General features: G+C 64.9%; 58 protein-coding genes (1 of these 58 cut by a window edge). 28 read left to right on the forward strand and 30 right to left on the reverse strand.

What is annotated here, in order from left to right; translation table 11 throughout:
* The first annotated feature begins 398 nt into the window (after positions 1-398).
* Together E2481_RS15695 and E2481_RS15700 are read left to right on the forward strand one after the other, a co-directional pair.
* Positions 399-695 (forward strand): transcriptional regulator, encoded by a 297-nt coding sequence (locus tag E2481_RS15695; RefSeq protein ID WP_136718112.1) that lies wholly within the window; start codon positions 399-401, stop codon positions 693-695.
* A 116-nt stretch (positions 696-811) separates the two neighbouring features.
* Positions 812-1,303 (forward strand): hypothetical protein, encoded by a 492-nt coding sequence (locus tag E2481_RS15700; protein ID WP_136718113.1) that lies wholly within the window; start codon positions 812-814, stop codon positions 1,301-1,303.
* On the opposite strand, the gene E2481_RS15705 is transcribed toward E2481_RS15700, so the two are convergent.
* Positions 1,291-1,731: a Rieske (2Fe-2S) protein gene (locus E2481_RS15705; protein ID WP_136718114.1), complete on the reverse strand. Its 441-nt coding sequence runs from the start codon at positions 1,729-1,731 to the stop codon at positions 1,291-1,293. The genes E2481_RS15700 and E2481_RS15705 overlap by 13 nt on opposite strands.
* Positions 1,732-2,016: 285 nt before the next feature.
* Here E2481_RS15705 and E2481_RS15710 point away from each other — a divergent pair, with 285 nt between their 5' ends.
* A complete protein-coding gene (locus E2481_RS15710) occupies positions 2,017-3,066 on the forward strand; it encodes a saccharopine dehydrogenase family protein (protein WP_136718115.1) in 1,050 nt (349 codons plus the stop codon).
* Positions 3,067-3,086: 20 nt separating this feature from the next.
* Here E2481_RS15710 and E2481_RS15715 read toward each other — a convergent pair whose 3' ends face one another.
* Genes E2481_RS15715 through E2481_RS15735 form a run of 5 tightly spaced genes read right to left on the reverse strand, consistent with a single transcriptional unit; the run spans position 3,087 to position 7,569 of the window.
* Positions 3,087-3,986: an aminotransferase class IV gene (locus E2481_RS15715; protein ID WP_136718116.1), complete on the reverse strand. Its 900-nt coding sequence runs from the start codon at positions 3,984-3,986 to the stop codon at positions 3,087-3,089.
* Positions 3,962-4,660: an anthranilate synthase component II gene (locus E2481_RS15720; protein ID WP_136718117.1), complete on the reverse strand. Its 699-nt coding sequence runs from the start codon at positions 4,658-4,660 to the stop codon at positions 3,962-3,964. The genes E2481_RS15715 and E2481_RS15720 overlap by 25 nt, the downstream gene beginning before the upstream one ends.
* Positions 4,657-6,174, reverse strand: coding sequence for an aminodeoxychorismate synthase, component I (gene pabB, locus E2481_RS15725; RefSeq protein ID WP_136718118.1), 1,518 nt, complete (start codon positions 6,172-6,174; stop codon positions 4,657-4,659). Before pabB ends, E2481_RS15720 begins: the two co-directional genes overlap by 4 nt.
* Before the next feature lie 41 nt (positions 6,175-6,215).
* The gene (locus E2481_RS15730) at positions 6,216-6,746 is read right to left on the reverse strand and encodes a helix-hairpin-helix domain-containing protein (RefSeq protein ID WP_136718119.1); all 531 of its coding nucleotides are present in this window, start codon (positions 6,744-6,746) and stop codon (positions 6,216-6,218) included.
* Between the two features lie 25 nt (positions 6,747-6,771).
* A complete protein-coding gene (locus tag E2481_RS15735; protein WP_136718120.1) occupies positions 6,772-7,569 on the reverse strand; it encodes a shikimate dehydrogenase in 798 nt (265 codons plus the stop codon).
* Positions 7,570-7,652: 83 nt separating this feature from the next.
* Here E2481_RS15735 and E2481_RS15740 point away from each other — a divergent pair, with 83 nt between their 5' ends.
* The 6 genes from E2481_RS15740 to E2481_RS15765 all read left to right on the forward strand — a co-directional run bounded on the left by E2481_RS15740 (position 7,653) and on the right by E2481_RS15765 (position 13,282).
* On the forward strand, positions 7,653-8,990 hold the full coding sequence (locus E2481_RS15740) for a sodium:calcium antiporter (protein WP_136718121.1): 1,338 nt from the start codon (positions 7,653-7,655) through the stop codon (positions 8,988-8,990).
* On the forward strand, positions 8,990-10,366 hold the full coding sequence (locus tag E2481_RS15745) for a D-aminoacyl-tRNA deacylase (protein WP_136718122.1): 1,377 nt from the start codon (positions 8,990-8,992) through the stop codon (positions 10,364-10,366). The genes E2481_RS15740 and E2481_RS15745 overlap by 1 nt, the downstream gene beginning before the upstream one ends.
* Before the next feature lie 96 nt (positions 10,367-10,462).
* On the forward strand, positions 10,463-11,632 hold the full coding sequence (gene ftsZ, locus E2481_RS15750; protein WP_136718123.1) for a cell division protein FtsZ: 1,170 nt from the start codon (positions 10,463-10,465) through the stop codon (positions 11,630-11,632).
* A gap of 109 nt (positions 11,633-11,741) precedes the next feature.
* On the forward strand, positions 11,742-11,909 hold the full coding sequence (locus E2481_RS15755; protein ID WP_136718124.1) for a protein translocase SEC61 complex subunit gamma: 168 nt from the start codon (positions 11,742-11,744) through the stop codon (positions 11,907-11,909).
* A gap of 2 nt (positions 11,910-11,911) precedes the next feature.
* The gene (locus E2481_RS15760; RefSeq protein ID WP_136718125.1) at positions 11,912-12,349 is read left to right on the forward strand and encodes a transcription elongation factor Spt5; all 438 of its coding nucleotides are present in this window, start codon (positions 11,912-11,914) and stop codon (positions 12,347-12,349) included.
* 282 nt (positions 12,350-12,631) lie between these two features.
* Positions 12,632-13,282: a potassium channel family protein gene (locus E2481_RS15765; protein WP_136718126.1), complete on the forward strand. Its 651-nt coding sequence runs from the start codon at positions 12,632-12,634 to the stop codon at positions 13,280-13,282.
* 3 nt (positions 13,283-13,285) lie between these two features.
* On the opposite strand, the gene E2481_RS15770 is transcribed toward E2481_RS15765, so the two are convergent.
* Both E2481_RS15770 and E2481_RS15775 read right to left on the reverse strand, forming a co-directional pair.
* Entirely contained in the window at positions 13,286-14,050 is a 765-nt protein-coding gene (locus tag E2481_RS15770; RefSeq protein WP_136718127.1) for a CPBP family intramembrane glutamic endopeptidase, read from the reverse strand.
* The gene (locus tag E2481_RS15775) at positions 14,050-14,355 is read right to left on the reverse strand and encodes a DUF7565 family protein (protein WP_136718128.1); all 306 of its coding nucleotides are present in this window, start codon (positions 14,353-14,355) and stop codon (positions 14,050-14,052) included. The genes E2481_RS15770 and E2481_RS15775 overlap by 1 nt, the downstream gene beginning before the upstream one ends.
* 92 nt (positions 14,356-14,447) lie before the next feature.
* Between E2481_RS15775 and E2481_RS15780 the strand changes: the two genes are divergently transcribed.
* A complete protein-coding gene (locus E2481_RS15780; protein WP_136718129.1) occupies positions 14,448-15,221 on the forward strand; it encodes a PHP domain-containing protein in 774 nt (257 codons plus the stop codon).
* Here E2481_RS15780 and E2481_RS15785 read toward each other — a convergent pair.
* A complete protein-coding gene (locus tag E2481_RS15785) occupies positions 15,218-15,709 on the reverse strand; it encodes a metal-dependent hydrolase (protein WP_136718130.1) in 492 nt (163 codons plus the stop codon). The two genes, E2481_RS15780 and E2481_RS15785, sit on opposite strands and share 4 nt — an antisense overlap.
* 87 nt (positions 15,710-15,796) lie before the next feature.
* Positions 15,797-16,237 (reverse strand): hypothetical protein, encoded by a 441-nt coding sequence (locus tag E2481_RS15790; protein ID WP_136718131.1) that lies wholly within the window; start codon positions 16,235-16,237, stop codon positions 15,797-15,799.
* 108 nt (positions 16,238-16,345) lie between these two features.
* On the opposite strand from E2481_RS15790, the gene E2481_RS15795 reads away from it, so the two are divergent.
* The gene (locus tag E2481_RS15795; protein ID WP_136718132.1) at positions 16,346-17,446 is read left to right on the forward strand and encodes a pyridoxal phosphate-dependent aminotransferase; all 1,101 of its coding nucleotides are present in this window, start codon (positions 16,346-16,348) and stop codon (positions 17,444-17,446) included.
* Here the strand turns inward: E2481_RS15795 and E2481_RS15800 are convergent.
* On the reverse strand, positions 17,443-18,852 hold the full coding sequence (locus E2481_RS15800; protein WP_136718133.1) for an aryl-sulfate sulfotransferase: 1,410 nt from the start codon (positions 18,850-18,852) through the stop codon (positions 17,443-17,445). The two genes, E2481_RS15795 and E2481_RS15800, sit on opposite strands and share 4 nt — an antisense overlap.
* Before the next feature lie 97 nt (positions 18,853-18,949).
* Here E2481_RS15800 and E2481_RS15805 point away from each other — a divergent pair, with 97 nt between their 5' ends.
* The 3 genes from E2481_RS15805 to E2481_RS15810 all read left to right on the forward strand — a co-directional run bounded on the left by E2481_RS15805 (position 18,950) and on the right by E2481_RS15810 (position 22,803).
* Positions 18,950-21,448 carry an ATP-dependent DNA helicase gene (locus tag E2481_RS15805; protein WP_136718134.1) on the forward strand — a complete coding sequence of 833 codons (2,499 nt, stop codon included), beginning with the start codon at positions 18,950-18,952 and terminating at the stop codon, positions 21,446-21,448.
* A 48-nt stretch (positions 21,449-21,496) separates the two neighbouring features.
* Positions 21,497-21,652, forward strand: coding sequence for a DUF7563 family protein (locus E2481_RS19310; RefSeq protein ID WP_443670011.1), 156 nt, complete (start codon positions 21,497-21,499; stop codon positions 21,650-21,652).
* Positions 21,653-21,723: 71 nt separating this feature from the next.
* Entirely contained in the window at positions 21,724-22,803 is a 1,080-nt protein-coding gene (locus tag E2481_RS15810) for an ArsA family ATPase (RefSeq protein WP_136718135.1), read from the forward strand.
* Here the strand turns inward: E2481_RS15810 and E2481_RS15815 are convergent, their stop codons facing one another.
* From E2481_RS15815 to E2481_RS15840, 6 genes are all read right to left on the reverse strand, one after another.
* On the reverse strand, positions 22,804-22,992 hold the full coding sequence (locus E2481_RS15815) for a hypothetical protein (protein ID WP_136718136.1): 189 nt from the start codon (positions 22,990-22,992) through the stop codon (positions 22,804-22,806).
* Positions 22,993-23,073: 81 nt separating this feature from the next.
* A complete protein-coding gene (locus E2481_RS15820) occupies positions 23,074-23,652 on the reverse strand; it encodes a carboxymuconolactone decarboxylase family protein (protein ID WP_136718137.1) in 579 nt (192 codons plus the stop codon).
* Positions 23,653-23,857: 205 nt separating this feature from the next.
* Entirely contained in the window at positions 23,858-25,186 is a 1,329-nt protein-coding gene (locus E2481_RS15825) for a glycerate kinase type-2 family protein (protein WP_136718138.1), read from the reverse strand.
* Positions 25,187-26,014: an SDR family oxidoreductase gene (locus E2481_RS15830; RefSeq protein WP_136718139.1), complete on the reverse strand. Its 828-nt coding sequence runs from the start codon at positions 26,012-26,014 to the stop codon at positions 25,187-25,189.
* 24 nt (positions 26,015-26,038) lie between these two features.
* A complete protein-coding gene (locus tag E2481_RS15835) occupies positions 26,039-26,851 on the reverse strand; it encodes an endonuclease V (protein ID WP_136718140.1) in 813 nt (270 codons plus the stop codon).
* A 3-nt stretch (positions 26,852-26,854) separates the two neighbouring features.
* On the reverse strand, positions 26,855-27,796 hold the full coding sequence (locus E2481_RS15840) for a rhomboid family intramembrane serine protease (protein ID WP_136718141.1): 942 nt from the start codon (positions 27,794-27,796) through the stop codon (positions 26,855-26,857).
* Between the two features lie 924 nt (positions 27,797-28,720).
* Between E2481_RS15840 and E2481_RS15850 the strand changes: the two genes are divergently transcribed.
* The 3 genes from E2481_RS15850 to E2481_RS15860 are packed head-to-tail and all read left to right on the forward strand — an operon-like array spanning position 28,721 to position 31,497.
* The gene (locus E2481_RS15850) at positions 28,721-29,170 is read left to right on the forward strand and encodes a DUF5788 family protein (RefSeq protein ID WP_136718143.1); all 450 of its coding nucleotides are present in this window, start codon (positions 28,721-28,723) and stop codon (positions 29,168-29,170) included.
* A gap of 54 nt (positions 29,171-29,224) precedes the next feature.
* Positions 29,225-31,009, forward strand: a complete 1,785-nt coding sequence (gene polX / locus E2481_RS15855; protein WP_136718144.1) for a DNA polymerase/3'-5' exonuclease PolX — start codon at positions 29,225-29,227, stop codon at positions 31,007-31,009.
* Complete coding sequence (locus tag E2481_RS15860) at positions 31,009-31,497, forward strand: Mut7-C RNAse domain-containing protein (protein ID WP_136718145.1); 489 nt, start codon at positions 31,009-31,011, stop codon at positions 31,495-31,497. The genes polX and E2481_RS15860 overlap by 1 nt, the downstream gene beginning before the upstream one ends.
* Before the next feature lie 9 nt (positions 31,498-31,506).
* Here E2481_RS15860 and E2481_RS15865 read toward each other — a convergent pair whose 3' ends face one another.
* From E2481_RS15865 to E2481_RS15880, 4 genes are all read right to left on the reverse strand, one after another.
* A complete protein-coding gene (locus E2481_RS15865) occupies positions 31,507-32,163 on the reverse strand; it encodes a DUF7504 family protein (protein ID WP_136718146.1) in 657 nt (218 codons plus the stop codon).
* The gene (locus E2481_RS15870) at positions 32,160-33,056 is read right to left on the reverse strand and encodes a GAF domain-containing protein (protein ID WP_136718147.1); all 897 of its coding nucleotides are present in this window, start codon (positions 33,054-33,056) and stop codon (positions 32,160-32,162) included. The genes E2481_RS15865 and E2481_RS15870 overlap by 4 nt, the downstream gene beginning before the upstream one ends.
* A gap of 111 nt (positions 33,057-33,167) precedes the next feature.
* Positions 33,168-33,941: an enoyl-CoA hydratase/isomerase family protein gene (locus E2481_RS15875; protein ID WP_136718148.1), complete on the reverse strand. Its 774-nt coding sequence runs from the start codon at positions 33,939-33,941 to the stop codon at positions 33,168-33,170.
* Between the two features lie 66 nt (positions 33,942-34,007).
* The gene (locus tag E2481_RS15880) at positions 34,008-35,249 is read right to left on the reverse strand and encodes an RNA-guided endonuclease InsQ/TnpB family protein (RefSeq protein ID WP_136718149.1); all 1,242 of its coding nucleotides are present in this window, start codon (positions 35,247-35,249) and stop codon (positions 34,008-34,010) included.
* A 226-nt stretch (positions 35,250-35,475) separates the two neighbouring features.
* Between E2481_RS15880 and E2481_RS15885 the strand changes: the two genes are divergently transcribed.
* Positions 35,476-35,958 (forward strand): DUF5797 family protein, encoded by a 483-nt coding sequence (locus tag E2481_RS15885; RefSeq protein WP_136718150.1) that lies wholly within the window; start codon positions 35,476-35,478, stop codon positions 35,956-35,958.
* Here the strand turns inward: E2481_RS15885 and E2481_RS15890 are convergent.
* Together E2481_RS15890 and E2481_RS15895 are read right to left on the reverse strand one after the other, a co-directional pair.
* The gene (locus E2481_RS15890) at positions 35,955-37,025 is read right to left on the reverse strand and encodes a DUF5787 family protein (RefSeq protein ID WP_136718151.1); all 1,071 of its coding nucleotides are present in this window, start codon (positions 37,023-37,025) and stop codon (positions 35,955-35,957) included. The genes E2481_RS15885 and E2481_RS15890 overlap by 4 nt on opposite strands.
* Before the next feature lie 81 nt (positions 37,026-37,106).
* Positions 37,107-37,532 (reverse strand): bis(5'-nucleosyl)-tetraphosphatase, encoded by a 426-nt coding sequence (locus E2481_RS15895; RefSeq protein ID WP_136718152.1) that lies wholly within the window; start codon positions 37,530-37,532, stop codon positions 37,107-37,109.
* 106 nt (positions 37,533-37,638) lie between these two features.
* Here E2481_RS15895 and E2481_RS15900 point away from each other — a divergent pair, with 106 nt between their 5' ends.
* Positions 37,639-37,962 carry an uS10/mL48 family ribosomal protein gene (locus E2481_RS15900; RefSeq protein WP_136718153.1) on the forward strand — a complete coding sequence of 108 codons (324 nt, stop codon included), beginning with the start codon at positions 37,639-37,641 and terminating at the stop codon, positions 37,960-37,962.
* Between the two features lie 131 nt (positions 37,963-38,093).
* Positions 38,094-39,380 (forward strand): amidohydrolase, encoded by a 1,287-nt coding sequence (locus E2481_RS15905; protein WP_136718154.1) that lies wholly within the window; start codon positions 38,094-38,096, stop codon positions 39,378-39,380.
* A 68-nt stretch (positions 39,381-39,448) separates the two neighbouring features.
* Here E2481_RS15905 and E2481_RS15910 read toward each other — a convergent pair whose 3' ends face one another.
* Positions 39,449-39,970 carry a type IV pilin gene (locus E2481_RS15910; RefSeq protein ID WP_136718155.1) on the reverse strand — a complete coding sequence of 174 codons (522 nt, stop codon included), beginning with the start codon at positions 39,968-39,970 and terminating at the stop codon, positions 39,449-39,451.
* Between the two features lie 424 nt (positions 39,971-40,394).
* Between E2481_RS15910 and E2481_RS15915 the strand changes: the two genes are divergently transcribed.
* Positions 40,395-41,174 carry an SDR family oxidoreductase gene (locus tag E2481_RS15915; RefSeq protein WP_136718156.1) on the forward strand — a complete coding sequence of 260 codons (780 nt, stop codon included), beginning with the start codon at positions 40,395-40,397 and terminating at the stop codon, positions 41,172-41,174.
* 157 nt (positions 41,175-41,331) lie between these two features.
* Here the strand turns inward: E2481_RS15915 and E2481_RS15920 are convergent, their stop codons facing one another.
* On the reverse strand, positions 41,332-42,744 hold the full coding sequence (locus tag E2481_RS15920) for a geranylgeranyl reductase family protein (RefSeq protein ID WP_136718157.1): 1,413 nt from the start codon (positions 42,742-42,744) through the stop codon (positions 41,332-41,334).
* 179 nt (positions 42,745-42,923) lie between these two features.
* Here E2481_RS15920 and E2481_RS15925 point away from each other — a divergent pair, with 179 nt between their 5' ends.
* Positions 42,924-43,259, forward strand: coding sequence for a 2Fe-2S iron-sulfur cluster-binding protein (locus E2481_RS15925; protein ID WP_136718158.1), 336 nt, complete (start codon positions 42,924-42,926; stop codon positions 43,257-43,259).
* Positions 43,260-43,287: 28 nt separating this feature from the next.
* Here E2481_RS15925 and E2481_RS15930 read toward each other — a convergent pair whose 3' ends face one another.
* From E2481_RS15930 to E2481_RS15950, 5 genes are all read right to left on the reverse strand, one after another.
* On the reverse strand, positions 43,288-44,511 hold the full coding sequence (locus E2481_RS15930) for a DUF5305 domain-containing protein (RefSeq protein WP_136718159.1): 1,224 nt from the start codon (positions 44,509-44,511) through the stop codon (positions 43,288-43,290).
* A 53-nt stretch (positions 44,512-44,564) separates the two neighbouring features.
* A complete protein-coding gene (locus E2481_RS15935) occupies positions 44,565-45,704 on the reverse strand; it encodes a S26 family signal peptidase (protein WP_136718160.1) in 1,140 nt (379 codons plus the stop codon).
* 76 nt (positions 45,705-45,780) lie between these two features.
* Positions 45,781-47,340, reverse strand: coding sequence for a right-handed parallel beta-helix repeat-containing protein (locus tag E2481_RS15940; protein ID WP_136718161.1), 1,560 nt, complete (start codon positions 47,338-47,340; stop codon positions 45,781-45,783).
* Between the two features lie 89 nt (positions 47,341-47,429).
* Positions 47,430-48,002 (reverse strand): hypothetical protein, encoded by a 573-nt coding sequence (locus E2481_RS15945; RefSeq protein WP_136718162.1) that lies wholly within the window; start codon positions 48,000-48,002, stop codon positions 47,430-47,432.
* A gap of 35 nt (positions 48,003-48,037) precedes the next feature.
* On the reverse strand, positions 48,038-48,730 hold the full coding sequence (locus E2481_RS15950; protein ID WP_136718163.1) for a hypothetical protein: 693 nt from the start codon (positions 48,728-48,730) through the stop codon (positions 48,038-48,040).
* A 494-nt stretch (positions 48,731-49,224) separates the two neighbouring features.
* Here E2481_RS15950 and E2481_RS15955 point away from each other — a divergent pair, with 494 nt between their 5' ends.
* From E2481_RS15955 to E2481_RS15980, 6 genes are all read left to right on the forward strand, one after another.
* Positions 49,225-49,848, forward strand: a complete 624-nt coding sequence (locus E2481_RS15955) for a DUF7344 domain-containing protein (protein WP_136718164.1) — start codon at positions 49,225-49,227, stop codon at positions 49,846-49,848.
* Entirely contained in the window at positions 49,845-50,324 is a 480-nt protein-coding gene (locus E2481_RS15960; RefSeq protein WP_136718165.1) for a hypothetical protein, read from the forward strand. The genes E2481_RS15955 and E2481_RS15960 overlap by 4 nt, the downstream gene beginning before the upstream one ends.
* A gap of 114 nt (positions 50,325-50,438) precedes the next feature.
* Positions 50,439-52,130, forward strand: a complete 1,692-nt coding sequence (locus E2481_RS15965; RefSeq protein ID WP_136718166.1) for an AMP-binding protein — start codon at positions 50,439-50,441, stop codon at positions 52,128-52,130.
* 169 nt (positions 52,131-52,299) lie between these two features.
* Positions 52,300-53,478 (forward strand): hypothetical protein, encoded by a 1,179-nt coding sequence (locus tag E2481_RS15970; RefSeq protein WP_136718167.1) that lies wholly within the window; start codon positions 52,300-52,302, stop codon positions 53,476-53,478.
* 82 nt (positions 53,479-53,560) lie between these two features.
* The gene (locus E2481_RS15975; protein ID WP_136718168.1) at positions 53,561-54,631 is read left to right on the forward strand and encodes an ABC transporter permease; all 1,071 of its coding nucleotides are present in this window, start codon (positions 53,561-53,563) and stop codon (positions 54,629-54,631) included.
* Between the two features lie 43 nt (positions 54,632-54,674).
* Positions 54,675-55,351, forward strand: partial view of an ATP-binding cassette domain-containing protein gene (locus tag E2481_RS15980; RefSeq protein ID WP_136718169.1) — the 5' portion only. Its footprint extends 28 nt past the window's final position; the window shows 677 of its 705 coding nt (coding positions 1-677); its start codon is at positions 54,675-54,677; its stop codon lies off the right edge, out of view.

Genomic DNA, 55,351 nt, shown 5'->3' on the forward strand with positions numbered 1-55,351 from the left:
TCACCACCGCCACTGTTGGAGCGACTGATCGAAGATGCCCAGAAGATCCACAAGCAACGACCGATCTTACAAGAGACGCTCGCTACCGCTACGCAACCGAGGTGTGAGGCCTAACTAAAGACCAATGATCCCGGACCATGCATCTAGATTGAGCGAGGAACAGTATATTTCTTATCTACGAAACGAACAATCCCCGTTGGTCAATACGCAGGTACAGTGAGCAAACAAGCATCCGCCGAGCGAGCAGCGCGAGCGAGGCGGTTCACCGGACGCGAGTGTAACGAGCGTCCGGCAGTTTTTAGTCCAGGTTTTTGCGATGGGGGGTCGCCACCGGCGACCCCCCGACGTAAAAAAGTGGTTGGGGAAGCGTATTTGAGACTCCATCCCGAACACCCGACATGCGCGAGGCGAAGACGGACCAAACGACCCGCGAGCGTGTTGCGGACCGACTCCGGGAGGAGGCGCTGACGGCGGCGGCGATCGCTCGTGACTTCGAGATCCAGGCCAGTACAGCCGTGAGTCACGTCGAACACATCGCCCAGTCGCTGGACTCCACCGACGAGCAACTGCTGGTCGCCCCGCCGACCTGCCGGGACTGCGGGTTCGACGACTTCGACGACCTCATCAACCGACCGAGTCGGTGCCCGGACTGCAAGAGCGAGTCCGTCGAGGAACCGGCCTTTCGGATCGAGTGACTGGCGGTAAGCAGTGCGGGAACTGTCCGATTCGGGCCCGCATTCTCAGTGCCCATCAGGTGGCAAACGTCAGTCGAGTAGCAAACTATAGGGGGGAGACCGTGGACAGTCCGGGTGTGCGGGGAACGGTCGGAGCCGTCGCTCGGACGGTACTGGTGGTGGGTGGGTTCGTCGCGCTGTTTGGCGGGATCGTGACGCTGGCGTACCCACCGCTGTTGAGTGGCTACGTCGGGTCGTCCGGTCTCGAGGGAACGCGGGGGACGGGGCCGTCCGTCACGTCGCTGTTCGGGCCGACGCTGTTCGCGTCGCTCAAAGCCATCATCTGGGGGATGACGACCGTCGCTGCGGGCCTGGCGATTCCCGGTCGGAGCTCGAAGCGGTTGCTCGGCGAGCAGCCGTTCACACGACGCCAGCGAGTCATGACGCTCCTCGGTGCGGCCCTCGTGGTCGGACTCCCGAACGGGATCGACCTCGCCGTCCGGTTCGGCGTGGGATCGATCGGGCTGTTCGCGGCGGCCGTGTTGTTGACGCTGGTCGGCGTCGTCCTGGTCGTGCTGGGGACCTCCGGGGGACTCAAGTACCAGCCGCAGGCGCGTCAGAACTCGTAGTTGGACTTCGAGGACAGGTCCAGGTCGTCGGTTTCCATCGGGCCAGTGGCCACGAACTCGTAGTCGTCGTCCGCGAGGGACACCGTTCCGTCCTCGATTTCGAGGTCGAGTTCCGTGAGATACGCGCCTTCACAGGGACCGTAGGTACAGCGGCCGGTGTCGGACTCGAAGTAGGCCCCGTGGTTCGCACAGACGAGTTCACCGTCGCGCATGGGTGCGCCCGACCCCTTGTCGAGTTTGATGTGCGTGAAGTGCTGGCAGTAGTTCAGCCAGCCCGTGATGGCGTCCTCGTCGTCGTTGTGCTCGTCGTTCAACCGGACCAGTATCGCTTCCTTCCGTTCGTCGGTCTCGGTGTTCCGGACGGTGAACAGGAACGTCGAATCGTCGGGGACGTCCGCGACGGACGTTATCGACCCGTCTCCGGTCATATCTCGGGTTGCGGGGCGGCCGATTTCAAGGATACGATTGCGGGTCGACGGTCACGTCTCCTCGGTCACAGCCGGGAGCGGGATGACGACTTCCGTCCCGAAGTCGCGACTCGCCGTACCCGGGACGACTAACAAGATACTGGGTTCGTTCGACGCCTCCAGTAGCATCTCGATCTCGGTCGCTGCCCGGGATACCCGATAGGGAGGGATGATTTTCCCCCGGCTGTTCGCCCGAAACGGGACCCTCTCGTCAGGTTGACGGCACTCCCGCCCGAGTGGCCACGTATGGGCGAGTTGCTCATCTACGGCTCTTACGGGTACACGGGGGAACTAATCGCCGACGAGGCCGTCGGCCGGGGACTGACACCGATACTCGCCGGTCGGACGGAGCGAAAGGTCTCACGACAGGCAGCGGAGTTAGACTGCCCGGGACGAACCATCGACCTCGCGGACGACGATGTCACGGACGCGCTCGCGGACGTCGACGTGGTTCTGAACTGCGCCGGCCCGTTCGTCGACACGTACGAACCGCTCGTCGAGGCCTGTATCGACTCGGAGACGCACTACCTCGATATCACCGGCGAGATCGACGTGTTCCAGGGCGTTGCCGGCTACGACGAGGCCGCCGCCGAGGCCGGCGTGATGCTCATGTCGGGCGTCGGCTTCGACGTGGTCCCGACGGACTGTCTGGCCGCCCACCTCGCCGATCGCCTGCCCGACGCGACCCACCTCGCGCTCGGGTTCGAGGCGCTCACGAGTCTCTCGGGAGGCACGGCCAAGACCGCCGTCGAGTTCCTCGGCGAGGGCGGGTACGTTCGCCGCGACGGATTGCTCGAACGGGTCCCGCCGGCACACAGAACCCGACGCATCGACTTCGGTCGGGGGGAACGCACGGCCGCAACCATCCCGTGGGGCGACCTCGTGACGGCGTACCACACGACTGGCGTTCCGAACATCGAGGTCTACGCCGCCATGCCCGAACCGGTGGTCTGGTCGATGCGAGGAAGCGGTCTGCTATCCCCCTTCCTGGGCTGTGGCCCGGTGAAGTCGACGCTCAAGGGACTCATCGATGCGACCGTCGACGGCCCGAGCGAGCGCCAGCGCGAGCAGGGTCGGAGCTACCTGTGGGGCGAGGCGACGACGGACGACGGCGAGCGCGCCGTCACACTCCTGGAGACGCCCGAGACTTACGCCTTGACGGTCGACACGGCCCTCGAAACCGCGACGCGCGCGCTCGACGGTGACGCACCCGCGGGGTACCAGACGCCCGCCGGAGCGTACGGGCCGGACCTCGTCCTCGACGTCGAGGGAACCGAGCGGCGAGACGTCGAGTGAGCGTCTGACCGATCCAAGCGCTACGCGTCGTCGCTCGACTCGTAGTGCCGGCGCTCGACGCGTTCGTCGAACAGTCGTCCGAGGAGTTGGGTCATCGGGCCGCTTCCCACGTCGATGCCGTCGACGGAATCAATAGGACGGACCTCCCAGGTCGTGTTCGTCAGGAAGGCCTCGTCGGCCTCGCGGAGGTCCTCTACTTCGTAGCGGCCGGCTTCGATCTCGAAGTCCTCGCCCTGTGCGAGATCGATCACCGTATCGCGAGTCACGCCCGGGAGGATGTCGCAGTCGTCGCTGGGGGTCTTGAGGACGCCGCCGTCGACGAAAAACACGTTGCTCGTCGCGCCCTCCGCGATCGCGCCGTCGGTCGTCCGGATCAGGGCCTCGTCGGCGGCGAACTCGTCGGTCGCGGCCCGGCGGAGTTCCAGGCGAGCGTGGATGCCGTTGAGGTAGTTGTGTGTTTTCGCGTCCGCGGGGACGGCCTCGCTCGGCGTCCGCCGGGTCCTGACAGTCTGGACCACCGCGGGGTCGTCCCAGGGTTTCGTTCCGCTGACACCGCCACGCGGGAGTTCCGTGACGACGACCACGATCGTGGGGTCGACGTCGGGGTCCGGGGTGAGTTTCCCGGGCTGGACGCCGCGGGTCACGGAGAGCCTGACGTAGGCGTCGTCGAGGTCGTTGGCCGCGAGCGTCTCCCGAACGCGCTCGCGGAGGTCCTCTGGAACCGCCTCGGCGAAGCCCAGCGTCTCGCAGGTCCGGCGCAACCGGGCTTCGTGGGCCGGCCACCGGAAGACGTCACCGCCGTAGGCCCGGAGCGTCTCGAAGGCCGCGTCGCCGTACATGAACCCGCGGTCGCGGACGCTCACGGTCGCGTCGTCGGCCGGAACGATCTCGCCGTCTACGTGGTACTGGTAGTCTGACATTGGTGACAGAAGGCTGCGATCAGTCGTTTTCCCGCGTCGGTGAGGATGCTCTCGGGGTGGAACTGCACGCCGAAGTGCGGGCGCTCTCGGTGGCGTACGCCCATGACGACGCCCGGTTCGTCCTCGCCGGGACCGTCTTCGACGGTCCAGGCCGTCTCGACGAGGTCCGCTGGCAGATCCTCGCGCTCGACGGCCAGCGAGTGGTAGCGCCCCACCTCGAAGCGCTCGGGCAGGTCGGCGAACAGCCCCGTCCCATCGTGTTCGACGGTCGAGGGTTTCCCGTGGACGACCGCCTCAGCGTGACCGACTGGGGCACCGTTGGCCGCACAGAGCGCCTGGTGGCCGAGACACACGCCCAGCGTCGGGTAGTCCAGTTCCCCGAAGACGGGCATCGAGACGCCGGCGTCCGCGGGCGTCCCGGGACCGGGCGAGACGACGATGCCGTCCGGGTCGAGATCGCGGATTCCCTCAACGGTAATATCGTCGTTTCGCCGGACAAGTACCTCCCCGGGCGCATCGCGTTCCACGACGCCCAAGTCGGGATCAGTGACGACCTCCCCGACGTTCTGGGACCGCGTCCCAGAGCCTGGTGACGTGACAACGTCACCGACGTACTGGACGAGATTGTAGGCGAACGAGTCGTAGTTGTCGATCACGAGGACCCGGAGCGTCATCGGTCCCTGCCTCCGTCGAGTGCTGTGCCTTCGACGGCGAGGTCGCCGCGTCGGCCCAGCGCCTCGTCCACGGCGGCCACCAGCGCGCGCGCCTTGTCGAGCGTCTCGTCGTACTCGCGCTCGGGGTCCGAATCGTGGACGATCCCCGCGCCGACCCGGAGGTGATACTCCTCGTCGTATCTGACGAGCGTCCGGATGACGATGTTCAGCGTGGCCCGGCCGTCGAACCCGAATATCCCGATGGAGCCGGTGTACGGCCCCCGGCGAGTCGCCTCGACCTCGTCGATGATCTCCATCGTTCGGGGTTTCGGTGCGCCGGTGATGGTCCCACCGGGGAACACCGCTGCGATCGCGTCGGCCAGATCAGCCCCGGCACGGAGGCGGCCCTCGACCTTCGAGACGAGGTGCATCACCTCGCTATAACGGTCGACCCGGCGGTAGTCGGTCACCTCGACGCTCCCGTACTCGCTCACCTTCCCGAGGTCGTTGCGCTCCAGGTCGACCAGCATCGCGTGTTCGGCGCGCTCTTTCTCGTCGTGTCGCAGGTCCGACTCAAGCGTCCGGTCTTCCGCCCTCGTCTCACCCCTCGGACGCGTCCCGGCGATCGGTTCCGTGACGAGCGAGTCGCCGTCGCGGTGGAGCAGCAGTTCCGGGCTGGCGCTGACCAGGTCGACGCCGGGGAACTCGACGAGCGCGGAGTAGGGCGCGGGGTTGACCTCGCGGAGCGCGTCGAACGCCTCGACCGGGTGGACCGCGGCCGGAGCCGACAGCCGCTGAGAGACGTTCGCCTGGAACGTGTCGCCGTCCCGGACGTACGTCTTGACGCGGTCGACGCGCGCGGCGAACCCTTCGCGCGTGTACTCGCTCTCGAATCGTGCAGTCGACCGCTCGGGGACCGGCGGCGGGCCGACAGTGGGGTCGCCGTCGACCGCTCGATCGGCCAGCCAGCGCGCACGGTCGAGACCCGCCTCGAAGGCGGCGTCGACGGGCACCCCCACGTCGCCGTCGGGATCGATCCGCGGACAGGCAGTCACGCGGAGCGTCATGGGCGAGTCCCGGGGCTCTTCCCAGGCGGCCAGACAGTCGTAGATCGCCAGTTGCAGGCGGGGCAAGTCCCGGTCATGGACGGCGTCGGTCGGCAGGTCCTCCAGTTCCCGGACGGCGTCGTAGGAGAGCCAACCGACCGCCCCGCAGGGATAGGGTACGTCGCAGTCGCCTCGGGCCAGTGCCTCGGCCGCGAGTCTGTCGGCGAGTGTCGGCAGTGCCGGGCCGTCGTCGGGGCCGACCGAGCACTGTTCGATAGGATCCACGCCGAAGTAGCCCCACCCGGTTTGACCGCCGGTCGTCTCCAGGTAGACGCCCCCGCGACCGTCGCCCTCGCGGGCGCGTCGGTAGGCATCGAACGGGTCCGTGACCGTCACCCGGACCTCGACGGGGACGCGCGTTCCGGGCGCAACCGTTCCGGCGACTGCCCGGAACTGATCCCTGTCGGTCACGACCGTCGGCTGAGTCATCAGGGAAAGAGAGGAGAAGGGAAAGTAACCGTTTTGCGGTTCTACTCGTCGCCGCGTGCGTCGTCGATCCAACCCTGAATGCGCTTCTCGGAGAGATCAGTCTCGGATGCGACCTCGGCCGCGTCAGCCGCCGCGAGGTCACCGACCGTCTCGATGCCGACCTCGCCGAGTCGGTCCGCGTAGGCCGGACCGATCCCACTGATGGTGTCGACCGATTCGTCCGCGCCCTCGACGGCGGGTTCGTCGGTCTCTGCCCCGTCGTCGGCCGAGTCGGCCTCGGAAGCGGCAGCGGCTTCGGCGTCGGATTCGTCGCTCTCGTCTACGTCGGTCTCGGGTTCCGATTCGACTTCGGCTTCGGACTCGACCGTCGGCTCCGTCGTGGTTTCGGTATCGGTCGTCGTCTCGACGTCCCCCGTCCCTTTCACTGCGCTTTCGGTTTCCGTCGTCGGCTCCGGCTCGTGCTCTACGGAGACATCGACGTCCTGTCGCGTGTTATCGCCAGCGCTCGAACCGGTGCTGGACCCGGTACCGTTGAGTCCCATGACCGCTTTCAGAATCTTGAGCAGCCCCATGGGTCGTTATAGTCAATCCGCCTACTTAAAGCCGCTCTTGTAGCGCCGCGTTCATCGGTTCGACCGGCGCAACCTCCCCCGTCCAGCGCTCGAACGCCTCGATACCCTGATACAGTAACATCCAACTACCGGCAACCGTCGTCGCGCCCGCAGCGCCGGCATCCCGGAGGAGTCGGGTCTCGATGGGGTCGTAGACGGCGTCTAACACCGCTAAGTCCCCGTGCAGTGCGTCGGCCGGCACCGGCGACCGGTCCTCTTTCATCCCGACGCTGGTGGCGTTGACCAGCACGTCCGCGTCCGCGAGGAGGTCCGGAACGGCATCCAGACCGTGACCGGTCGCGCCGTCGACCTCGTCGGCGAGTTCGTGTGCGGTCTCGACGGTCCGGTTGGCGATGTCGACGGTCATCCCCTCGTCGGCGAGGCCGAACGCGGCGGCGCGGCCGGCACCGCCCGCGCCGACGACGAGCGCACGGCCCGCGAGCGGTACGTCGTGGTGCTCCAGCGCCCGCGTCACACCGACGGCGTCCGTGTTGTAGCCGGTCGGCGGCGACGTCGAGAAGTCGATGGTGTTGACCGCACCGATGCGCCGGGCCAGGTCGTCGGGATCGACGGCTGCCATGACCTCCTGCTTGAACGGGATCGTGACGTTGAGGCCGGCCACGTCGAGCGTCTCGGCAGCTTCGACGGCTGTCGCCCCTTCTCCTTGTGGCGGCTCGAAGGTCACGTAGCGGGCGTCGATGTCGAGTTCCTCGTAGCCCGCCTCGTGCATGGGCGGCGACAGCGAGTGCCCCACGGGGTTCCCGATGAGTCCGTACACGTCCATACCGGGGCCACTGGTGGGACGGACATAACCGCACCGCTCGCAGTTCCGCAAGACATTCCTTCGGATGCCGTCTGTTGCCGGTAGTGACTGCACTCCGCCATCCGCTCACAGCGGTCGTCGCCACGCTGGCGCTGACGATTCCGTGGATCGGAGTCGGGCTGATCGATCCCACGCTCGGATCGGTAGGGACCGTCCTGATCAGCGGGCTCGCGGTGCTCGGATCGTCGTTCCTGCTCGCGTGGGGTGCCGAGACCGCTGAAAAGGACGTTCCGCGCGCGTTCGCACTGGCCGTGTTGGCCGTCCTGGCGGTCGCGCCCGAGTACGCCGTCGACGCGCTGTACGCCTGGAACGCGGGGGCGCAGGCGGGGACGGAGGCCGGTCGCCAGGCGGGCAACCTCGCCATCGCCAACATGACCGGCGCGAACCGCATCCTCATCGGACTGGGCTGGTCCGGGATCGCGCTGTTCACGATTCTCCGGGCCGAGAAGGCCGGCGATACGTCCGTCACGCACCGCGACGGCTTCCTCGCCGACTACGTCAACCTCGATACGGGCATCGCGACGGAGATCACCTTCCTCGCGGCCGCGACGCTGTGGGCGTTTTTCGTGCCGCTCGGCGGCGGCATCGACGCCCTCGACACGGCCGTCCTCGTCGGCCTCTACGTCGCATATATCGGCATCATCATCAGGGCGGGCGCGGAGGGGCAGGATACACACGTCGGCGTTCCGGCGTACTTCCAGTCGTACTCGAAGGCACCCCGGGTCGCGGTCGTCCTCTCGCTGTTTGCCTACTCGGGGGTGATGATACTCACCGCCGTCGAGCCGTTCGCCCACGGCCTCGAAGAAATCGGCGTGCAGAACGGGATTCCCGAGTTCTTCATGATCCAGTGGATCGCACCGCTGGCCAGCGAGTCGCCGGAACTCATCGTCGTGACCGTCCTCGTGATGAAAGCCCGCTCGACGGCCGGGTTCAACGCGCTCATCTCCTCGAAACTGAACCAGTGGACGCTGCTCATCGGGACGCTCGCGGTCGTCTACTCGGTCGCGCTCGGGCAGTACGGCGTGCTCCAGTTCGACTTCAAACAGGCCCTGGAGATCTGGCTGACTGCGGCCCAGTCCTTCTTCGCGATGGCGCTCCTGGTCGATTTCACCATCTCCTTGCGCGAGGCCGTCGCGTTGCTCGTACTCTTCCTCTCACAGGTGTTCATCGAGTTCTACATCCTCAAGGGGATGGCCCTCTCACCGGAAGCGGCGGAAGCGCTCAGTAAGGACTTCTTGCTCGCCTTTACCGGCCTCTACGTCGTTCTCGGCGTCGCGCTGTTCGTCAGACGCCGGGAGGCCGTCGTCGAACTGCTGGGACTGGCCGGAAACACCGCCCGGGAAGCGATGGGCGGAACACCGAACCCGGAGGGGGCAGACTGATGATCGGGGTCGTCGTCTCCCGGGCCGACAGCGCGTCCGAACACATCGGCGACCACCTCCGCGACCTCGAAGCGTGGACGACCGAGACGGACGACAGTCGCACCGACGCCGAGGGCGGCGGAACCGTCTATCGCACCGAGGGGTTCGAACTCCGCGAGTTCGAGGAGTGGCACCTCCATCTGGACGACGTGGCGAGCGTCTTCGAATCGAACCTCGACCTGCTCGTCTTCGCCTCGCGCCACAGCGGCGAAACCGGACCGTTACTGACTGCCCACTACACCGGCAACTTCGGTCCGGCGGATCACGGGGGCGAGGACGACGAACTGGCGCGTACCTGTCCGAACGCACACAGCGAAGTCATAGACGCGCTCGCCGAGCACGCACCGCCCGGGTACGAGGTCGGGATGGAATGTACCCATCACGGGCCCTCCGATGTCGGTGCCCCGTCGATGTTCGTCGAACTCGGCAGCGCGGAACCACACTGGAACAACCCCCAGGCCGCCCGGGCGGTCGCCCGGGCGATTCTGGACCTCCGCGGCGTCAGCCCCGACGCGGAACCGGAAGACGCCCCGCCATCACTCGGTTCGGGGACGGTTCGACGGCATCTCGTCGGGTTCGGCGGTGGCCACTACGCCCCCCGGTTCGGGCGGATCGTCCGGGAAACCGACTGGGCCGTCGGCCACCTGGCAGCGGACTGGGGGCTGGACGCGATGGGCGATCCCAGCGCGAACCGCGACCTCCTCGACCGGGCGTTCGCCGAAAGTGCCGCCGAGTTCGCCATCGTAGACGGCGACTACCCGGACTTAACCGCGGAACTGATCGACCTGGGGTATCGCGTCGTCGGTGAGAGCTGGGTCCAGGCGGTCGACGGGGTTCCGCTCGGACTGGTCGACCGACTCGAAGACGCGCTCGTCCCGGTCGAGGCGGGACTGCGATTCGGAGCGCCCGCAGCACGGGCCGACCCGGAAACCGACTTCGAGACCGTCGAGCTTCCCGAGGAGTTGCTAGCGACGGTCCAGGGCATCGACCAGAGCGCAGCCAGGGATGCCGTCGTCGCCGAAGCGCTCGCGTTCGAGACGGTGGAGAACGGCAACCGGGTCGCGGGCCAGGCAGCGGTCAGTTCGAGTGGAGATTACGATACACTTATCGACAGTATACTGCCACTACTCGACCGTACGTACGACACCGTCGAGCGGAGCGAGGACGCCGTTGTCGCACGGAAATCGGCGTTCGACCCGGGGAAAGCCCGGACGCTGGGCGTGCCCGAGGGACCGAAGTTCGGCCGACTGACGGAGGGCGAACCCGTGCGTGTCAACGGGAAGACCATCCCTCCGGACCGAGTACGTACCGAACAGGTCGACCGCTTTCCCGTGTAGTTTAATTACCTCCTACCGCGACATAATTAACGTCTGACGTGAGTCTGACACTAGGGGAAAGATAATTAATCCTGGTACCCAATCCCACATTTAAATATGGACTCCATTATCAACGACGCGATGGAAGACAGCGAGGAGGAGCAGGACCAACCACGGAACGAGGAACCCGCGAACTCGGGGACCTCTCCGTCCCCGGACGACGTATCCACGTCCGGGACGATGACAGACGAGGAACTGGCGAGCGTCGTCACGGACCTCGAAACGAAGATTACCGTCGTCGGCTGTGGCGGTGCGGGCGGGAACACGGTCACGCGGATGACCGAGGAAGGCATCCACGGAGCCAAACTCGTTGCCGCGAACACGGACGCCCAGCACCTCGCGGACGAGGTGAAAGCCGACACCAAGATCCTCATCGGCAAGAAACGGACCGGCGGTCGCGGTGCCGGGTCGGTCCCCAAGATCGGCGAGGAGGCAGCACAGGAGAACATCGAGGACATCCAGCAGTCGATCGACGGCTCCGACATGGTCTTCGTCACCGCCGGACTCGGCGGCGGGACCGGGACCGGTGCAGCGCCGGTCGTCGCACAGGCCGCCCAGGAAGCGGGCGCGCTCACCATCGCCATCGTGACGATTCCCTTCACCGCGGAGGGTGAACGGCGGCGGGCCAACGCCGACGCCGGCCTGGAGCGACTGCGCGCGGTCTCGGACACGGTGATCGTCGTGCCCAACGACCGCCTGCTCGATTACGCGCCGTCGATGCCGTTGCAGGACGCCTTCAAGATCTGCGACCGCGTGCTGATGCGCTCGGTCAAGGGCATGACGGAACTGATCACCAAGCCCGGCCTGGTCAACGTCGACTTCGCCGACGTTCGGACCATCATGGAGAACGGGGGTGTCGCGATGATCGGCCTCGGCGAGTCCGATTCGGAGAACAAGGCCCAGGACTCGATCCGCTCGGCGCTCAGATCGCCGTTGTTGGACGTGGAGTTCGACGGGGCCAACAGCGCCCTGGTCAACGTCGTCGGTGGGCCGGACATGAGCATCGAAGAGGCCGAAGGGGTCGTCGAGGAGATCTACGACCGCATCGACCCCGACGCGCGCATCATCTGGGGTGCCTCGGTCAACCAGGAGTTCGAGGGTAAGATGGAGACGATGATCGTCGTCACGGGCGTCGAGAGCCCGCAGATCTACGGCAAAAACGAGGGCGAGGCCGCAGAGGCCGCCAAGAACCTCGGTGGCGGCGACGACATCGACTACGTCGAATAACTCTCTCGTCCGGTCGTCTTTGCTGCGCACTCCTGATCGACATCGCGTCTTCCTTTCACCGCTGATCGGCATCAATAGATAGAAAAAGGGGGAGCGGTTAGTTTCCGACATGCAAGTTCCGTACGACCTCACCTCCTACGTCCGCGTGCTGAAGTTAGCCAGCACGCCGTCGTGGAACGAGTTCTCCCAGGTCTCGAAGATCGCGGGAGCCGGCATCGTCCTCGTCGGCCTGCTCGGGTTCATCATCTTCATCTTCATGAGCTTCATCCCGACCTAATCATGGGTATCTACGCAGTCAAAACCACGGCCAGCCAGGAACGCACCGTCGCGGACATGATCATGAACCGCGAGGAGGACACCATCCACGCCGCGCTGGCGCCCGACTCGCTGACCAGCTACGTGATGGTCGAGGCCGACGACCACAGCGTGTTCGACCGCATCTTGGACGAGGTCCCTCACGCCAACGGCGTCGTCCAGGGGGAGAGTTCCATCGCGGAAGTCGAGCACTTCCTCTCGCCGAAACCGGACGTCGAAGGGATCGCCGAAGGGGACATCGTCGAACTCATCGCCGGCCCGTTCAAAGGCGAGAAAGCGCAGGTCCAGCGCATCGACGAGTCGAAAGACCAGGTGACGGTCGAACTGTACGAAGCAACGGTGCCGATCCCCGTGACGGTTCGCGGCGACCAGATCCGGGTACTGGACTCCGAAGAGCGATAAGACCACGGCGAGCGTAGCGAATCGCGTTTTTTATCCCGTGTCTACCCGAGCGGAGACCGCATGGACCGAGTGTCGTTAGGTCCCAGTCCGGGCTGTGATTGCCGGCGTTCGAGGCGCGTCTCCCCACCGCGGGACGGACCACTGTCAACGTGTCCTACATACTCTTTAATGAGGTTCTTTCACTAGCACTCGGATGTGTCACCGCCGGCTGGACCGCTCCGAAGTCGGATTCGGAACGCGGTGGTTCCGATCTCGTTGTTCGTCGCGATCGTACTGGTCGCTATGGCCGGATTCGTGTCTCTGACCGGAATCGGGGCCGTCGATGCGGCCTTCTGGCTGCTCGATCCGACGAGTATCGAGCTGTACTTCGAGGCACACAGTGGCCCGGAAACGATGACGAAAGCGTTCGCACTGCTGGTGTTCTCGGCGCTGATTCTCTCGGGATTGTGGATCGGGGAATCGGTTCTCAATACCGTGTTCGGTGGCCAGTTTCGGGAGGAACTACGACGCGTGCAAACACAGAGTTCCATCGACGAGCTGTCAGACCATACGATCATCTGTGGCTACGGGATGTTCGGTCGGACGGTCGCAGAGCAACTGACCAACCGGGGCGAGGACGTCGTCGTCATCGAACTGGACGAGTCGAATATAGAGCGCATCGGCGAGGGCGTACTCGCGGTCCAGGGGGACGCTCGCCGCGAAACGGCACTGGAGCAGGCGGGGATAACGCGTGCCGGTGCCGTGGTCGCGGGTATCGACGACTCGAACGTGAACATTCAGATCGGGATCGTGACGAGCCAGCTCGCGCCGGATGCGAGACTGGTGATCCGGGTCGGTGACGAGATGTACGAGTCGCTGGCTCGGCGGGCCGGTGCCGATACGGTCGTGATCCCGGAGATCGTCAGCGGGACCGACGTGGTCGCCGATCTGTGACGGTCACAGAATCGCGGGGAGGGCTGCCGGGAGCGTCTGCTCGCCGGTGACGAAAACGTAGAACAGGCCGATCTGGACGGCGTTGTAGATACCGTGGACGGCACTGGGGACGAGGATGTTGTTTGTTTTGGCGTAGACGTACCCGAATACGAGCGAGGCGACGGTGACCAGTCCCAGCGAGACGGCTGTCGCGCGGAGGTCCGGGTTGTAGTAGGCCGGCAGGTGGACGACGGCGAAGATGAGACTGGCCAGGACGATCGCACTCGACGAAGTGAACGTCTCGGCGAGGCGCTTCTGGACGACGTTCCGGAAGACGAATTCCTCGACGGGCGCGTTCACGAAGAGGACGAGCGGGATGAGGACGAGCAGCACACGGGGATTCATCCCCGGCTCGAAGAGGTTGTGGGGTGTACTCGGCGTATCCAGCAGCGAGATCAGCGCGCCGAGTGCGATGACGGCACCGAAGACGCCGACGACACCGACGACGACGAACAGGAGGTCGCGTCCGTCCGGAACGTCGACGTCGAGGTACGCCAGTCCGCGGCCGGTCCACGCGAGGTACGCGACCCCGGCGAGCGCGTACCCGACGTAGGACGCGACGAAGAGGGCAGCGAAACCCAGGGGAGACACAGCGAGGTCAGAACCGGGTTGCAGAACGAGGACGACCGGAATGGCTGTGACGAACGAGAGGACGGTGCCGGCGACGGCGACGCCGCCGGCTGCCAGCGTGGCTCTGAGTTTCCCGCGTCGGGCAGCCGTGGTCGCCATCAGACCGCGCCGTCGTTGCCTTCGAGCCGTTTGACGACGGCCTTGAGGTCGGCGGTCTCCTCGACGGCCTCTTTGATCTTCTCGCGGCGGCGGACTTCGTCGCTCGTGGCGTCGTAGGCCCGGACGTACTCGGCTCGCGAGTGCTCGTCGAAGGCGTGGCGGATCGCGAAGTAGCCGTCCGGGAGCACGGCTCCACACACTTTGCACTCGATGCGTTCGTGCTCGGTCGCCTGGTGGATGATGAGGTGCTCGACGCGGTCGAAGACCTTCGAGTCGCCCTCTATCGCACACTCCCACTGGGGCATTATCCTCAACCTGACCCCCGACCAGTATAAACGTTCGGCAGTCGATGAATCACAATCCCTATGTCTCGACCGGGGGAAGGCTCGGCCGAGTAATGTCCGGGGCCCGCGACGAGGCGGCGGTTCGCGTCGACACGCACGTGAAGGTACTCGACGAGGACGTGGTCCGCCAGGCGAAGGCGCGCGGGATCGACGTGCTCGTCTACGCCCCCCATTTCGAGCGGTTGCCGGATATCCGGGCCCGCGCCGAGCGGTTCTCCGACGATGACCTACTCGTCGTTCCGGCCCGGGAGCTGTTCACCGGTGACTGGAAACGCCGCAAACACGTCCTGGCGCTGGGCCTCTCCGAACCGGTGCCCGACTTCCTGACCCTTCAGGGAGCGATGGAGGAACTGAAACGGCAGGGCGCCGTGGTCCTGGCTCCCCATCCCGAGTTCCTCTCGGTGAGTCTCGACATCGGTGACATTCGACAGTACAGGAAACTCATCGACGGCGTGGAGGTGTACAACCCGAAGCACTGGTGGACGCACAACGAGCGCGCCCGCGAAATCGCGAGCGAGACCGGCCTTCCGGCTTTCGGCTCGTCGTACGCACATCTCCCCCGGACGATCGGCGAGGTCTGGACCGCCTTCGAGGACCCGATCCCCGACGAGTCGGCACTGCTCGACGCGTTACAGTCCGGGTCGCCACGCCGGGTCTTCCACCGCGACGGCGTCGGCCACGCGTTCTCCTGTAAGCTGGAGTTCGCACACCTGGGCTGGGAGAACACCTGGAAGAAGTTCGACCGGCTCTACCTGCAGGGGACCGAGCCGACCCATCCGTCCCACATCGCCTACGACGGCCGGTTCGAGGACGTTCGGGTGTACTAGGCGAGGAACGTCGTAACGCCGTCCAGGACGGTCTGTGGGAGGTACGCAGGCGCAACGTAGACGAGCGCCGCTGCGATCGCCAGTTCGAAGGCCGTGATCGCGACCATCACGGTGTTTGCGTACTTGCTGCTCGTCGAGACGCCGAAGGGGACGCTGAACTCCTCGTCGTAGGGGTACAACAGCGCGAGCCCTCGCTTGCTCCCGAGCAGGTCCAGGACGTAGTGGGTGAGCACGCCGATCCAGACGAACTGGAGGTTGCCGAAGACGACCGGGAACGCCAGGAAGATCCCGAGCACGCCGAAGTTGTGGAGCGTCTTCCGGTGACGGCCGAAGGCAGTGTCGACGTCGGGGAACAGCGCCCCGAGCGTGACGGGGATCAGTACTTCCGCGATAGTCCGGAACGTAGAGAAATCGCCAGCGGGCTCGAGCACGTAGCCCAGCCCGATACTCAACAACACGGCGTTCAGCACGTGGCCGTCTTTGTTCATCCGGGCGAAATCACGAACGGGTGACGCATATGCCTTCCGTCAGAAACCTCGCGTTCGCCGTCCAGTCCTGGGGTCGAAACCTGTCGGCTATGGTGTCAAATCAGTGGTGTCGATACGCAACGTCCCGTCCTCGTCCGCGGCCCGGATCATGAGTTCCGCCCCGTCGTGCCAGAGTTCGGCCACGTCGATGATCCGCTCGGTCGACCACCCCTGGACGCGCAGGACGCCCTCCTCGTCGATCTCGACGAAGGTCCGGGGCATCTTCTCGGTCGCGATCGACCACTCCTCGCCGTCCATCTCGACGGACTCGCTGTTGTCTTTCTGGTAGCTGAACACGCACTGGTACTGCGTCCGCGAGTCGTCCGACCGCTCGTGGTCGACGCGACTGTACCGCTCGAAATCGAATCCGATGTGCCGACACCACTTCTGGAGATACTCCTCGTCGAACCGTTTGACGCCTTTCTCCGGGTCCGGCGTCCACACGATGTGTGCCTTCGATGGTTTCTGCCGTATCGAGGGACGTTCCATTGTGGAGGGCAACGAACCTCCGGACTATAAATCGTCCTCTCCGTTCCCGATTCGAGTGGTGCAGTCCCGTTGAGAAAGACACACGGTCGATGACTCCGGAGTGACAGTATGGACTACGAGACGCCGCAGTTCTTCCGGGTGATGCAGTACGCGGACGCGGCTTCGGGCGACGTCATCGACATGGTGAGTGGCAACCCAGACTGGGACCCACCTGAAGCGCTCCGCGACGGACTCCGTGAGTACGCCGACGCCGAGCCCGCCGAGTTCCAGTATCCCGCCAGCGAGGGGTGGCAACCGCTGCGCGAGGAGATTGCCACCCGTCGCGGGGTCGACGTCGAACGAGTGCTGGTCACAAGCGGGGCGGGGGAAGCGAACCACCTCGCCATGACCGAGGGGCTGACCCGACACGACGGGAGCGAAGTGATCCTCGCGGACCCGGTCTACCCATACTACGCCGGGCGGACGAACCTGCTGGGTGGCCGGGCCCGGTACGTGCCGGTCGACGAGGCAGGACGGCTCGATCCCGACGCCGTCCGAGAGGTCGCGAGCGACGACACCGCGCTGATCGTCATCAACAGTCCCAACAATCCCACGGGGGCGGTGTATCCCGGCGATACCGTTCGGGAACTCGTCGGGATCGCCGAGGACAACGACGCCTTGCTGCTCAGCGACGAGGTGTACGACCACTTCGATTACACCGGCGAGTTCGAGAGCGCGCTCTCGGTCGATTCCCCGAACCGGGTCGTCACCAACTCCTTCTCGAAGTCGATGGCGATCACGGGCTTTCGGGTGGGGTACGGGATCTATCCCGAGCGTCTGATCGAGCGCATCAAGACCCGCCACATGCTGACGAACCTGACCGTCAGCCGCCCGGCGCAGGTCGCCGTCTACCGCGCACTGGGCGAGACGCCGCCGGACTACTACGCGGAGAACCGACGGCGAATGGAATCCAGAATCGAGGCTTTCACCGACGCGCTCGACGCGGCCGGCGCGGAGTACACCACGCCGGACGGGGGGTTCTACGTCATGGCGCGGTTCGACGGGTTCCCGGGGACGATGGACAACGTCGAGCGACTCATCGACGAGGCGGGCGTCGCCGGGATGCCCGGCGAGGCCTTCGGCGAGCGCCGGTCGGCGTGGTTCCGCTTCGCGCTGGTGACGCCCCGGGTCGAGGAAGCGGCGCAGCGTCTCGCCGACTACTTCGACTAGCCGAGGTCCCGCAGCCGGCCGAGGAGGCCGCGTCCGATCCCGTATCGGTCGACGAGACCGCCCCCGATCAGGAACACGGCGACGACGCTCAGTCCCAGTTGGAGTTCCCCGAACCAGACCGGGAGTTTGGGATACAGCGCCTGGAGGCCGACGAGCGCCAGCGAGAGCACTGGAACGTCACCACTGGCGTCGACGGTTCCGCTGGCCTCGTACTCCAGCCCGGTCGCGTTCGGTGTCCTCGTGTCGTTCCGCGCCGACGCCAGCGGATCGTAGGTCGTCACCTCCCCTCGCGGCAGCGAGTCCGCCTCGTAGGGGATCAGTGGCGTCTCCTTGCTCCAGACCACCTCACCACCCTCGGTCACCTCGAACACCCGGCGGTTGAGCGAGTCGGTCACGAGCGTGTTGCCGTTTTCGAGCCGGTCGGCGTCCCGCGGCCAGTGCAGTTCGAGTCCGGCGGCGCTGTCGAGCGACCACGCGGGTTCCCACCGGCCGTCCTCGGACCGGTGGAGTTCGACGACTCGGTCGTTGTCGCTGTCGGCGACCAGTACCGTCCCGTTCCCGAGCCACTGGGGGTTGTGCTGGTGGTCGAGCACGTCAGGGTCGCCACAGCGAACGTCGCCGTCACCGTCGAAGTCCGAGAGCTGTCTGCCGCCAGTACAGGCATCATCATCCTCGTCGGACCGGTCCTCGTTGACGACCTCGACGACGCCCTCGCCGCGTTCGACGACGAGCAGTTGGTTCGCGTTCCGGACCGATATCAGGTATCGGTCCTCGCCGATGACGTCGACGTCGTTGATGTGGAGCCAGTCGCGCTTCGTGGGGTCCTCGGGCGCGTCGTAGAACGAGTCGGCGTGCCACTCCCAATCGACCGAGCCGTTGGCGACGACGACGAGGCGCTCGTACTCCATGTCGGCGACGAGGAAGCGGCCGTTCCCGAGCGGTTCCACGTCGTGGACCTCGCTGTGTGTCGGCGTCCGAAGCGGGAACGACCACTCGTTGACGACCCTCGGCTCGTCCGTCGTGGGGTCGATGACGCGGAACCCGGTCTTGGTACACGGCGACTCGTAAGGGCCACAGTCGCTCTCGTAACCGTTGTGCATGAAGCCGGCGACGACGCTCCCGTTGGAGAGCGGCGTGACGTCGAAGTAGCTGTCGCGGTCGTTGATCTTCCAGGCCACGTCCTGCCCGTCCAGTCTGTAGACGCTGCCTTTCTTCTTCCACTCGGGGCCGCCGCCCTGGGACCCGACGAGGACGCCGGCATCGCCGTCGGCGGCGTCCGTCGCGTTGCCGTCGGCGTCGGCTCGCTCGACGGTACGATCGGGGGCGGTTGCGGCACTGACGACCAGCGTCACAGACACCAACAACAGGCCTGCGACGACGAGCGCAGTGCTCCTGGAAAGCCTCATCTCTCAGTGTCGTGTTCGGTCGGTTGCAAATCCCTTCCGGTTCGGCGAGAATCCTGAGGTTCAAACCCGAGGAGCCGTCCAGTACGAGTAGACCCAGATGACTGACCGCCAGGGCTCCGACGGACAGACGGCAGCAGGGGACAGCACCGCGAGCGCCGCGGCCGAGGAGCCGGCCTGGCGGCAGTACTTCGGCTATTCCGAACCGTACGAAAACCAGCCCGACGCCATCGAGGCGGCCATCGACGCCGGACAACGACAGGGCTACCTCGCGATGGAAGGGCCCTGCGGGACCGGCAAGACGATGGCCGCCCTGACTGCGGCCACCTCGCTCGTCCGCGACGGCGACTACGAGAACGTGGTCGTCGTCACACCCGTCAAACAGCAACTCCAGCAGTTCGTCGACGACCTCCGAACCATCAACGCTGGCCTCGACGAACCGTTCTCCGGGATCTCGCTGGTGGGCAAACGCGACCTCTGTCCCTACGAGCGCGAGGACGTGTTCCCGCGGGACGCGAGCGTCCACGACCGGTGTGAGGACCTCCGGGAGGGCACGGCCAGACTCGTCGAAGCCGACGGTGGCGAAGGCGACACCCGACTGACGGCCGCTGCCGATGCCGCGGTCGGTGGCGACGACGAGGACGAACAGTGGTGGGACCCACAACGGGCCAGCGACCTCGCGCGAGCGGCCCGCCGGGACCCCGAACAGTTCAACACCGTCGCGGACGACCACCTCGAAACCGCGGGCGCGGAATCGCCCTATCGGCGCGAACAGCCGACCGCACCCGAGGAACTCCACGACGGCGACAACCCGCCGCTGTACTGCCCGTTCGAGGCCGACTGGTACGCCCGCAACAAGGGGTCGCCCGTCGACTTCTCCGCCGGCGAGAACCACGTCCTGACCAGCGAGGAGTTCCTCCCCGACACCGTCGAGCGCGGGACCTGCCCGCACCGCGCGATGGGCGTCCTCCTGGAGGAGGCAGACGTCGTCGTCGGCAACTACAACCACCTGTTCGACCCCAAATCCCGACCGCTCATCTCTGATGTCCTCGGCGAGGACACCTTCGTCATCGTCGACGAGGCCCACCGGCTCGAAGAGCGGGTTCGGGACCTGCTGTCGGACCGCGTCGGGCAGCACACGTTCGTGCGTGCGCGAAACGACTGCCATTACCTGATTCAACAGGCCAGACAGAGTCAGGAACACGAACAGGAGATCTCGAACCTGCTGGCGACACACGAGGTGCCGCTCGACGCCGTCGAACGGGCCGCGGACTTCTACGACGACATCGACCGGTGGATCACCGACAGGGTGGAATCGTACCTGAACGAGGAGTTCGGGCGGGGCTGGGAGGCCGACCTCGATTCACTGCCCGAGGAGGACCTGGAGGTACCGCTGCGGGACCCCGAGCGCGAGGAGGCCGACGAGTTGACCGAGTGGGGCGAATCGGAGGGGTACACCGGGGAGTTCTGGCGGTCGCTGTCGGCGGTGGGGGCCGCCGTCGAGACGGTGCTCTCGGAGATCGGCGAGGACCGCCAGTGCGTGGTCGCAGCCGTCGGCGCGACGATGGGGAAGTGGTGGGAGAAAGACCACGTCACCTACTTCCGGGAGATCGAACTCGACCACGCGCCGGCCGAGGAGAGCGCGACGGCCACCCCCTGGCAGGAGGTCTACACCGCCGGACTGCTCCTCTACGACTGCATGCCCGCCGAGGCGCTCCGGACCATCTTCGACGAACTCGGCGGCGGCGTGCTGATGAGCGCGACGCTCGAACCCATCGACGTGTTCACGAGGGTGTCGGGCCTGGACGCCCTGGAAGCGACCGGGACCGGTGGCCTCGTGGCCGACGAGGACGATCCCGGGCGACCGGTCACCACCAGGAGCTACGGGCTCTCCTTCCCGGAGGAAAACAGGGCGAGCTGGCTGGTCGACGCGACGCCTTACACAGCCCGCAACCGGGGTGAGCCGATTCGGGACCACGGCAATTCGGTCCGAGACGAGTACGAGCAGGTCCTCCGGACCGTCGCGCGCAGTCCCGGCAACGTCATGATTACCATGCCGAGCTACCGGGAAGCGGCCTGGGCCGGCAGCTACCTCCGGGATGTGGTCGAGAAACCGGTACTCGTCGACGAGAGTTCCAGCAACGAGGCGACCGAACAGTTGAAAGGCGAGTTCGTCGCCGGCGGGGGCAAAGTGTTGGTCACGAGCACGCGCGGGACACTCACCGAGGGCGTCGACTACGACGGCGACAAACTCCACACCTGCGCGGTCGTCGGGATTCCCCTGGTCAACATCGGGTCGCCCCAGGTCAGGGCGGTCCGGGAGGCGTACGGACGGGCCTTCGGCGAGGACGTGGCCTTCGAGTACGCGCTGACGGTGCCGGCAGTGCGGCGCGCCCGGCAGGCCATCGGACGCGTCATTCGCGGCACCGAGGAGGTCGGCGTCAGGTTACTGGTCGGCGGCCGGTACGCGCCAGACGCGGTCCACTCGGTCCACGAGTACCTCTCGCCGGCCGAACGGGCCGAGTTCACGCGGATGACGCCGGAGTTCCTCTCCTCGCAGTTCGATTCGTTCTGGCAGGGTCGTGACCCAACAGTCTGAGGGACAATTCAGAAAGCATATGTCCGGTGATTCCAGGGTTTCAACTGAATGCCAGAGTGCCAGAACTGCGGTTCCTTTGTGACTGAGGCGTACGTGCGGGTGTTCACACCCGAGGTGCACGACGGTCCACGTGTGTGTCCCAACTGCGAAGACAAGATACGGGACGGAAACGACGTCCGCGAGGCGCGCTCCTCGCGGTCGTAACTCCGGTAATCGATTTCTGCCGTTCGCGTCCAGACCGACGAGTACACAAGTCCCCCGACGAACCCACAGACATGGATATCGAGGTCGAGGCCGTCGAGGCCGTCGAGGACGAGGCCGTCCCCGAGGGCGTCGACGCAGCCGAGTACGTGCTCTACGGCGGGAAAGGGGGCGTCGGCAAGACGACGATGGCGGCCGCCACCGCGCTCGCGAGCGCGCGCGACGACACGGCGACCCTGGTCGTCTCGACCGACCCCGCCCACTCGCTGTCGGACACGCTCGAAACCGACATCCCCGCCGAACCCGCCCGGATTCGCGAGGAGATTCCCCTTTACGCAGCCGAGATCGATCCCGACGCCGCCGTCGGCGAGGGTCCCTTCGACTCCGAGGGGGGCTTCGGCGGGATGGGCGGTCTGGGCCAACTTCTGGGCGGCGGGCAGGGACCGATGGCCGGCGAAGGCGGGCCCCTCGGCGGCGAAGACGCCGATCCGCTGTCCGGACCGATGCCGGGAATGGACGAGGCCGCCGCGATGCGAATGCTGCTGCAGTACATGGACGACGAGCGCTTCGACCGGGTAATCATCGACACCGCGCCGACGGGCCACACCCTCCGCCTGCTCGAACTGCCCGAGCTGATGGACTCGATGCTCGGCCGCATCCTGACGCTCCGCCAGCGACTCAGCGGGATGTTCGAGGGTCTCGGCGGGATGTTCGGCGGCGACGACGACCAGCAGGAGGAACCCGACCTGGAGGACCTGGACGTGATGCGCGAGCGCATCGAGCGACTGCGCGCCGTCCTCCGCGACCCCGCCAGAACCGACTTCCGCATCGTGATGGTCCCCGAGGAGCTGTCAGTCTGGGAGTCCCAGCGGTTGCTCGACCGGCTGGAGGGGTTCGGGATTCCGGTCGGGACAGTCGTGGTCAACCGCGTGATGCAGGACCTGGCCGACGTGGCCGACGTCGAAGCCGACTGGTTCGTGATGCCCGATTTGGACGATTGTGAGTTCTGCCAGCGGCGGTGGGAGGTCCAACAGGGGGCGTTGAGCGAAGCTCAAGACCTCTTCCGGGGCCACGACGTGAAACGGGTCCCGCTCTTTGCCGACGAGGTCCGCGGCGAGAAACTCCTGCGGATCGTCGCGGCCTGTCTCGAGTAGTCAGTCCTCGGAGTCCCCGACGACCCGCGACGCGCCCACGCCCACCGCGATGATGAGCAGTCCCATCAGTCCCTGCAATGCGAGGCCGAGCGGCCGCCCCGCCGTGAAGTTCTGGACGCCGAGCCCGATGAACAGCGTCCCGACGAACACGTGGAGCACGAGGAGGGCCGTCGAGAGGTCAAAGTCCATAGGTCCCTTCGTGGTTCGCGGCCCAAAACTGTCAGTGGTGTTCCCGCAAAGTCGCGTCCTTGCCGCGACTACCTGGGTTCGTCAGATGGGACAGCGGTCGCGGACGCGCTCGACGACGTCACGGACGGTCGCTACCGCGTCGCGGAGACAGTGCCGAGCCCGGCGGGTGTGCTGTCTCGCGGCGTACCTGACGGCGTCGTACGTGTTGCCGGCCAGGTTCCCGAAGTAGATGGCGCGGACGAACGCCTGGACGTCCGCGGCTTTCGCCGGGCCGTACGCCTCACGCAGTTTCGCGACGGTTTCGGGGCCCGGATTCTCGTTGGCTTCGGCGTAGGCCTGGGCGAACAGCAACGCCTGCCGTTCTCCTTCGTCGACGGCCCCCTCGATGTCGCTTTCGAGGAGGTGGTCGATGGTGTCCAGGTCCACGCCGGTCTCGCGCGCCAACTCGGTGTGATACCGGGTGCAGTACTGACACTCGTTGACCGCCGTGACGGCCAGCATGATCTTCTCCGCGAACCGGTCGCTGACCCTGTCGGCCCGCTTTGCGCGCACCAGTCGTGGGACGTTGTGTACGAACCGGCCAACACCAGCCAGCAGCGAGCGGGCCGTGTAGTGTTTCTTCTTGAAACCGCTCTCGGTCGGGACCGTCTCCGTTGTCATGTCGACTGATGGTTCACCGCAGCCTCATATGGGTATTACGATGCATCCCGCCGTTTGTCTCGATCGTCCCATCGCATCGTCCACATCGATTCTGTCGTCACCCACCACGGCACGTTCGGCGTCTGTATTGTGTGAATTATACAATAGCGGCTCGCGAGAGCGACGTTCACCTCACAGTCGGAGCGGTGACCCATGGCCCAGGCGGTCACCGGTCGGTCGGGACGACGAGGACACGGAGGTCGTTGACGTTCGTTCCCGTTCGCCCGGTGCGGACGAGACAGTCACGCCCGTCGAGGTAGGTCGCGGCGTCGTTGGCCGCCAGGGCCGCAGTCGCCGTTTTGACGTCGGTGACGGTGTCGCCATCGACGAGTCCGCCCGCCGCACCGCTTCGACCGTCCTCGCCGTCGGTGTCGACGCTCGCCAGCACTGCACCGTTCGGGAGGTCTCGGGCCGCGCTCAGCGCGACCTCGGAGTTCGGTCCTCCGCGGCCCGCTCCCTCGACGGTCACGGTCGTTTCGCCGCCCGAGAAGACCACTGCCGGCGGTTCAATCGGGTTCCCGGTCTCGATCACCTCGGTGGCGATGGCGGCGTGAATCGTCCCGACCTCGCGGGCCTCTCCCTCGATATGCGAGGAGAGAACCATCGTCTCGTAGCCAGCGTCGCTGGCTGTCTCCCGGGCCGCTTCGATAGCCGTCCAGCCGGTCGCGAGGACGTGCGTGTCGACGCGGTCGAAGACAGCGTCGTCGGCCGTCGGCGTCTCGGCCTCGTCGCCAGCGGCCCCGCGTTCCAGGTGCTCTCGGACGGCGTCGGGAGCGTCTACCCCGTACTCGTCCAGTACGGCCAGGGCGTCGGCGAAGGTCGTCGGATCCGGCGCGGTCGGGCCGCTGGCGATGACCGCCGTATCGTCGCCCACGACGTCCGAGAACAGCAGCATGACGACCTGGGCGGGCGCGGCCGCCCGGGCGAGTCGGCCGCCCTTGAGCGCCGAGCAGTGCTTGCGGACGGCGTTGGTCGACTCGATTGATGCGCCGCTTTCGAGCAGTTCGTCCGTGACCGACTGGAGGTCCGAAAGCGAGAGGCCCCCGGCGGGGGCGGACAGGAGCGCACTCCCACCGCCCGTGAAGACCGCGAGCAACAGGGTGTCCGCGTCCGCCGCCGCGACCCGCTTGCGGACCCGACTGGCTCCCTCGACGCCCCGCTCGTCCGGTACCGGGTGGCTGGCCTCGATGACCTGGACGCGGTCGGTCGCGACCGGGTCGTTCGTGACCACGACACCGCCGGTGAGCCGGTCGTCGAGCACGTCCACCAGCGCGGCAGCGACCCCCGCGGCGGCTTTCCCGCCGCCGACGAGCACGACCTCCGCGTACTCGTCGAGCTCATAAGCAGCGTCGTCGATTCGGAGCGTGCCCTCGTCGACTGTGACCCGCTCGCGAACCACGCGCTCGGGCTGTGCGGCAGCGATACCGGCGTCGATGCAGTCAAGCGCGAGTTCGTGGGCCGGCGTGGGGGCGAGCACGTCGCGATCGCGGACCATTCAGACGAGTCTGTTCGCCAGCCGGAAAACCGCGTCGCGGATGCGATCGGGTGCGAACCGCGAGAGCAGCGCGATCCGTGCGAAGGTCCCGACCGGGTACCGCGGGTCCGGATTCGGCGAGCAGGCCGCTTCGACGATCACGTCCGCGACCCGTTCGGGTTCGACGGCCAGCGCCGACGCACCACCGACGGTCTGCTGTTCCTCGTAGAACTCGTAGAGGGCGTCGTACGCCCCCGAGCGCTCGGGGGCCTCGTCGAGTTGCTCGTTCGCGCGGTCCTCGAAGTTCGTCGACACCGGTCCTGGCTCGACGAGCACCACGTCGACGCCGTGGGATTCGACCTCCGAACGGAGCGCGTCGCTGATGCCCTCAAGCGCGAACTTCGAACCGGAGTAAACGCCCATCCCCGGCGTCGAAATGCGACCGGCGACGCTGGAGATGTTGACGATGGTTCCCTCGCCCTGCTCGCGCATGTGGGGCAGTGCGGCCCGAGCCAGCCGATGTGGGCCGTAGACGTTCACGTCGAACTGGGCGTGCAGTTCCTCGACGGGCACGTCCTCGACGGCCCCGAACTGGCCGTAGCCCGCGTTGTTGACGAGACAGTCGAGGCGGTCGTCGTCCTCGATGACGCGGTCGACGGCCGCTTCGATTTCGTCCTCGTCGGTCACGTCGAGTTCCTGGGTCTTCGCGCCTGCTTCGGCCAGATCAGCGATGTCGTCAGTGTCGCGCGCCGTCGCGTACACCGTCCAGTCGGCGTCGAGGAACGCCTCGGCCGTCGCGCGTCCGATCCCCGAGGACGATCCCGTGATCAGCACCGTCTTGTCTCTCATATCTAACCAGTTGATTGCGAGAAATTAAGTACCGACGGTTTTCTTCGCCTCGTCGGCGTACTGGTCAGCGAGCCGCGTCGGCTCCGGGAGCTTGTAGCCGGCCGAACAGGCCAGCACGAGGTCGGCCGCCGTCTCTGCGCTGACTCGGTGGCCGGGACTCACGATAAGAGGGTTGATGTGGCGGTTCGGCGAGTCGTACTGCCGGCTCTGGACCGCGTGGCCGATGACAGTCCCGTCGGGCGCCGTCACGTCCGCGTCGGCTTCGATGGGCACGCGTTCGCCTTCGGCCAGTCCCTCGGTCGACGAGCGCGGTGTGCCACAGAGCAGGCTCTTCGCCACGCCGATGCTGGGCAGGTCCAGCATGACCCCGATGTGCGTAGCGATACCCGCCTCACGGAAGTGGATGCGGCCGCTCCCGTCGAAGAAGGCGATATCTGGCTCGACGGAGAGTTCCCTGAATCCGGCCAGGATCGCACCGCCCTCCCGGAAGGAGAGCAGGCCGGGAATGTAGGGAATCTCCGTCGGTGCGACGGCGTGGACGCGCTCGATCACCTCGCCGTTTCGCATGGCGACAAGGGCGCTCACCGCACGCTCGTCGTCGAGGAACGCCTGATCGACGCCGAGGACGATCGGGGCCTCGCCCGGGTTGCCACCGTCGCCGCCCCCGGTTTCGTCGAGTTGCTGCTGACCGGACTCTCGGTGTCGGCAGACAGTGTCGGGGTCGAACGGCAGGTCGTCCGCGAACACCGCCTGCTCGGCGATGTCACGCTGGAGGGTTTCCATCTCCGCACGGGAGAGCGAGGCGTCGGGGACGAACTCGGGATGGACCGGCTCCATCGGTCAGAAGGGGCCGCGCCCGCCCGGGCCACCCGGACCACCGGGGCCGCCGGGACCGCGGCGCATGCCGCCGCCCAGTTGGAGTTCGGAGGGCGCACGGAGCCTGTCTTTGACGCGCCGGCCGTACAGCAGGCCGATGACGAGTCCGACGCCGTGGGCAACGTGGGCGATACCGCCGCCGATGCCGCCGATGATGCCAAAGGCAGTCAGGCCCGCGTAGCCGATGGTGATGACCCACAGCGGAACGGGGAGGATGAAGTAGAGGTACACCTTGAGACTGGGGTTCAGGACCGTCAGGACGCCCATGATGGCCAGCGCCGCACCGCTGGCACCGAGCGCGCCGGCGGGATTGGCCTGGTAGGCCTGGATCGCGATCTGACCGAGTCCGGCGAGGACGCCGCTCCCGAGAAAGAGCAGCGCGAAGTCCCGCGACCCGATGTACTGCTCGACGATCCGGCCGAAGAAGTAGATCACGATGCTGTTGCCGGCGATGTGGAAGAGGCCGAACGGGGCGTGTGAGAAAATCGACGTCACCCACGTCCAGACGTACAGCGGGTTCTGCGGACTGATCACGAAAATCGCCCTGTGAGCGGGAGAGCCGGCCGTCAGAAGGACGATGTGCTGAAGCAGGAACGTGACCCACATCAACCCCAGGAACAGATAGGTCATGTTCCCCCGGAAGTAGCCGAGGAAACTCCCCGGGCCGGTATCGAGGCCGAGTTTCGCCGCGATCCGCTCGCCCCGCGACCGGCTGTTCGTTCGGTTGGCCCCACTCACCGAGTCGTCGAAGCCGCTGTCGAAGACTGCCTTCGGATCGTTCCAGTTGTCCAGCCCCGGACAGCTGTGGTTCTCCGGGAGTCGGTGGTCCCCACAGAACGTCCCACCGCAGTGTCGACACTGGTACGGCATGTTTTCGTTTTTGCCGCACTCGTCACACTTCGCCATTGGCGAGGGATTGGGGGTCACCCCGGATATGTTTTCCCCACCATCTTTTTCTTCGTCGGGTTCGCTCCCGATGGTCGCGAACCGCTCCTCGAAAAACATGGGTGAAAAAGGCTGAACGCTCGCTTCGCTCGCGTTCAGTGAACCGCGCTCACTTCGTTCGCGCGGATGCTGGTGGTCAGCAGAGATAGATCACGTTGGTAAGGTATACTCAATCTACTCAGGTTTTGTCAAGAAGTGCGTGCGAGATATAGAGCATCAAGTCAGCACGGCCGCTCACCTTCATTCCACGTTCTCTCGAATGAATCGGCTGCTCACTGCGTGTGCTTATTGACTGGATGACCGATTGCCTGTAAGAGACAGGTAAACCTCACCAAAGAGGATGAAGGCGAGGATACCGGCGAGGATAACCCATATTCCTCCAATATCCAATGTAGACAGTAGAGCTACGACGATTATTCCAGCGATGAAGAACAGAAGGCGTGATTTGAGTGACTCGCTGTTGGAGGACTGGTCGGACATCATATCTAAGTAGGTGTTTCGGCAGTAAAAGTCTATGCCAAATCGAAACCGTGGCCCACATCCGGGCTATACTTCCTGTACTGCTCGGTAACTACACTCCCTGTACTGATCGATTCAGATGACCCCGATTCTCGGTTTGTGACGTGCTGCATATGCGCATTCTATGCAGCAGACCCCGAACGATCTTTCAATATTTCTGTTAGAAAAGTGTGGGCCATGTAGGCTGTAGAGTGAGCACGCAAGCATCCGCGAACGAAGTGAGCGGTTCACCGCCGGAGCGGGCGAAGCCCGCGGAGGCGGCCTTTTTAGCGTAGCTTTTTGCGAGGAGTGGTTCGCCAGAGGCGAACCCGACGAGTAAAAAGGTACGGCGAGGGAATTTTGCTCCTGGGACGCTCACAGTGAGATGTGAAAGAGTACGAGCGCAAACAACTCATCGAGCGCATCGACAAGGAGGGTGCGACGGTGGGTGCGGACATCCCCGAGGCCATCGACGTGCAGGGCGAGGAGATCGACCTCCGGGAGTTCGTCTTCGAGATCAAGCGACGCGACACGGTGCCAGCCGGCGAGCGCGAGCGCGTCGAACGCGCCAAAAAGAACCTCCGTCGGGAGCGACTGCAGCGCCGCGAGCGCATCGAGGACGGCGAGGTCTCCTTCGAGACCGGCGAGGAACTCGCGACGGCGATCATCGGCATCGACCGCGCGCTCAACGCCCTGGAGAACCTCGGCCCGACCGATCTGGAACGCGAACAGCAGACCCAGCGGACCGCCGATCGCAAGCGCTGGATGAAGTTCCTGAAGAAGGCGCTTGGCCACGAAGACGACGAGAAGGGCGTCGGCGCGGGCCGGGGCCGGTAACCACAGACCGATGACAGCACTGCCAACGCCGCAGCGACCGCACGGAGGCATCGCATGAGCCGCAACGAGGAGATCGCCACCCGCTTGGAGGCGTTCGCCGACCTCCTGGAAGCCCAGGACGTCGAGTACAAACCGCGGGCGTACCGTCGGGCCGCCGAGAACATCCGCGGCCATCCCGGCGACGTCGAAGCCCTCGCGACCGACGGCGAAGACGCCGTCCAGACCATCGAGGGCGTCGGCGACGCCATCGCCTCGAAGGTCGTCGAGTACGTCGAAACCGGTGAGATCGAGGAGCTAGCGGAACTCCGGGCGGAACTCCCCGTCGACATGCGGGCGCTGACCAGCGTGGAGGGCGTCGGCCCCAAGACCGTCGGGACGCTGTACGATGAACTCGGGGTGACGAACCTCGAAGACCTGGAGACGGCGGCCAGAGCCGGCGAGATCCAGGAGGTCAAGGGATTCGGTCCCAAGACCGAGCAGAACATCCTCGACAACCTCGAATTCGCCCGGCAGGCCCACGAGCGGGAACTGCTCGGGGAGGCCAGACCCTACGGCGATCGGGTCCGCGAGTACCTGGCCGACGTGCCGGCCGTCGAGCGCGTCGAACTCGCGGGGTCGATCCGGCGCTGGCGACCGACCATCGGCGACGTGGACGTGCTCGTCGGCAGCGAAGACGCCGAGGCCGTGGTCGAGGGGTTCACGGAGTGGCCCCCGGCGGACACCGTCATCGAGGCCGGAACGAGCAAGGCAAGTCTGCGGGCCGACGGCTTCCAGGTCGACCTCCGGGTGGTCGTGCCCGAAGAGTTCGGGGCCGCGCTCCAGTATTTCACCGGCAGTAAGGACCACAACGTCTCCCTGCGGAACCGCGCAATCGAGCGCGATCTGAAGATGAACGAGTACGGGATGTTCAGAGAGGCGCGAAGCGCCTCAGGCAGTCGGACGCAGTCCGACGACGACGTCAGCGGTGTCGAAGACGACTCCGGCCAGCGTGCAGGCGAGCGTGTTGCGGGCGAAACCGAGGCGGGAATGTACGAGACGCTCGATCTGCCCTGGATGCCGCCGGAGTTGCGCGAGAACCGCGGGGAGATCGACGCCGCCGCCGAGGGGGCCCTCCCAGACCTCGTCGAGGAGGACGAGGTCCGCGGCGACCTCCACACGCACACCGAGTGGTCCGACGGCAAAAACACCGTCCGGGAGATGGCCGAGGGCGCGGCCGAGTTCGGCCACGACTACCTCGCCGTCACGGACCACGCGACCGGTCCCGGAATGGTGGGTGGCGTCGGCCTCTCCGACGCGGAGTTGGCCGATCAGATCGAGGAAATCCGGGCCGTCGACGCCGAGGTCGAGGTGGACCTGTTCGCCGGCGTCGAAGCCAACATCGGCGCTGACGGGTCGGTGTCGGTCGCCGACGACGTGCTCGCTGAACTCGACGTGGTCGTCGCCTCCCCGCACGCCGGCCTCGACGGCGACGGCACCGACCGCCTCGTAGCGGCCATCGAACACCCCGAGGTCGATATCGTGGGCCACCCGACGGGTCGGCTGTTGAACCAGCGCAGCGGGCTGGACATCGATATCGAGCGGGTCGCCACGGCCGCCGCCGAGCACGGCGTCGCACTGGAGGTAAACAGCGACCCGCGTCGACTGGATCTGGACGGCGCGGCGGTGAAACCGGCCATCGAGGCGGGCGCGTCCATCGCTATCGACACAGACGCCCATCAGCCGGGAACGCTGTCGTACATGCGCTACGGTGTCCACACCGCCCGGCGGGGCTGGGCCGAAGCCGACGACGTGATAAACACGCGCGACGCCGACGGCCTGCGGGAGTTCCTGGGGTTGTAATGGGGGACTGCTTGGACGGCGGGGATGAGCCGATTCGCGCGCGGGACCGCCTGTTGCTCGACGTGATGCTCGGGAAACTCGCCACGTACCTGCGGATGTGTGGCTTCGACGCCGTCTACGCGCTGGATCGCGAGGAGGAGGCCGACGACCGCCTGCTGGCGATGGCCCGTGCCGAGGGACGAACGCTGGTGACCCGCGACAGGGGCCTGGCGAATCGGACGAACGACTCCGTGCTGCTGACGGCCCGAGACGTCACCGAACAGTTACGAGAACTCCGTGAGGCTGGCTTTCGTCTTGAGTTGTCCGACCGGCCGGCCCGCTGCGGGCAGTGTAACGGCATCGTCGAACGCGTCGACGGCGAGGAGCCGACGCCGGGCTACGCGCCCGATCCCGGAGAGACGGCAGTCTGGCGGTGCGTCGACTGCGGGCAGTGTTTCTGGAAGGGGAGCCACTGGGACGACGTGGGCGAGACGCTGCGAGAACTGTAGCTCGGCCCGTTACCAGGAGATGTCGATGGTCCCGTCGTCGCCGTCGAGTCCCGAAACGTCGAGGGTCGCCTCGTTGCGGCCGGTGCTCTCGACGTGGATGCGAGCGTTGAACGACGTTTCCAGGCCGGCGATGGTGCTGTTCATGTCGGCACCGATGTCCGAACTCGTATCGACCGCACAGACACCGACGCCGCCGCTTCGCCGCAGTTCCGTCAGGAAGTTCGAGTTGAGGAACCGGTAGACAGAGCGGGTGTCCTCGATCTCGCCCATGATGGTCGAACACAGCAGGATGCCGGCGCGGAACTTCTCGGTGTCCTGCGTGGCCGCTGCGACGAGCGTCGAGAACTCCATTCCGAGTCCGGTCAGATCGGTGATGTCGTCGACGGTCTCGACGTCGTCGCCGCGGTCCGGGCCCTCGCAGGCGAGGACGGTCGCTCGGTCGTCAGCCCCCCGGGCGACGCCGGAGAGGGCTCGCTTGACGGCCGTCCCGCTCGTGTCCGTCGTCAGGAGCACGCTCCGCTCGTCGTCGGCGGGCGCTGTCAACCGGTGGAACACCGCTTCGAGCGCGTCCGTGTCGTCGCCAGTGAGCAGGATACTCGTCCCACCCTCGATGGGAGCCAGGTCAAGCGCTTCGACAGCGAAACGCTCGGAGTTGGCGAGGCTCATGCCTCGACCTCCGTGGTCCGGGCCGCTCGTAGGTTCTGGCGCAGTTCCAGGATCTCCATGGCCGTGTCGGCGAACTGCTCTAGGTCCTGTCGCTGGGCTTCCGAGTATTGCCGCGGTTCGTGGTCGATGAGACACACCTGGCCGATGACCTGTCCGTCGGTGGTCGTCATGTTCGCGCCGGCGTAGGAAACGATCCCGAGGTTGTGTAACGTCTCGTTGGAGCTGAACCGCTTGTCCTCGTTGATGTCCTCGACGACCATCACGTCCTCCTGCAGCATGCTGTGTGTGCAGATGGTGTCCTCCCGGGTGAGCGAGTCCCAGTCGGCACCAGTGCACGCCAGAAAGTCCTCCTCGTCTTTCTCGATGAGACCGATGAACGCCACCGCGGCGTCGAAGTGGCTCGCGATGAGGTCCGTGAGCCGCGAGAAACTGTCCTCGATCGGGAGTTCTTCCACGTCGTACTCGCCGAGCGCCTCCAGGCGGGACTGCTCGGAGTCGGGCACGAGGAAGCCGACCTGTGCGCTGTGGGTGATGACGTCGTCGACGACGAACCCGAGGCGGTCGACGGCGTCGGGGAGATCGCGGTTGAGATACTCGACGATCATCTCCTCGAACGACGCCGTGTCGATCTCGCCCGGCTTCACGTCGGTAAACAGGACACACGGGGTCTGCGGGTTCGTCTCTCTGAGCGTCTCCACGATATCCAACCCGGTCCCGTCCGGGAGGTCGTACTCCGTGACCACGCAGTCGACCGACCCGGATTCCAGTCGGTCGGTCGCGTCCTCGACACTCGTCGCCTCGATCGCCGTCAATCCGTCTTCAGCGTCGATCGCCGACGACACCGATTCGATGTCGTCCGCCGCGTCGACACAGAGTACCGTTCGATCACTCATACCAGAAACGTCGGGAAGTACGCGTAAGTCAGAGGTACCTAACAGAATTAAAATAGCGACCCGATCGGCCCCGAGTATCAAACGCGATACCGAAATCTCGGCCGAGGGTCCTCACTCGAACTCGGGGTCGCGGTCCTCGACGAACGCCGTCATCCCCTCCCGCTGGTCGGCCGTGCCGAAGAGGCCGCTCCAGGCTCGCTGTTCGTACTGGAGCCCGTCTTCTAGGTCCATCCGGTGGCTCTGGTTGATCGCTTCCTTGGCCGCCTGGAGGGCGAACGCCGGTTTCTCGGCGAGATCCTCGGCCATCCCCTGGACGAACTCGTCGAGTTGGTCGTGTGCGACCACGTCGCCGACGAGCCCGTACTGGTCGGCGTCCTGGGCGTCGACCCGCTCGCCGAAGAAGATGAGCCGACGCGCGAGTTCGTCGCCGACGAGACGGACGAGCCGCTGCGTTCCGCCCCATCCGGGAATGATCCCCAGGTCGATCTCGGTCTGGCCCAGAACGGCCCGTTCGCTCGCGATTCGGAGGTCCGCCGCCAGCGCGAGTTCACAGCCGCCACCGAAGGCGTACCCGTTGACCGCAGCGATGACCGGCGCGGGGAACGTCTCGATCCGGTTCATCACGTCGTGGCCGAGTCGCGCGTAGGCCTGGGCCTCCTCGACGGAGAGGTCCCGCATCTGTTCGATGTCGGCACCGGCGACGAACGCGTCGTCGCCCGCGCCCGTGACGACGAGGGCGCGCGTGTCGCGCTCGGCGGCCTCGTCGATCGCCTCGTCCAGTGCCCGCAATGTCGGCCGGTTCAGGGCGTTCAACCGGTCGGGACGGTCGACGGTAATAGTCGTGATACCCGCATCGTGATCGAAGGAGACTGTGTCCCAGTCCATACACCTACTCCGGCCAGCGACGGATTGAATGTTACCCCGCGCACGGTGGCGCGGGGAATCCCGCTCTCACGAGGGCAGGCTTCCTGTTTCTAAGACGTGGCTTGCAGACACCCGCTGGAAATCAGCGGTGTCCGTAGCGGTCACGGTCTCCACAGGCGTGTCTTCGGGCCATCCCAGCCCTAGTTTCTCAAAACCGCGTTGCAGGACGTTCATCGCCGCGTTCGCGTCCCGATCCGTCTCGAATCCACAACTTGGGCAGGAGTGTTCACGAACCCAGATGGGTTTCGGTGTCTCCACGCCACACCGAGCGCACTCCTTCGTCGTTCCTCGGGGTTCGACCTGCTTGACGTGCGTTCCGTACAGGTCACCCTTGTATTCGAGGAGCGTGATGAACTGTCGCCACGCCGCATCCTGCTTGTTCCGGGCGTTCCCGTCACCCTGAAGCATCCCTGCAACATCCAGGTCCTCGACGAACACGGCGTCGTATTCCGTGACCAGCCACGTCGTGATCTTGTGCTGGTAGTCCAGTACTTTCCGCTTGATGTGGCGCTTGACCTTCGCCACCTCTCGGCGTTGCTTCTCATAGTTGTCCGACACCTTCACCTTCCGCGACAACTTCCGTTGTTCGCAGCGAAGACGCTCGGAGTCGTCTTCGAGGTCAAGCCACTCCACAGTCTTCCCATCAGACGTGTGGATGTAATTGAGGATGCCGAGGTCGATTCCAACGCTGTTTCTCGCGTCCAACGAGTCCACGTCGGGTTTCTCTGGGATGTGTTCGTCGTCGGTTTCTAGGCCGAACGAGACGAACCATTCACCGGTTCGCTCCTTCTTGAACGTGACCTCCTTGATCGTGGCTTGATCGGGAATAGGGCGAGAGTACCGGATTTTCACCCAACCGATCTTGCTGAAGCGGACGTACGCGTACTTGTCGTGGCCCCTCTTTTCATCGAGGTCGAAACCACTCTGGTTGTACGTCACACTTCGATACTCGGCGGGTGATTGCCGTTTGAGACGACCAACGGTGTATCCCTTCTCTTTCTTCTTGCGAAGATGAGAAAGATTGCGGTGGAAGCGGGCGACGGTGGCTTGTGCGGCCTTCGAGTGCAGGTCACCGAACACCGGCCACTTACGTTTCCACTCAGGGAGTTCGTTGTTCTGGTCGTACTCGCCCGGCTTGTCGTCCTCTGGACTGTTCTCGTAGTCCCAGCGGACGTGATTGTAGAGTTGACGATGAACGTTCAGATGGTGTTCGAGTCCTTCCGCTACCTCGTCGCTCGGGTAGGCGCGGTAGCGGTGACTGTACTCCATCGCTGTCTCCCGATTCTCCGCGTGTTTTCTTAATGGTTTGCGTCACCGAGTATCGGCTTCATCCCCGACCACGGTGGGTCGGGGTATTCGCCTCGCTGACCAGTATAAACGCTGGCCCGCGTGTCGGCGGCGTGATGCCAGGCCGACGGCGGCCGGGCGCGCGGGGATCTGTCACGACATGGTCGATTCAGAACACCGAAATACGTGCTCGTCGTACCGCCACCCGATGACCCTCTCGGAGGAGGCTCGCGAGCGTCTCGAGGAGATCGTCGCACTCCAGCCGACGAAGAACGCCGAACTCCAGGACCGCTGGGGGCTCGACAGCGGGAGCGACGTTCACCAGTACCTCGAATCGGAACTCAAGGAGTACTACTACCGCAACGAGGACAGCCTCATCTGTGCGACCGAGGAGGCAAACGCCCTCGTGGGGGCCGAAGACGAGACCGAAGACGGCAAGCGTATCGTCCGCTTGCCGACGCTACAGGCGGCCATCCTCGACGTCATCGCCGGCCCCGATGACGAACCACAGAGCGTCGTCTCGGTGTTACACGCGCTCCAGGAAACCGGCGACGACCCCGACGTCGACGACGTGCGGTCCGCGCTCCGCAGCCTCTCCGATAAGGGCCTCTGTGAACGCGTCAAACGGACCGTCCCGACGTTCCGACTCGCCGTTGATCGCGAGGACCTCGCCGTCGAAAACCTGGACTAACCGTCTTCCGCCAGTTCCGGCCGCTCGCGTCTGCGCTGCTGGTCGAGCAACCGCTTGATTGCTTTTCCCGGTCCGCCCTCGATCGGCCAGCCGCGCTGTCGCCAGGCCGGCGGTTCGGGCTCCCACGACGAGCAGTTGCCCGAACACTCACCCGCTGTCGGGTGGCAGGACTTGGCCCCACACCAGGGCAACACGTCGCCGTCGCTGACGCATAGGTCGAAGTGCCGGCAGTCCGGCCGCATCGTGTCGGCGTAGGAGCGCCAGCCCCGCTCGTAGGCTCGTTCGGCGATTTCGAGACGTTTGTCGGCCTTCCACTCGGGGTCGGCGTACTCGAAGCGGGCCGCGGAGGCGTCGTGGTCGCCGCCGGACGGACGGTCCGTGATTCGTGTTCCGGGCGCGTCGGGGGCCAGCGTTCGCGGGTTCCAGGCGACGTCGACCGATCCGCGCTCGGTGTCGACGGCGAGGATGCCCGCTTCGACCGGGAGGTCCTCCAGGAGCGCCGGCTCGACGGTCGATTCCGTAGCCGAGGTGGCGACCCACACCTCGTCGGCGAGGCCGAGCGCCACGTCGCGTTCGAGTTGCGGTGCGAGGTTTCGCGCGGCACTGGCGTCCAGGTCCGGCTTGTTCTCGACGGCGACGATCCGCTCGATCCAGTCTGGATAGGCCCACCGTCGACGGAGTTCGATGCGGCCGTTCGGCCCGCGCCGCGTCTCGACGACGCCCCGGTCACCGGCCCGGTGGACGGCTTCCCGAACGTACCGCCAGGGGTAGTCGGGTTCGGGCAGCGCGTCGCGGTACCACGCCCAGTCGGGCGGCGCGTTGCGGACGACCGGAAGGAGGTCCGAATCGAGTGCCCCCTCGCCGAACCGGGCGCGTCGTTCGAGCGCTTCGCGGTCGGCCTCGACGACGATGGTGTCCCAGCGCCGGCGCTTGACGCCGAGTTGGCGGGCGACGAAGGCGACGGTGTCGCCGCCGAGCGAGCCCACCGGCGGCCACGCACGCTCGGCCCACTGGCAGACCCGCAACTCGAAGATGAACTCGCTCGGTGCAGGGAGGTTCGACGCCACGCCTCAGTCTGGGACCCCCTGGGTGTAATGATTGTCGGCGCAGTCGCTCACGGCGGCAGGTGGCGTCCCCGTGGCCGACCCTTAGAACTCCGTTTGCTCGTTGAGGAACTCGTGGGCCTCCTCCAAGATCTCGCGGGGACCGTCCTGCGTGACGGTGTTGATCGCCTGTTCGTAGTCGCGCCACTGCATGTCGCGGTGTTCCTTCGAGAGTTCCGCACTCGCCTCGAAGGACTTGGCGATGAACAGGTGGACAGTCTTGTGGATCGTGTTGCCGTTCGCCTCGAACACGTAGTCGTAGTCTCGACGGAAGCCGTCAATGAGCCGGAAATCACCGATTCCGGCCTCCTCTTTCACTTCGCGGATGGCCGTCTGCTGGAGTTCCTCCTCGCCCTCGACGCCGCCCTTGGGAAACTCCCAATCGCCAGGCCGACTTTTGAGCAGCAGGTACTCGCGTCGGCCACGCGTATCGCGAAAGAGGATGGCTCCCGCGCTCGTGGCCTCTATCATTGTGCCAATCTATTCGCGGGTTACTTAAGAGAATGTCGGAGGGAATCCCGAGTTGATCGGCGACAAAGAATGGCTTTTTGCCCGTCGGTGTTCTTCCCCGGTATAGATGCCGTTCGTCACCACACTCACGCTCACAAGCGGCGATCGCCACCTCCTCGACGACGTGGTCGACCAGATCAAGGAGGCCGCCGCTCGCAAGGGCGTCGAACTGAAAGGGCCACACCCGCACCCGCCCGAAGACATGCACGTCCCCCAGCTGAAGGCGCTGGTCGGCGAACACGCCCAGTTCGACGCCTGGAACTACACTGTCTACGAGCGAACCATCGAGATCGTCGGCCACGACGAGTTCGCCCGCTCGGTCGCCGGCCGCGAGTTCCCTGACGGTGTCCACGTCTCCGCCGAGGTCGAACAACAGCGCCAGACGACCTGATACGGTTTGCTGTAGCTGTGTACCGCTACGATCGCCCGCAATTGGGCGATCGATGCGGAAATGATCTACAGCAGTCCGTATGAGCGCCGACCGGGCGAACCGTTACGTTCCTGCGCTCGCTCCGTTCTCCTATGACTCCCGACACCGACAGGCTCGTTTCGCTGCGCCGCGAGTTCCACCGCCGACCGGAACCCGCCTGGCGCGAGTTCTGGACGACCGCCCGCATCCGCGAGGAACTCGACGCCATCGGCGTCGACGACGTCTTCGTCGGTCCCGAAGTGCTCGATACCGACGCCCGCATGGGGATTCCCGACGAGAGTGACCTCGACGCCTGGCTCGATCAGGCCCGGGACGCCGGCGCGGACGAGGCGACGCTCGACCGACTGGCCGGTGGCAACACCGGCCTCGTCGCCGTTTTGGACGGCGAGAATCCCGACGACGGGCCGACCATCGCGCTCCGAGTCGACATCGACGGCCTCCCCAGGGCCGAGTCCGACGACCCGTCACACCACCCGGCAGCCGAGGGGTTCCGGTCGGTCCACGACGGCGCGATGCACGCCTGCGGCCACGACGCCCACGCGACCATCGGCCTCGGCGTCGTCGAGGCGCTGAAAGAGCGTGGATTCGCGGGCCGACTGAAGGTCCTCTTCCAGCCCGCCGAGGAGGTCGTCGGCGGGGCCGCGCCGATGGCCGAGAGCGGCCGTCTCGACGACGTGGACTACCTGCTGGCGCTCCACATCGGACTGGACCACCCGACGGGCCAGGTCGTCGCCGGCGTCGAGGACTTCCTCGCCGTGAACCACTTCCGCGCGGCGTTCGAGGGCGAACCCGCTCATGCCGGCGGCCACCCGGCACAGGGTCGCAACGCGGTCCAGGCGATGGCGACTGCCGTCGGGAACCTCTACGCCATCCCCCGGAACGAGGCGGGCGCGACCCGCGTCAACGCCGGCGACGTTGGCGGTGGCACCGCCGCCAACATCATCCCCGAGCAGGCGTACATCGAGGGCGAAGTCCGGGGCGAGACGACCGAATTGATGGAGTACATGCGCGAGAAGGCCGACCGCGTCCTCACCAACGCGGCCGAAATGCACGACTGTACGGTGGAAGTCGAGACGAAGGGCGAGGCCCCGAGCGCGACCAACGACGCCGAACTCGTCGACGTGGTCGAGGCGGTGGCCGGACGGACCGGTGGCGTCGACTCGGTGCTGCGCCACGACGACCTGGGCGGCAGCGAGGACGCGACGTATCTCATGCGCCACGTCCAGAATCAGGGTGGAAAGGCGGCCTACGTCTGTGTCGGGACGGACCACCCCGGCGGCCACCACACGGCGACGTTCGACGTGGACGAGGCGTCGCTCCCCATTGGCGTGTCAGTACTCGCGGAAACGATCCGGCAGATCGGCGAGACCCGGCCCTGACGGGTCGGTGAACCGACCGCGTTCAGTGCGCCAACTGATCGGACCGGAGAACCGCTTCGCCGCCGTTCTCAGGCGGTCGGCGACGTCCACTCCGCGAGCGTGAACGACTTGCTGTTGTCCGGGTCCTCCCAGACGACTTCCGCCGACGCGTGTTTCATCGAGAACTTCTCGCCCTTGAGCCCCGAGTACTGCCCGGAGTGTTCGAGCGAGTGTTTGCTGACGTTCACCGACATCCCGGCTGAGAGTCGGTCCGGCGACGACGGTGTCAGTTTCGGCCACTCGAGGCGCGTGGTGATGACGCCGGCAGCGGACGACGGCGTCGTCACGTCGCTTACCGTAATCGCGACGTTGTCCGCCTCGACCGTGTCACCGCCCGAGTGCGCGATCTTCAGGCGGTCGTCGTTGTGGTTGTCGTCGCTACTGTACTCGAAGTTGATCGCCACCTGCGGTGTACTGGAGTTGTCGCCCGCCAGCCCCAGGAAAAACGACGCGGCCGTCGCCGCGAGCAACACCGTGATCGCGACCATGAGGATGACGCCGATGACCGGCGACACCGCTGAATCGTCCGTGATGAGTTCCTTGATTTGCATCTTCCTTCCCCCAACGTACGAACGGGCCGACGATCCCACACCATCTCGACTGGCACCGAGATGGACTCCCAACGTGGAGCCGCTAGTCCCGCCGTATGTCTGTTTCTAGAAACCGACTATACCCGGGTAAACCTTGAGCGGTGTCATGCCGGCTGTTTATGTACGTTACACGGCCCGAAATCAACGAAAAATATAATGCGCAGTAGGGTCGCGACCGCCATCGCCGCAATCTCGGTATCTGTGTAGACAGCGGCGCGGTAGTTGTTGTGAGTTCCGAGTTCCACCGCTTCACCCACGCACCCGTCACGAAATCCGAAGCGGTCGTCGAGAACCCGGACGAACCCGCCGCCCGCGGTCAGGGAATCCGATCACCCTCGCGAACGAGTAGGAGTACTGAAGTTCGAGCCGATTGCCGGTGCTCACGATGACGTTACGCTCACTCGACGGTCGAGTCGCGATAGTGACCGGTGCGAGTTCCGGGATCGGACAAGCGACCGCCTATGCCCTCGCACGAGCGGGCGCGTCCGTCGTTCTCTCCGCGCGCCGGGAGGACGTCCTCTCGGAGATCGAACAGGATATTCGGGACGAAACAGGCGTGGACACGCTCGTCGTACCGACCGATGTTCGAGATCACGAGGCCGTCGAACGATTGATCGAGCGGACCGTCGAGGAGTTCGGCCGTATCGACCTGCTGGTGAACAACGCGGGCGTGCTGCGGCGAGACATCGCCCTCGAAAACATGCCTATCGAGGACTACGAGCTGATGATGGGAACGAACGTCGACGGGATGTTCTATGCGACCCGAGCCGCGCTCCCGCACCTCCGGGAATCCAACGGGAACCTCGTGTTCATCGGGAGCGACTCCGGTAAGCATCCGGATCCGGGCATCGCCGTCTACGCCGCGACCAAGTGGTGGACGCGTGGATTCGCCCACAGCATTCACGCGCGAGAAGGGCGCAACGGCGTCGGCGTCACCCTCGTCAATCCCGGAGACACGCGAACCGAGATCGGCCCGCCCGACAGCCGGATGGTCGACCAGTACGAGGAAGACGAGATCCTCGAAGCGGTCGAGATCGCCGACGCCGTCGTGTTCGCCGCCCGACAGGATTCGAGCACCACGATCAGTGAGATCGACGTCTCCGGGCGCGACCTCATGACGGATACGTATCGCGGACTACTGCCGGAGGATTCGTCTGCGGAGTGAACGTCCCCCAGGCGCGTACCCTGTTCTTCTGCTGTCAGCCCCGACGAACCGTCCGACGGCCAGGATCGGTCACTGTCGCCAGCGTTCGCCACCAGGTGCCATGACGCCGCGAAAAGAGCCGGGCCGACCGTCGACGGGCCACAGTCCAGCGGTTTTCTCAGTACTTCGCGTCCGCGCCGGTGGTCTCGTAGATCTCGTCCATCAGGTCGTCGCGCTGGGACTGCCAGGTGTCGAATCCGGCCGGACTGTCCGGGTAGTCGCCGTAGTGGTCGAGGAGCTGGTCCGCGAGCTTCTTGGTCTGGTAGAGGTCCCAGATCGTGCCCCAGTGGCCGAAGCTCTTGATCGCGGTCTTGACTTTCAGCAGCGGCCCGATGTTCGCCGACCCCGAGTAGAGGGCTTCCGAGATCTGTTCGGCCGGCATCGCGGCCATCAGGGCCATCAGGTCGTCGAGGTCGGAGCCCGTCGTGAAGATGTTGTAGACGTCCAGCGCGGCGTAGCGACCGCCGAAGTGGTCCATGATCCGGGTGTTGTACTCCCACAGCGCCTCTTCGGCCACGGTCCCGTCACTGATCGCCTCGATCGCCTCTTCGGCGGCGTACTGGCCGGCGTAGGCAGCGCCCGCGATCCCGCCCCCAGTTGTCGGGTTGACGTGGGCGGCGGCGTCCCCGACGGCGATGTAGCCCGGCGCGACCGCCGAGTCGTAGGGCCGCCGCGTCGGCAGGGCCGCGCCGAGTTTGTCCTTGACTTCTGCGCCCTTGAACTCGGGCCGGTTCCGGATGTCGCGTTTCAGGTCCTCGACGAGCTGCATCGGCTCCTCGCCCATCTGGAAGCCCAGCCCGACGTTGATCTCCGTCTCGGTCCGCGGGAAGTACCAGAGGTAGCCAGCGGATCGTTTGGTCGGCTTGAGCACCAGGGCGTCGGACCACTCGACGGGTTCCTCGACCTCGACGACCTCCCGATACGCCGAGGAGAACTGCGAGTACTGGACGTTCGTGTCGAAAGTCGCGTCCTCGAAGTCGGTCTTGTCCTGCAACAGGGAGAGCGAGCCCGCGCCGTCGATAACGACGTCGGCCTCGTATGTCACCGGCTCGCCCTGCCGAATCGCTTCGATCCCGGTCACGCGACCGGTCCCGTCCTGGGTGACGTTCTTGACGACCGTGTCGTAGTGGAACTCGGCCCCCGCCGAGTCGGCCCCCTCGATGAGGAGCCGGCCGTACTTATACCGGTCGATGACCGCGAGTTCGCCGGGCACCGGGATGTCGAGTACGGCGTCCTGTGCCGGAATCTCGAAGCGCCCGTGGTCCACCTCGGTGTTCGTGAACGCGGGTTCGATCTGTGATTTGGGGATGCTCTTCGGGAAGTTCGAGGCGCCCTTGAGCGCGTCACCGCAGGCGATGTGTCCCGCTTCCTCCTCGGTTTTCCGTTCCACGATGACGACGTCGAGGCCCGCGTTGGCGATCGTTGCCGCAGCGTAACACCCGGACGTGCCAGCGCCGACGACGACGACGTCGTAGGTTCGGGTCCCGCCGCCGGCCGTCGGCGTGCCGGCGTCGGTCTCCTGTGTAGCCATGTCGAACACTGGTAACCCCACGGAGAAAACTCTTTATTTGCCGAGTCGATGGCAAACGCTCACCTGTACTTGCTTTTTTCCACCACGAGGACTGTGACGAGCTCCGACCGGGTCGTTTCTCGCTACCGGACCCGCCACGGGAATAAAGAGTTTTGTCATCCCCTGTCATATCGCTCGACATGACCGACTACACCGTCGAATTCGTGGGGACCGGTGAGACGATCACCGTCTCCGAGACAGACACCATCCTGCGGCGCTGTATCGAGGAGGGCATCGCCCAGGAGTACTCCTGTCGCGTGGGGATGTGTCTGGCGTGTTCCGCGGAGATCGTCGAGGGCGAAGTCACCCAACCCGCTGCACACGGGTTGACCGAGGACGAAAAGGAAAAATACGCGCTGACTTGCATGGCCCGTCCCCAGTCGGACCTGAAACTCGACCGCGGGGAGTACCCGCCGAGTATCGAGGAGGACGTGGTCGAGGCGAACGCCGACGGCCCGGCCGCGGCCGACGACTGACCGTTCGGCCCCGTTCCGTGCGTCCCTCTCAGTCTTCCCGCTCGTCAGTCTGACCGCTCTCTTCTGTCGTCACGGGTTCCGGTTCGCTCCCGTTGGAGCCGTGCTGTTCGTCGTCGCCCTGCTCCTCCCACGAATCCCGGAGCGAAACGTTCGTCCGACGTGATAGCAGGGGCGACCACGACACCGGGCCGGGTTCCGGCGGTGCATCGTAGCGATACACCAGGTCCTCGACGGCGACGACGTACTCCCCGTCCCCGTCCTCGATAACCCGTCGGTCGCTGTCGATCGCGATGTCGACGAGCCCTTCGAGCGTCTCGACCTCGACGACGGCCCCGTCGAGTGCCCCCTCGGGCAGCCGAGCGCGCGTGATCCAGTCTCCGAACTCGGACCGAGCCGTCTCGTAGGTCAGGTAGGCTCGCTCCCGCTCGTCGAGCGCGAGCCGTCCGCGGTACTGAGCGGTCCCGAGCGCGAGCAGCCCACCGATCCCGACCAGCCCCAGAGCCGGTCCGCCGACCCCTCGGAGCGGTCCCGGACTGTTCGCGACCTCGACCGTCCGGGTCTGTCGGGTCGTGTTCGTGACCGGACCGGGATCGGTGAGCCGGTAGACACTCCCCCCAGGCGAGATCCCGAGTTCGTACTGCTGGTCACGAGCGACCTGCCCACCGTTGGCTCGCCCCTCCGTCTCGATGTCGGCGACGACGCTCGTCTCGATGGTTCCGGGCGTCCCGCCGACCGTCCGGTCGAGTCGCTGTGACTCGTTTCGCAACTGCGTCACGTTCTCCGAAAACGACAGTTGCAGCGATTCGCCGGGCGCGAGCGAGGCTCGTTCCCGATCCAATTGCCGGGTCACTCGCCAGTACTCGACCGTCGATCCCTCACCACCGGAGTCGACCGCTGCGATGACGAGCGTGAGCGTCCCGTCGACAGTCACGTTCCCGGTTTCCGTCGCAGTGTATCGGTACGTGAACGTGCCGTCGAGCGTCGGCGTGATCCGACTGAAGTAGGCGTCCCTGTTCGAGAGCGTCGTCCCCTGCGCAAACACGGGATTTGACCGCTGGACGGTCGCGTTGTGCGTGAACTCTCCCGTATAGGTCGCTTCCGGCCCCGGTTGCTCGGCGGTCGACGTGTCCGACTGGGCGTAGGCCGTGTAGGTCATCCCCGCCCCGGCGAGTGCGGCCACCAACAGAACGGTCGCGACCACCCCGAAATTCGAATCGAGGACGGCCCGTATCCGTCGTCCCCGTCTACCCATTGTGTCTCCTGTGCCCCGCCGTTCGGTCGGATGATCCGTTCCCTGTCATGGTTTCAGTCCAAGAGGCCGCTGTTCGCTGTGTCGCTGCGCGTCCGCGAGCGGAGGCGACCGGTACCGAGGACCGCCACACCCCCCAGATAGAATCCTCCGCCGAGGAGCGCGTCGATGGTGAGGAGGGGGAGCCACGGATGGATCTCGTACAGCGTCCGAATGGTCGACGTCGGCAGGAGTCCCAGATACCGATGCTGAACGACGAACTCCCGGTAGTATCCGGTTTCCGGCGGTGCCGAAACGGTGAGCGACGCGTTCCGCGTCGTTCGCGGCGGGACGTGGAACTCCGTCGGCTCGACGGCCACCCGCTCGGTCGACGGCTCGACGAACGCGACCACCGGCACGAGGCCACCGTTAGCCACCGGATACGTGGTGGTCTCGCTCGTCCCCTGTTCGATGACACCGAGCCCCGGCGAATCGGACTCGGCGCTGACGAACCCGATCTCCTCCTGGCCGGCCGGTACGACCATCGCCGCGGTCGCCGAGAGCACGACGAGCGCCGCGAACCCGGCCACGAGAAGTCGGCTACTCGTTCCCGACGCCCGCGTCCTCGATCGCTCTCGCCGGCGACCCGTTCCGCCTCCCAGCCACAGGTCGAGCAGGTACGCTATGACCGAGAGGCCGAACAACAGGTACGCCAACCCCTGTGTGCCGAGCAGCGAGCGCGTACCGAACAGCCCCGCGAGGCCCGTCTGGACACTCCCGAGCGCGTTCTGCGTCCCGGTGACGGCCGTCCCCAGCTCCGGGATCACCAGAATCGAACCGCCGGGCTGCCAGACCGTCGCGACGACCTGCGCATCTTTGACCGGGGGCTCTTCGTTGTCCTGATCGGTAAAGGGGTTGGCGTCGCCTTTCGTGACGTACCCGTCCTCGGTCTCGGAGACGACGCGGTGTGTCGTGAGTCCACCCCCGTGGAGGGATTCGGCCTCGAACACGACGACGTCTCCTTGCTCGATCGGCCCCGAGACCGCCGCCGGGATCGCAACGAACCCGTCGCCCGGCTCCAGTGCCGGTTCCATGCTGTCGGTCGTCACGTACCCCAACAGCACGGGCTGTCCGAGGATCTGGCCCGCGATCATCGCGACGACGAACACCACAGCTACTGCTTCGAGGAGGTGCCCGACGCGCTGCCACCCACCCATCGAGAGACCTTAGAACGACGACAGTAAAAGATGTGTCGACAGCATCATTTTTCGAGCGGCTCTCGGCCACCGAGTTTCAGTCCCACTGATAGCCCGCGGATTCGATCTCGTCGCTCGGGTCCCCATCGCCGACTCTGTTCTCGATCGCTACCGGATCGTTCGCTTCACCCGCGTCGTTGTCCCGGAAGTGACAGCCGTCGGCGACCACGCTACCGGTTTTGCTATCGAGCTGCTCGATTCCGTACTTGGTGTTGCCGACGATGTTCGAGTCAGTGATATCGACGTCGACTTTGTCCCCGTCGATTACGATGCCGGAAAAGTTTCCATCTGGTGACTGTCCGTTATCCAGTATTGACGAATTCTTTATATCGGCATCGTAACCGACACCTCCGAACTTTATTCCGGACTCGGAATAAAACTGTATTGTCGACTGACCAATCGTCGCAGAAGAAGTTACGTTAACTTTAATTCCTGGAGTGTCCGCTTCATTTGGCCCCGCATCCTCCCGTGCCTTGATTAACGACGATTCGATGTTCAGTGTACCAACTTTATCGAGTTTGATACCATGGGTTAAGTAAGAGATATTACAGTTAGAGATAGTAACATTGGATATATTAGAACCACTGCACAGGATCGGGTATGTATTACTATGAGTGATTTCAACATTCGATAAAGTGAGAGAGTCAATATCTGCATTATACATTTTCATAGCCCGATTTACGTCCATAACACAGTTTTTCACCTTGATAGACTCGGTACCGGTTCCATGCAAATTATCGGTACCCCCGCCAACAGAGAGTGCATCTGTCGAAGTATTCGGAAAACTAAGATCTTGTAATGTTAGATTGAGGCCTTCGGGAATCCAGGGTACTTTAACAGTCTGCTCGATGTTTGGCTTTCTTCCGTCTGCCCCTTTGATTGTCAGATCGGATTGGACTTCATCTACCCAAATACCAGAACCGCTATACGTGCCATAGTCGTGAACGAGCACGGTATCACCATCCTCGGCGTTCTCTACGGCTTCGTCGATCGACGAGTACTCACCACAGTCGTCGGCGTTGCTCACCAGCAGTTCGTTCTCGCCAGCGACCGGACAGGTGACACCGACGCCATCCTCGGACGCGTCAGCGTGGACGGTCACGTCGACATCCCAGGTATCGGTATCCAGCCCGTGCGTGTCGACGTACACGCCAAGTGAAACCCCGGCACCCGGGTCGATTTCGACGACACCGTCGCCTTCACCCTGAAGCTTCGAGGATTCCGCACCGTCCTGGTAGAACCAGAGGTTGTCATCGTCGAAGGTCGATCCCGAGACCGACAGCCAGACGCCGACCGGCTGGGTGCCCTGATTCGTCACCTCGAACACGTCGTCGAATCTGTAGGTCGAATCCGTTCCGAGGCCACCACCGCCGGCATCGGTTCCGGTGAAATCGAGTTCGAGTTGTCCGTTAGTCGTCGTTGCGTATGCGCCGTTCGGGCCGTCGGATGGCGTCAGCTTCAGGAACGCCGCGTCGTCGTCCGCGACGCTCACGGAAACGGACCGCTCGGCACTGACGCTCGTGAACGCGCCAGTGCCGAGGATGCCGCTGCCGCCTGCGAGCCCCCCGACCCCGATGAGTAGTTTGCGTCGTCTCATAGTCCTCCGTGCGTGCCCCTTCCCTGGGGAAAGCCCACCGGCGGAATCGAACCGCCGGCTCGTCCGTGAGGACGAGTCGCCAGCGTGGGTTAGTTGTCCGCGTCCGCGTTGATGATCAGCGGTACGTCGTACGTGTTGACGCTGACATCGTGGGTATCCAGTTGGACGCCACAGCGGAGCGTACTCCCGACGCCGAGTGATTTGTACGGATCACTCTCCGTCAATATCTCCTTCTCGTCCGTCTCTGGGTCGAAGATGGCGACCGATGGCTCGTCGGCGTCCGAGCCGTTCGTGCCGTAGACGTCGACGGGTTGGGTTCCCTGGTTTATGACCTTGAACAGGCCGTCGCCAGGGTTGCCGCCCGCGTCGGCACCGAATTTGTAGACCGAGTCCGGGGCGACGCCGTCGGGATCCGTGGGGTCGCCGCTCGGATACTGGCCTTCGTCGTCACTCGGAATGTTCAGTTCGAGCTTCCCGCCGTCGGTTACCGACCGTTTCCCAGTCCCGAGTTCCTGAAGTTTCAGGAGTGCGTCGCTGTCTTCCTCGACGGCGACTGTGACGGTTCTATCGGCGCTGACGCTAGTGAACGCACCGGTGCCGACGAGCAGGCCGCTACCCGCGGCCAAGCCGCCCATTCCGGCGAGGAGGTTGCGTCGTTTCATGTTTTCTTCCGAGACGCTCGTTTGCTACATTCCCATTAGTCGTCAGATCCGCTCGACAGGGAAGCAGCGTACTCGGCGTCAGCGGCGATGTTCATCGAGATCTCGCCATCAAAGTTACTACCGCTGTCGTCAATGTGGAGCCCGAAGTTGAGGGATTCGCCCGGCGCAAGCGTGAAGTCCTCCGGTTCGTAGTAGCCTGCTTCTTCCGGGAAGGCATCTCTGTTGTGTGTCTCTTCTTTAGTATCATCCAGGTATACACTGGTCAGACTCAGGGAGTCGGCGTCAGGATAGCTGACTCGGTGGGGAAGGCTGCTTGCCTGCGGGTCGATGTAGAGATCCGAGCTCCCGTCTTCACCCACCGATTCGGGACTGACGCTTGTCGGCGGCACGTAGACAAAGACGTTCTGCGTCCCGTGATTCTTGACTTTGAAGATGTTGAGAATCTGTGTCACGGCGTTCTTGTTCACACCAGCGGGACTCCCACTGTTGTCCCCGTTGATGTCATTTCCGTCGAGGTTGACTCGAATCGCACTCCCACTCTCGTCCGCATACACACTGTTTGACAGCGTGGATTCTGCGTCGAGAGCGAGCAGTGCGCTGGCGTCGTCTGCAACCTTCACTTCCATCGTACGGTTCGCGGTCACACTCGTAAACGCGCCTGTACCCATTGCAGCTGCCGAGCCGGCAGCGAGCGATCCTGTGCCGATAAGGAATTTGCGTCGTTCCATAGTTGTCTCACGCGCACCCACCCCCAAGGCGGGTTGCGCTCATTCCGTCAATGGTCCCTACCCATCATTGTATTATCACGCTTGAACGTGACCGGGCCACACACCGGCTCAGATTCGAAGAGTGGCTGAAACCCTTCTGGCAGCGTTATCTTCCCCTACAACACTCACCTGAACGGCCCGTAATCGGTCGTTATTTGCTCGATACAGCCAGCTAACGGGAGCGACAAGGTCTAGAGAGCCCAAAGCTCGAATCCGGGTCCCAGGGCGCACCTAATCCGGGCGTTCTTTCCGGTTCCTGTCGAACAGACGAAAAGCATTTTTGTGTTGCTGAATTATCACCAACTGGCAACCGAAACCGAGGTCGGGTATTCGGGGGTATCTATGGGGTCACGCAATCACTATTCGATCCAGTCCGAGATGCATGGATGGGGCCGGTCGTCGAACCGAACCGTGTCCGTACGACGGCCGCGAACCGACGACGGGGGGCACCTATCGTGAGCAAAGCCGTCTCCACCCAGTCAGAGGTGGCCGACGACGAGGGGAGTACAGCCACAGCGCCCGGAGGCGAAACGAGTACGGGACCCGTCTCAACCGACGAGGCGTTCGAGCTGTTGAGCAACCAACGGCGCCGGTACACGCTCCACCATCTCAAGCACAACGGCGAGGCGGTCGAGTTGGGAGAGCTGTCGGAACACGTCGCATCCTGGGAGAACGGAACGGCCGTCAGGAACGTCGATGCGGCCCAGCGCAAACGGGTGTACACCTCGCTTCAGTCCCACCACCTGCCCAAGATGGACGAGCAGGGAGTCGTCGAGTACGACGAACGCGCGGGCGTGGTCGAACTCACCGAGGAAGCAGGGGAACTCGACATCTACCTCGAAGTCGTCAGCGGCCGCGACGTTCCCTGGAGTCAGTACTATCTCGCGTTGTCGGCGGTCAACGCGGCGATCGTCGCCGCCGTCGCCGTCGGTGCGTGGCCGTTCAGTATCCTGCCCGACATCGCCTGGGCCGCCTTCGTCGTGACGACGATGGTCGTCTCCGCGGCCGTTCACATCTATCACGACACCTCGATGCGACTCGGGACGAACGCGAAACCGCCGGAGATCCGCGAGCGATGAGTCGATTGCGACGGCTCTGTCTCCTCGTCGGGTTCGCAGCCGTCGTGCTCGCCGTCGGGACCGGTTCGTTTAGCGCGTCCACGTCCGACCGGAGCGTCGCCGTCGACGTCGTCGACGACGAGGACGCCATGCTGGGTCTCGTGGCTGAACACCCCGAGCGCGCGGTCGGGCCGAACGGGACCCGCACTCACTCGGAAGTACCGGTACTCACCGTGACGAACCGGTTCGGCTCGCCGATAACGTCGATCAGAGTGACAGTCGTTTCGGCGGAGACGCCGGCAGCCGTCAGTGTCGATCAGGTCGAGTTCAGCGCGGACAGTCTCGGACCGGGTAAAGCGGGGACCGTCGACGCGACGGTCACGTGTGCGGACGCGGGAACCGCCTCGGTGACGGTCCGAATCGAGACAGAAAGCGAATCGGCGTCGGTCGAGACGACGGAGACGGCGACGGTCGAGTGTACGCGATCCTCGACGTGAGCGGTCACAGGCGGGCCATAATCTCTCGAGCAGTGGGTTTGGAAATTAATATGCGTGGAAAATGATGACTGAATCAACCGGATTTAAATCGTGGAAAACCTACATTGGAGATAGATGTCTGACGCATCCGAGATTCCGGAGAGACCGTGGTTCAAGGAGTACGAGCAGTTCGGCGTCCCGAAGACGCTCGAGCCGTATCCCGACACGCCGGTCCACGAGTTCCTCTACCAGACGGCCGAGGAACACCCGGAGCAGGGGCTGGTGCAATTGGGGCAGAAGTACACCTATCCAGAAGTCGTCGATCACGTCGAGCGGCTGGCCACAGCGCTCCGCGACCGGGGGGTCGAGAAGGGGAGCCGCGTGGCGACAGTCCTGCCGACGTCGGCACAGTTCATTATCGCTGAGAACGCGATTTCGCGTGCGGGTGGGGTGCACATTCCGAACGACTTCCTCGACGCCGAGGAAGATCTGATCTACCGGCTCGAACAGGGCGAACCCGAAGTGCTCATCGGCCAGGACAAACACCGCGACCTCATCCTCTCGCTCAAGGAGGAACTCGGTCTGAGCGACGTCATCCTGACCGATGTCGAGGACTACGGGCCGAACCCGCCCGAGGAACACGACGACGTCGAGGGCGTCGAATGGCTGACCGACGTCATCGCGAACACCGAGCCGAACCCACCCGAGGTCGAGTTCGACATCGAGGAGGACGTTCACACGCTGCTGTTTACCGGCGGGACGACCGGCCTCCCGAAGGGCTGTCAGCTCACGCACGAGAACCTCGTGGCCAACACGCTCCAGGGCGTCGCCGTCCAGTCCCGAATGGCCGACATGATGCGCGGGAGCGAGGCGGCGGTCATGTCGCTGCCGATGTATCACGCCTACGGCTACTCAGTGAGCCACTCGCTGGTCGAACTCGGCCTGGACCTGCTGCTGGTGCCCGACGCGCGGGACACCGAGATGATGACCGACCTCATCGAGGAGTACGAACCCCTCGTGATGCTCGGCGTCCCGACCCAGTTCATGAACATCGTCAACGAGGACCTAGAGCAGGACGTCATCGGTCTCTCAGGGTCGGCCCCGCTGGCCGACGAGACGAAAGCGGAGTTCGAGGAGAAGTCCAAGGGCATCTCCCAGGGCTACGGGCTCTCGGAGATGTCGCCGATTACGCACTTCAACGTCCGCGGGCTCCAGGACATGCTCCTGGGCCAGGACACGGCCGAAGAAGGGTTCGACAGCCCGACGATCGGCGTGCCAGCCCCCGATACGGAGGTCAAACTCCGCGACGTGGACACGGACGAGGAGATTCCCATCGAGGAAGCCATCGAAGAGGAAAAAGAAGGGGAACTGCTAATGAAGGGACCTCAGCGGATGAAGGGCTACCTCGACGAGGACAAAGACCCCTTCGACGAGGAGGGCTACGTCTCGACGGGTGACGTGGCGAAAGTCGATCCGATGGGTCGGTTCTACATCGTCGACCGCGTCAAGAACATGATCAACGTCTCCGGCCTCAAGGTCTACTCCGAGGAGGTCGACGAGGTGCTCTTCTCCCATCCGGGCGTCCACCGGCCGGCGACCATCGGTGCACCGGACCCGGACCGACCGGGCAGCGAGATCGTCGTCGTCTACGTCGAGCGGGACCCCGACTACGACGGCGAACTCACCGAATCGGACATCGAGGCCCACCTGGACGGGAAGGTGCCGCGCCAGGCCATGCCCGAGGAGATCCACGTCGTCGACGAGATCCCGCTGACGGACATCGGCAAGACGGACAAGCAGACGCTCAAGGAACGCCACGAGGAGTAAGCGGTCGTCTCGTGGGGATTTTTTCGGGACATGAACCGACAGTAACAACTTTAGTCGTTCGTGTGCAGCTATCACTCATGCAGGAAAGTCTCCGATTTCGACAGACGTATCCGAGGAACTGCCGGGAGCCGGTTCAGTGCCGATCTCGCTCCGACGGGGGGGTGAGCTAATGGCGATCGCCGAGACGCTGTTGGCGAACAAGCTACAGGTCGCCATCGCGGGGATGGTCGTCTTCGGCGGGGCCGGGGCGACCTACGTCGCACTGGGGGGAGACATCCCGTTCCTGAACCAGGACGGGATGGCCGACCAGGTGCCCGAGGACGTGGACATGGTGATGTACATGGACCCGGGCGTGGCCGAGGACACCACGACGAAGGAACTGGTCAACGGCCTCATCGATATCTCGAAGGACCAACAGGGTGAGCTGTACACGGGACCGGACGACTACGAGGAAATGCTGGACGAGACCGACTCGAACTCCTCGCTGGACATGGAAAACCTAAACAGCGTCATGCTCTACGGGAAGTACCCCGACGCAGGGTCCGAGGATACCGAAACGACGTCCGGGCTCCCCGAGGACAGCTACGTCGGCTTCATCATCGACTCTGAGTGGGGCGAAGAGGAGTTCATGGAGGAGACCGAGGGGAACGGTACCGAGTACGAGGAAGGCGACTACGAGGGATACACGATCTACGAGCAACAGGACGTTCCCGACGGCGAATCCAAGGGCTACATCGGCGTGCTGGCCGAGGGGCAGTACGTCATCGGCACCGAAGACGCCGTCAAGGACGCTATCGACGTCGACCGCGGCGAGATGAACGCCTTCGGCGGCGACCTGCGGAAGGCGTACGACGACACCCGGAGCGGCGACAGCACGTACCTGAAGTTCGCGGCGACGTTCCCCGAGGAGGAGCGACTCGAAGAGGCCGGCGGCGAGAGCCTGGGGAGCGACGAGCAGTTCGAGACGTTCACGAACATCTCGGTCATGTCGGGGTCGTACTACACGACGGACGACGAGTCCATCGGCATGCAGATGCGCCTGGAGGCCGGCAGCGAGAGCGAGGCCGAGGATCTCGACTCCGTCATCAGCGCCGGACTCGTGTTCGTCAAGGGGTCCGCACCGTCCGAGGAGTCCAAGAGCCTCATCGACGAAGTCGAGGTCGAACAGGACGGTAGCGCCGTCAAGATGACCTTCGAGAGCGAGGTCGAATCGATCATCGGCGCCTGGGAAGCGACCCTCGAAGCGACGAGCGGGTCGGGGTCGGAGACCGGGGGCGATTCGGGCTTCGGATCGGATTCGGACACCAGCGCCATCGAACCGTCGACCGAAGCCGCAGTCCCGGCCTGACCGGAACGCACAGGTAGGTTTTTTCGGCCGTACTGCAACACCAGGCTGAAGTCCCCCGCCTGCTTCCCGACACATAGCGTCGATGAAAGTTCTGTCGTTATTGCGCAAAGAGGTCCTCTGGAGCCGACACAGGGTCGTGGCCCTGCTCTTTTTGCTGTTGGTCTTGCCCGGTTGTTTCGCCTTTACGACCGTCGCCTTCGAGACGGCTGTCCCCGAGGACGCGCCCATCGCGATCGTTCCGGAAAACGAGAACGTCTCCGAGGACGGACTGGCGATCATCGAGGGCGGGGCCGCCCTCTTTTCGGACCCGAAGCGCTACGAGGAAAAGTCCGAAGCGATGCGGGCGCTCCGCCGGGAATCGGTGTACGCGGTCCTGGAGGTCCCACCGGGGATCTTGAACGAGAACACGGAAAACGCCACGTTCTCCCTCTACATCGACGGGAGCGTGGTCCCGTTCCAGGAGCCCTCCAAGGCCATCGAGAGCATCGTGACCCTCCGCATGAACGAGAACCTCCCGGCGAACGTCTCCGTCGAGCGGCAGGTCGTCGGAAATCACAGCACCTTCTCCGAGTACCTCGTCCCGGTCTTCCTGATGGGCTTTGTCCTGCTGTTCGCGTTCACGTACCTGCCACACCACCTGGCGCGGGAGGCCGACGTGCTCGAACGGCTGCTGGTCGAGACCTCGATGGACGCCGTCGTGGCGACGAAGATCCTGTTCATGACGGCGCTCATGCTGGGACCGATATCGGCGTTCTACGCCGTCTCCACGTATCTCGGGTACTCGGTGACGCTCCTGACACCGGCGGTCGTCGGCATCTATCTGCTGACGTTCGTCTACATGGCCGCCATCAGTACGAGCGTCATGATCCTGACCGACTTCTCTCGACTCGGACGATTCCTCAACGTCGCGATCATGCTCACCTTTTTCACGTTCTCCAGCGTCGTCCACCCGGTTGGCTTTTTCTCGCCGCTGCGAAAGGAGATCGCTCGGCAACTCCCGCTGCACTACTCGATGATCGTCGCCCGAGGCCTGAGCCTGAAAGAGCTCGGGATCGGCCTGTTCGCCGACTGGATACTGGGCCTGCTGGGCTTTACGCTGGTCACGCTCGTCGTCCTGAAACTCTCGATCGAGCGGTACAAACGGACCGCCTAACCATGCACATGAAACCCAACACACACTCGGAGGGGAAGTGAGAATGTCTGTGCTCGAACTCCGGGACGTGACCAAGACCTACGGTGGGGTGACGGCGCTCGACAGCATCGACCTCACCGTCGAGGCGGGGACGTTCCACTGTCTGGTCGGGCCCAACGGCTCGGGGAAGACGACGCTGTTCCGGACCGTCCTGGGGTTGACGCGACCCACCAGCGGTTCCGTGTCGCTCCCTGAAGGCCGCGTCGGCTGTGGCTTCCAGCGGGCGAACGTCTACCGCGAGTTGACGGTCGGCGAGAACCTCTCGGTGTTCGGCGAGCTGATGGGCGCGACCGACGACGAGTGGAGAGACGAACTCGTCACCACGCTCCGACTGGACCGGGTCATGGACCGGACCGCGGCGGACCTCTCCGGCGGATTCGCGAAGAAACTCGACCTCGCGCTGGCGCTGCTGGACAAACCCGACGTGCTCTTTCTCGACGAACCGCTGGGCGACCTGGACGACGTCTCGAAAACGTGCCTGCTCGACTTTCTCGGCGAGTACCGCGACGCCGGCAACGCCATCGTCGTCTCGACCCACCACCTCACGGACTTCGACTCGCTCGTCGATCACCTCACGGTCCTCTACGACGGCGACATCGTCGTCGACGCCGACCGGCAGGAACTCGATTTCGACGGCCACGACAGCCTCCAGGAACTGTACGTCGACCGCGTGCTGTCGCT

Origin of the sequence: Halorientalis salina (genome assembly GCF_005049285.1) — an archaeon.
Classification (GTDB): Archaea; Halobacteriota; Halobacteria; order Halobacteriales; family Haloarculaceae; genus Halorientalis; species Halorientalis salina.

Bases quoted from the DNA above. Each gene is read 5' to 3' on its own strand.
- E2481_RS15840 (WP_136718141.1), bottom strand. From the start codon at position 27,796: ATGGCGAAGTGTGACGAGTGCGGCAAAAACGAAAACATGCCGTACCAG.
- pabB (WP_136718118.1), bottom strand. From the start codon at position 6,174: ATGACTCAGCCGACGGTCGTGACCGACAGGGATCAGTTCCGGGCAGTC.
- E2481_RS15790 (WP_136718131.1), bottom strand. From the start codon at position 16,237: ATGGAACGTCCCTCGATACGGCAGAAACCATCGAAGGCACACATCGTG.
- E2481_RS15835 (WP_136718140.1), bottom strand. From the start codon at position 26,851: ATGGAGCCGGTCCATCCCGAGTTCGTCCCCGACGCCTCGCTCTCCCGT.
- ftsZ (WP_136718123.1), top strand. From the start codon at position 10,463: ATGGACTCCATTATCAACGACGCGATGGAAGACAGCGAGGAGGAGCAG.
- E2481_RS15815 (WP_136718136.1), bottom strand. From the start codon at position 22,992: ATGGACTTTGACCTCTCGACGGCCCTCCTCGTGCTCCACGTGTTCGTC.
- E2481_RS15940 (WP_136718161.1), bottom strand. From the start codon at position 47,340: ATGAGACGACGCAAACTACTCATCGGGGTCGGGGGGCTCGCAGGCGGC.
- E2481_RS15705 (WP_136718114.1), bottom strand. From the start codon at position 1,731: ATGACCGGAGACGGGTCGATAACGTCCGTCGCGGACGTCCCCGACGAT.
- E2481_RS15885 (WP_136718150.1), top strand. From the start codon at position 35,476: ATGACCCTCTCGGAGGAGGCTCGCGAGCGTCTCGAGGAGATCGTCGCA.
- E2481_RS15810 (WP_136718135.1), top strand. From the start codon at position 21,724: ATGGATATCGAGGTCGAGGCCGTCGAGGCCGTCGAGGACGAGGCCGTC.
- E2481_RS15905 (WP_136718154.1), top strand. From the start codon at position 38,094: ATGACTCCCGACACCGACAGGCTCGTTTCGCTGCGCCGCGAGTTCCAC.
- E2481_RS15935 (WP_136718160.1), bottom strand. From the start codon at position 45,704: ATGGGTGGGTGGCAGCGCGTCGGGCACCTCCTCGAAGCAGTAGCTGTG.
- E2481_RS15910 (WP_136718155.1), bottom strand. From the start codon at position 39,970: ATGCAAATCAAGGAACTCATCACGGACGATTCAGCGGTGTCGCCGGTC.
- E2481_RS15710 (WP_136718115.1), top strand. From the start codon at position 2,017: ATGGGCGAGTTGCTCATCTACGGCTCTTACGGGTACACGGGGGAACTA.
- E2481_RS15875 (WP_136718148.1), bottom strand. From the start codon at position 33,941: ATGGACTGGGACACAGTCTCCTTCGATCACGATGCGGGTATCACGACT.
- E2481_RS15730 (WP_136718119.1), bottom strand. From the start codon at position 6,746: ATGGGGCTGCTCAAGATTCTGAAAGCGGTCATGGGACTCAACGGTACC.
- E2481_RS15930 (WP_136718159.1), bottom strand. From the start codon at position 44,511: ATGGGTAGACGGGGACGACGGATACGGGCCGTCCTCGATTCGAATTTC.
- E2481_RS15780 (WP_136718129.1), top strand. From the start codon at position 14,448: ATGTCCGGGGCCCGCGACGAGGCGGCGGTTCGCGTCGACACGCACGTG.
- E2481_RS15760 (WP_136718125.1), top strand. From the start codon at position 11,912: ATGGGTATCTACGCAGTCAAAACCACGGCCAGCCAGGAACGCACCGTC.
- E2481_RS15805 (WP_136718134.1), top strand. From the start codon at position 18,950: ATGACTGACCGCCAGGGCTCCGACGGACAGACGGCAGCAGGGGACAGC.
- E2481_RS15820 (WP_136718137.1), bottom strand. From the start codon at position 23,652: ATGACAACGGAGACGGTCCCGACCGAGAGCGGTTTCAAGAAGAAACAC.
- E2481_RS15800 (WP_136718133.1), bottom strand. From the start codon at position 18,852: ATGAGGCTTTCCAGGAGCACTGCGCTCGTCGTCGCAGGCCTGTTGTTG.
- E2481_RS15960 (WP_136718165.1), top strand. From the start codon at position 49,845: ATGAGTCGATTGCGACGGCTCTGTCTCCTCGTCGGGTTCGCAGCCGTC.
- E2481_RS15950 (WP_136718163.1), bottom strand. From the start codon at position 48,730: ATGGAACGACGCAAATTCCTTATCGGCACAGGATCGCTCGCTGCCGGC.
- E2481_RS15865 (WP_136718146.1), bottom strand. From the start codon at position 32,163: ATGAGCCTCGCCAACTCCGAGCGTTTCGCTGTCGAAGCGCTTGACCTG.
- E2481_RS15775 (WP_136718128.1), bottom strand. From the start codon at position 14,355: ATGCCCCAGTGGGAGTGTGCGATAGAGGGCGACTCGAAGGTCTTCGAC.
- E2481_RS19310 (WP_443670011.1), top strand. From the start codon at position 21,497: ATGCCAGAGTGCCAGAACTGCGGTTCCTTTGTGACTGAGGCGTACGTG.
- E2481_RS15970 (WP_136718167.1), top strand. From the start codon at position 52,300: ATGGCGATCGCCGAGACGCTGTTGGCGAACAAGCTACAGGTCGCCATC.
- E2481_RS15895 (WP_136718152.1), bottom strand. From the start codon at position 37,532: ATGATAGAGGCCACGAGCGCGGGAGCCATCCTCTTTCGCGATACGCGT.
- E2481_RS15745 (WP_136718122.1), top strand. From the start codon at position 8,990: ATGATCGGGGTCGTCGTCTCCCGGGCCGACAGCGCGTCCGAACACATC.
- E2481_RS15920 (WP_136718157.1), bottom strand. From the start codon at position 42,744: ATGGCTACACAGGAGACCGACGCCGGCACGCCGACGGCCGGCGGCGGG.
- E2481_RS15830 (WP_136718139.1), bottom strand. From the start codon at position 26,014: ATGAGAGACAAGACGGTGCTGATCACGGGATCGTCCTCGGGGATCGGA.
- E2481_RS15720 (WP_136718117.1), bottom strand. From the start codon at position 4,660: ATGACGCTCCGGGTCCTCGTGATCGACAACTACGACTCGTTCGCCTAC.
- E2481_RS15965 (WP_136718166.1), top strand. From the start codon at position 50,439: ATGTCTGACGCATCCGAGATTCCGGAGAGACCGTGGTTCAAGGAGTAC.
- E2481_RS15945 (WP_136718162.1), bottom strand. From the start codon at position 48,002: ATGAAACGACGCAACCTCCTCGCCGGAATGGGCGGCTTGGCCGCGGGT.
- E2481_RS15975 (WP_136718168.1), top strand. From the start codon at position 53,561: ATGAAAGTTCTGTCGTTATTGCGCAAAGAGGTCCTCTGGAGCCGACAC.
- E2481_RS15900 (WP_136718153.1), top strand. From the start codon at position 37,639: ATGCCGTTCGTCACCACACTCACGCTCACAAGCGGCGATCGCCACCTC.
- E2481_RS15785 (WP_136718130.1), bottom strand. From the start codon at position 15,709: ATGAACAAAGACGGCCACGTGCTGAACGCCGTGTTGTTGAGTATCGGG.
- E2481_RS15735 (WP_136718120.1), bottom strand. From the start codon at position 7,569: ATGGACGTGTACGGACTCATCGGGAACCCCGTGGGGCACTCGCTGTCG.
- E2481_RS15860 (WP_136718145.1), top strand. From the start codon at position 31,009: ATGGGGGACTGCTTGGACGGCGGGGATGAGCCGATTCGCGCGCGGGAC.
- E2481_RS15695 (WP_136718112.1), top strand. From the start codon at position 399: ATGCGCGAGGCGAAGACGGACCAAACGACCCGCGAGCGTGTTGCGGAC.
- E2481_RS15755 (WP_136718124.1), top strand. From the start codon at position 11,742: ATGCAAGTTCCGTACGACCTCACCTCCTACGTCCGCGTGCTGAAGTTA.
- E2481_RS15715 (WP_136718116.1), bottom strand. From the start codon at position 3,986: ATGTCAGACTACCAGTACCACGTAGACGGCGAGATCGTTCCGGCCGAC.
- E2481_RS15765 (WP_136718126.1), top strand. From the start codon at position 12,632: ATGGCCGGATTCGTGTCTCTGACCGGAATCGGGGCCGTCGATGCGGCC.
- E2481_RS15795 (WP_136718132.1), top strand. From the start codon at position 16,346: ATGGACTACGAGACGCCGCAGTTCTTCCGGGTGATGCAGTACGCGGAC.
- E2481_RS15770 (WP_136718127.1), bottom strand. From the start codon at position 14,050: ATGGCGACCACGGCTGCCCGACGCGGGAAACTCAGAGCCACGCTGGCA.
- E2481_RS15825 (WP_136718138.1), bottom strand. From the start codon at position 25,186: ATGGTCCGCGATCGCGACGTGCTCGCCCCCACGCCGGCCCACGAACTC.
- E2481_RS15925 (WP_136718158.1), top strand. From the start codon at position 42,924: ATGACCGACTACACCGTCGAATTCGTGGGGACCGGTGAGACGATCACC.
- E2481_RS15915 (WP_136718156.1), top strand. From the start codon at position 40,395: ATGACGTTACGCTCACTCGACGGTCGAGTCGCGATAGTGACCGGTGCG.
- polX (WP_136718144.1), top strand. From the start codon at position 29,225: ATGAGCCGCAACGAGGAGATCGCCACCCGCTTGGAGGCGTTCGCCGAC.
- E2481_RS15880 (WP_136718149.1), bottom strand. From the start codon at position 35,249: ATGGAGTACAGTCACCGCTACCGCGCCTACCCGAGCGACGAGGTAGCG.
- E2481_RS15870 (WP_136718147.1), bottom strand. From the start codon at position 33,056: ATGAGTGATCGAACGGTACTCTGTGTCGACGCGGCGGACGACATCGAA.